57 protein-coding genes and 1 pseudogene (2 of these 58 running past the window's edge) are annotated in these 54,898 nt (G+C 67.6%); 32 read left to right on the top strand and 26 right to left on the bottom strand.

Annotated features, from left to right (window positions below):
* The 5 genes from sauS to J2W23_RS11810 all read left to right on the top strand — a co-directional run.
* On the top strand, positions 1-1,071 hold the 3' portion of the coding sequence (gene sauS / locus J2W23_RS11830; protein WP_307648856.1) for an acylating sulfoacetaldehyde dehydrogenase. 366 nt of this gene lie to the left of the window's left edge; the window shows 1,071 of its 1,437 coding nt (coding positions 367-1,437); its start codon lies off the left edge, out of view; its stop codon occupies positions 1,069-1,071.
* Positions 1,068-2,588 (top strand): AMP-binding protein, encoded by a 1,521-nt coding sequence (locus J2W23_RS11825; protein ID WP_307648855.1) that lies wholly within the window; start codon positions 1,068-1,070, stop codon positions 2,586-2,588. Before sauS ends, J2W23_RS11825 begins: the two co-directional genes overlap by 4 nt.
* Positions 2,585-3,382 carry a sulfite exporter TauE/SafE family protein gene (locus J2W23_RS11820; RefSeq protein WP_307648854.1) on the top strand — a complete coding sequence of 266 codons (798 nt, stop codon included), beginning with the start codon at positions 2,585-2,587 and terminating at the stop codon, positions 3,380-3,382. Before J2W23_RS11825 ends, J2W23_RS11820 begins: the two co-directional genes overlap by 4 nt.
* 205 nt (positions 3,383-3,587) lie before the next feature.
* Positions 3,588-5,186 (top strand): carboxypeptidase regulatory-like domain-containing protein, encoded by a 1,599-nt coding sequence (locus J2W23_RS11815; RefSeq protein ID WP_307648853.1) that lies wholly within the window; start codon positions 3,588-3,590, stop codon positions 5,184-5,186.
* 46 nt (positions 5,187-5,232) lie between these two features.
* A complete protein-coding gene (locus J2W23_RS11810; protein ID WP_307648852.1) occupies positions 5,233-6,159 on the top strand; it encodes a DUF2272 domain-containing protein in 927 nt (308 codons plus the stop codon).
* 10 nt (positions 6,160-6,169) lie between these two features.
* Here the strand turns inward: J2W23_RS11810 and J2W23_RS11805 are convergent, their stop codons facing one another.
* From J2W23_RS11805 to J2W23_RS11795, 3 genes are all read right to left on the bottom strand, one after another.
* Complete coding sequence (locus tag J2W23_RS11805; RefSeq protein WP_042582123.1) at positions 6,170-6,418, bottom strand: DUF3297 family protein; 249 nt, start codon at positions 6,416-6,418, stop codon at positions 6,170-6,172.
* A 103-nt stretch (positions 6,419-6,521) separates the two neighbouring features.
* Entirely contained in the window at positions 6,522-6,989 is a 468-nt protein-coding gene (locus tag J2W23_RS11800) for a ribonuclease HI family protein (RefSeq protein ID WP_307648851.1), read from the bottom strand.
* Between the two features lie 32 nt (positions 6,990-7,021).
* Positions 7,022-7,471 carry a DUF4124 domain-containing protein gene (locus tag J2W23_RS11795; RefSeq protein WP_307648850.1) on the bottom strand — a complete coding sequence of 150 codons (450 nt, stop codon included), beginning with the start codon at positions 7,469-7,471 and terminating at the stop codon, positions 7,022-7,024.
* Positions 7,472-7,567: 96 nt separating this feature from the next.
* On the opposite strand from J2W23_RS11795, the gene J2W23_RS11790 reads away from it, so the two are divergent.
* On the top strand, positions 7,568-8,710 hold the full coding sequence (locus J2W23_RS11790; RefSeq protein ID WP_307648849.1) for a hypothetical protein: 1,143 nt from the start codon (positions 7,568-7,570) through the stop codon (positions 8,708-8,710).
* Positions 8,703-9,743, top strand: a complete 1,041-nt coding sequence (locus J2W23_RS11785; protein ID WP_307648848.1) for a DNA methyltransferase — start codon at positions 8,703-8,705, stop codon at positions 9,741-9,743. The genes J2W23_RS11790 and J2W23_RS11785 overlap by 8 nt, the downstream gene beginning before the upstream one ends.
* A gap of 9 nt (positions 9,744-9,752) precedes the next feature.
* On the opposite strand, the gene J2W23_RS11780 is transcribed toward J2W23_RS11785, so the two are convergent.
* The gene (locus J2W23_RS11780; RefSeq protein WP_176659794.1) at positions 9,753-10,559 is read right to left on the bottom strand and encodes an IclR family transcriptional regulator; all 807 of its coding nucleotides are present in this window, start codon (positions 10,557-10,559) and stop codon (positions 9,753-9,755) included.
* Positions 10,560-10,656: 97 nt separating this feature from the next.
* Here J2W23_RS11780 and J2W23_RS11775 point away from each other — a divergent pair, with 97 nt between their 5' ends.
* Positions 10,657-12,282, top strand: coding sequence for a GMC family oxidoreductase (locus J2W23_RS11775; RefSeq protein ID WP_307648847.1), 1,626 nt, complete (start codon positions 10,657-10,659; stop codon positions 12,280-12,282).
* Positions 12,283-12,333: 51 nt separating this feature from the next.
* Positions 12,334-13,656, top strand: a complete 1,323-nt coding sequence (locus J2W23_RS11770; protein WP_176659792.1) for an MFS transporter — start codon at positions 12,334-12,336, stop codon at positions 13,654-13,656.
* 6 nt (positions 13,657-13,662) lie between these two features.
* On the opposite strand, the gene J2W23_RS11765 is transcribed toward J2W23_RS11770, so the two are convergent.
* Genes J2W23_RS11765 through J2W23_RS11755 form a run of 3 tightly spaced genes read right to left on the bottom strand, consistent with a single transcriptional unit; the run spans position 13,663 to position 16,141 of the window.
* Positions 13,663-14,307 (bottom strand): DUF6134 family protein, encoded by a 645-nt coding sequence (locus J2W23_RS11765; protein WP_176659791.1) that lies wholly within the window; start codon positions 14,305-14,307, stop codon positions 13,663-13,665.
* Positions 14,304-15,101, bottom strand: a complete 798-nt coding sequence (locus J2W23_RS11760; RefSeq protein ID WP_307648846.1) for a DUF1295 domain-containing protein — start codon at positions 15,099-15,101, stop codon at positions 14,304-14,306. The genes J2W23_RS11765 and J2W23_RS11760 overlap by 4 nt, the downstream gene beginning before the upstream one ends.
* Positions 15,098-16,141, bottom strand: a complete 1,044-nt coding sequence (locus J2W23_RS11755; protein ID WP_307648845.1) for an SAM-dependent methyltransferase — start codon at positions 16,139-16,141, stop codon at positions 15,098-15,100. The genes J2W23_RS11760 and J2W23_RS11755 overlap by 4 nt, the downstream gene beginning before the upstream one ends.
* Before the next feature lie 364 nt (positions 16,142-16,505).
* Here J2W23_RS11755 and J2W23_RS11750 point away from each other — a divergent pair, with 364 nt between their 5' ends.
* Complete coding sequence (locus J2W23_RS11750) at positions 16,506-17,210, top strand: hypothetical protein (RefSeq protein ID WP_307648844.1); 705 nt, start codon at positions 16,506-16,508, stop codon at positions 17,208-17,210.
* Positions 17,211-17,213: 3 nt separating this feature from the next.
* Positions 17,214-17,552 (top strand): DUF2645 family protein, encoded by a 339-nt coding sequence (locus tag J2W23_RS11745; protein ID WP_307648843.1) that lies wholly within the window; start codon positions 17,214-17,216, stop codon positions 17,550-17,552.
* A 175-nt stretch (positions 17,553-17,727) separates the two neighbouring features.
* Here J2W23_RS11745 and J2W23_RS11740 read toward each other — a convergent pair whose 3' ends face one another.
* Positions 17,728-18,021: a hypothetical protein gene (locus J2W23_RS11740; protein WP_307648842.1), complete on the bottom strand. Its 294-nt coding sequence runs from the start codon at positions 18,019-18,021 to the stop codon at positions 17,728-17,730.
* 346 nt (positions 18,022-18,367) lie between these two features.
* Between J2W23_RS11740 and J2W23_RS11735 the strand changes: the two genes are divergently transcribed.
* Positions 18,368-19,390: a LysR family transcriptional regulator gene (locus J2W23_RS11735; protein WP_307648841.1), complete on the top strand. Its 1,023-nt coding sequence runs from the start codon at positions 18,368-18,370 to the stop codon at positions 19,388-19,390.
* Here J2W23_RS11735 and J2W23_RS11730 read toward each other — a convergent pair.
* The 4 genes from J2W23_RS11730 to pdxR all read right to left on the bottom strand — a co-directional run bounded on the left by J2W23_RS11730 (position 19,308) and on the right by pdxR (position 24,397).
* Positions 19,308-20,156, bottom strand: a complete 849-nt coding sequence (locus tag J2W23_RS11730) for an ABC transporter permease subunit (protein WP_307648883.1) — start codon at positions 20,154-20,156, stop codon at positions 19,308-19,310. The genes J2W23_RS11735 and J2W23_RS11730 overlap by 83 nt on opposite strands.
* A 40-nt stretch (positions 20,157-20,196) precedes the next feature.
* The gene (locus J2W23_RS11725; protein WP_176659782.1) at positions 20,197-20,985 is read right to left on the bottom strand and encodes a taurine ABC transporter ATP-binding protein; all 789 of its coding nucleotides are present in this window, start codon (positions 20,983-20,985) and stop codon (positions 20,197-20,199) included.
* A gap of 15 nt (positions 20,986-21,000) precedes the next feature.
* Positions 21,001-22,014 (bottom strand): taurine ABC transporter substrate-binding protein, encoded by a 1,014-nt coding sequence (gene tauA, locus J2W23_RS11720; RefSeq protein ID WP_307648840.1) that lies wholly within the window; start codon positions 22,012-22,014, stop codon positions 21,001-21,003.
* Between the two features lie 844 nt (positions 22,015-22,858).
* The gene (gene pdxR / locus J2W23_RS11715; RefSeq protein WP_307648839.1) at positions 22,859-24,397 is read right to left on the bottom strand and encodes a MocR-like pyridoxine biosynthesis transcription factor PdxR; all 1,539 of its coding nucleotides are present in this window, start codon (positions 24,395-24,397) and stop codon (positions 22,859-22,861) included.
* 155 nt (positions 24,398-24,552) lie between these two features.
* Between pdxR and J2W23_RS11710 the strand changes: the two genes are divergently transcribed.
* The 10 genes from J2W23_RS11710 to J2W23_RS11665 all read left to right on the top strand — a co-directional run bounded on the left by J2W23_RS11710 (position 24,553) and on the right by J2W23_RS11665 (position 35,474).
* Positions 24,553-24,957: a nuclear transport factor 2 family protein gene (locus J2W23_RS11710; RefSeq protein WP_176659779.1), complete on the top strand. Its 405-nt coding sequence runs from the start codon at positions 24,553-24,555 to the stop codon at positions 24,955-24,957.
* A 113-nt stretch (positions 24,958-25,070) separates the two neighbouring features.
* Positions 25,071-26,483, top strand: coding sequence for an NAD(P)/FAD-dependent oxidoreductase (locus tag J2W23_RS11705; protein ID WP_307648882.1), 1,413 nt, complete (start codon positions 25,071-25,073; stop codon positions 26,481-26,483).
* A 197-nt stretch (positions 26,484-26,680) separates the two neighbouring features.
* Positions 26,681-28,279, top strand: a complete 1,599-nt coding sequence (locus J2W23_RS11700) for an ABC transporter substrate-binding protein (RefSeq protein ID WP_307648838.1) — start codon at positions 26,681-26,683, stop codon at positions 28,277-28,279.
* Positions 28,280-28,289: 10 nt separating this feature from the next.
* Complete coding sequence (locus J2W23_RS11695; protein ID WP_307648837.1) at positions 28,290-29,267, top strand: ABC transporter permease; 978 nt, start codon at positions 28,290-28,292, stop codon at positions 29,265-29,267.
* Positions 29,264-30,190: an ABC transporter permease gene (locus J2W23_RS11690; protein ID WP_373423920.1), complete on the top strand. Its 927-nt coding sequence runs from the start codon at positions 29,264-29,266 to the stop codon at positions 30,188-30,190. Before J2W23_RS11695 ends, J2W23_RS11690 begins: the two co-directional genes overlap by 4 nt.
* Positions 30,190-31,251 (top strand): ABC transporter ATP-binding protein, encoded by a 1,062-nt coding sequence (locus tag J2W23_RS11685; RefSeq protein ID WP_307648836.1) that lies wholly within the window; start codon positions 30,190-30,192, stop codon positions 31,249-31,251. Before J2W23_RS11690 ends, J2W23_RS11685 begins: the two co-directional genes overlap by 1 nt.
* Positions 31,248-32,285 (top strand): ABC transporter ATP-binding protein, encoded by a 1,038-nt coding sequence (locus J2W23_RS11680; RefSeq protein WP_307648835.1) that lies wholly within the window; start codon positions 31,248-31,250, stop codon positions 32,283-32,285. The genes J2W23_RS11685 and J2W23_RS11680 overlap by 4 nt, the downstream gene beginning before the upstream one ends.
* Positions 32,282-33,964, top strand: a complete 1,683-nt coding sequence (locus J2W23_RS11675) for an amidohydrolase (protein ID WP_307648834.1) — start codon at positions 32,282-32,284, stop codon at positions 33,962-33,964. The genes J2W23_RS11680 and J2W23_RS11675 overlap by 4 nt, the downstream gene beginning before the upstream one ends.
* Before the next feature lie 14 nt (positions 33,965-33,978).
* Positions 33,979-34,944 carry a CobW family GTP-binding protein gene (locus J2W23_RS11670; protein ID WP_307648833.1) on the top strand — a complete coding sequence of 322 codons (966 nt, stop codon included), beginning with the start codon at positions 33,979-33,981 and terminating at the stop codon, positions 34,942-34,944.
* 56 nt (positions 34,945-35,000) lie between these two features.
* Positions 35,001-35,474 carry a GNAT family N-acetyltransferase gene (locus tag J2W23_RS11665; protein WP_176659771.1) on the top strand — a complete coding sequence of 158 codons (474 nt, stop codon included), beginning with the start codon at positions 35,001-35,003 and terminating at the stop codon, positions 35,472-35,474.
* A 9-nt stretch (positions 35,475-35,483) separates the two neighbouring features.
* Here the strand turns inward: J2W23_RS11665 and J2W23_RS11660 are convergent, their stop codons facing one another.
* Both J2W23_RS11660 and J2W23_RS11655 read right to left on the bottom strand, forming a co-directional pair.
* Entirely contained in the window at positions 35,484-35,882 is a 399-nt protein-coding gene (locus J2W23_RS11660) for a nuclear transport factor 2 family protein (protein ID WP_307648832.1), read from the bottom strand.
* Positions 35,883-35,966: 84 nt separating this feature from the next.
* Complete coding sequence (locus tag J2W23_RS11655; RefSeq protein WP_176659769.1) at positions 35,967-36,305, bottom strand: hypothetical protein; 339 nt, start codon at positions 36,303-36,305, stop codon at positions 35,967-35,969.
* Between the two features lie 107 nt (positions 36,306-36,412).
* Between J2W23_RS11655 and J2W23_RS11650 the strand changes: the two genes are divergently transcribed.
* The 4 genes and pseudogenes from J2W23_RS11650 to J2W23_RS11635 form a co-directional block, all read left to right on the top strand.
* On the top strand, positions 36,413-37,633 hold the full coding sequence (locus tag J2W23_RS11650) for a helix-turn-helix domain-containing protein (RefSeq protein ID WP_307648831.1): 1,221 nt from the start codon (positions 36,413-36,415) through the stop codon (positions 37,631-37,633).
* A gap of 48 nt (positions 37,634-37,681) precedes the next feature.
* Complete coding sequence (locus J2W23_RS11645) at positions 37,682-38,356, top strand: Vgb family protein (RefSeq protein ID WP_307648830.1); 675 nt, start codon at positions 37,682-37,684, stop codon at positions 38,354-38,356.
* A gap of 42 nt (positions 38,357-38,398) precedes the next feature.
* Positions 38,399-39,205: a DUF899 domain-containing protein gene (locus tag J2W23_RS11640; protein WP_176659766.1), complete on the top strand. Its 807-nt coding sequence runs from the start codon at positions 38,399-38,401 to the stop codon at positions 39,203-39,205.
* 18 nt (positions 39,206-39,223) lie between these two features.
* Positions 39,224-39,784 (top strand): annotated as a pseudogene (locus J2W23_RS11635) (hypothetical protein); the annotation flags it as partial.
* Positions 39,785-40,002: 218 nt separating this feature from the next.
* Here the strand turns inward: J2W23_RS11635 and J2W23_RS11630 are convergent.
* Both J2W23_RS11630 and J2W23_RS11625 read right to left on the bottom strand, forming a co-directional pair.
* On the bottom strand, positions 40,003-40,842 hold the full coding sequence (locus J2W23_RS11630) for an alpha/beta hydrolase (RefSeq protein ID WP_307648829.1): 840 nt from the start codon (positions 40,840-40,842) through the stop codon (positions 40,003-40,005).
* Between the two features lie 64 nt (positions 40,843-40,906).
* Complete coding sequence (locus J2W23_RS11625) at positions 40,907-41,386, bottom strand: helix-turn-helix domain-containing protein (protein ID WP_307648828.1); 480 nt, start codon at positions 41,384-41,386, stop codon at positions 40,907-40,909.
* Between the two features lie 79 nt (positions 41,387-41,465).
* Between J2W23_RS11625 and J2W23_RS11620 the strand changes: the two genes are divergently transcribed.
* The gene (locus J2W23_RS11620) at positions 41,466-42,338 is read left to right on the top strand and encodes a class I SAM-dependent methyltransferase (protein WP_307648827.1); all 873 of its coding nucleotides are present in this window, start codon (positions 41,466-41,468) and stop codon (positions 42,336-42,338) included.
* Here the strand turns inward: J2W23_RS11620 and J2W23_RS11615 are convergent.
* From J2W23_RS11615 to J2W23_RS11605, 3 genes are read right to left on the bottom strand one after another with little or no spacing between them, the layout of a single operon-like run.
* Positions 42,304-43,875: a serine hydrolase domain-containing protein gene (locus J2W23_RS11615; protein WP_307648826.1), complete on the bottom strand. Its 1,572-nt coding sequence runs from the start codon at positions 43,873-43,875 to the stop codon at positions 42,304-42,306. The genes J2W23_RS11620 and J2W23_RS11615 overlap by 35 nt on opposite strands.
* Before the next feature lie 45 nt (positions 43,876-43,920).
* Positions 43,921-45,606 (bottom strand): phospholipase D family protein, encoded by a 1,686-nt coding sequence (locus J2W23_RS11610; RefSeq protein WP_307648825.1) that lies wholly within the window; start codon positions 45,604-45,606, stop codon positions 43,921-43,923.
* Positions 45,607-45,639: 33 nt separating this feature from the next.
* Positions 45,640-45,930, bottom strand: a complete 291-nt coding sequence (locus tag J2W23_RS11605) for a GIY-YIG nuclease family protein (protein ID WP_307648824.1) — start codon at positions 45,928-45,930, stop codon at positions 45,640-45,642.
* A gap of 41 nt (positions 45,931-45,971) precedes the next feature.
* Here J2W23_RS11605 and J2W23_RS11600 point away from each other — a divergent pair, with 41 nt between their 5' ends.
* On the top strand, positions 45,972-46,232 hold the full coding sequence (locus J2W23_RS11600) for a helix-turn-helix domain-containing protein (RefSeq protein ID WP_307648823.1): 261 nt from the start codon (positions 45,972-45,974) through the stop codon (positions 46,230-46,232).
* Between the two features lie 98 nt (positions 46,233-46,330).
* Here J2W23_RS11600 and J2W23_RS11595 read toward each other — a convergent pair whose 3' ends face one another.
* Positions 46,331-46,516, bottom strand: coding sequence for a hypothetical protein (locus tag J2W23_RS11595; protein WP_176659757.1), 186 nt, complete (start codon positions 46,514-46,516; stop codon positions 46,331-46,333).
* Between the two features lie 195 nt (positions 46,517-46,711).
* Here J2W23_RS11595 and J2W23_RS11590 point away from each other — a divergent pair, with 195 nt between their 5' ends.
* Entirely contained in the window at positions 46,712-47,155 is a 444-nt protein-coding gene (locus tag J2W23_RS11590; RefSeq protein ID WP_218104629.1) for a GFA family protein, read from the top strand.
* 24 nt (positions 47,156-47,179) lie between these two features.
* On the opposite strand, the gene J2W23_RS11585 is transcribed toward J2W23_RS11590, so the two are convergent.
* Positions 47,180-47,674, bottom strand: coding sequence for a protein tyrosine phosphatase (locus J2W23_RS11585; protein WP_176659756.1), 495 nt, complete (start codon positions 47,672-47,674; stop codon positions 47,180-47,182).
* 127 nt (positions 47,675-47,801) lie between these two features.
* On the opposite strand from J2W23_RS11585, the gene J2W23_RS11580 reads away from it, so the two are divergent.
* Complete coding sequence (locus J2W23_RS11580; protein ID WP_307648822.1) at positions 47,802-48,728, top strand: protein NO VEIN domain-containing protein; 927 nt, start codon at positions 47,802-47,804, stop codon at positions 48,726-48,728.
* A 7-nt stretch (positions 48,729-48,735) separates the two neighbouring features.
* On the top strand, positions 48,736-49,071 hold the full coding sequence (locus tag J2W23_RS11575; RefSeq protein ID WP_307648821.1) for a hypothetical protein: 336 nt from the start codon (positions 48,736-48,738) through the stop codon (positions 49,069-49,071).
* Positions 49,072-49,086: 15 nt separating this feature from the next.
* Here J2W23_RS11575 and J2W23_RS11570 read toward each other — a convergent pair whose 3' ends face one another.
* Genes J2W23_RS11570 through J2W23_RS11550 form a run of 5 tightly spaced genes read right to left on the bottom strand, consistent with a single transcriptional unit; the run spans position 49,087 to position 54,169 of the window.
* On the bottom strand, positions 49,087-49,512 hold the full coding sequence (locus J2W23_RS11570) for a hypothetical protein (RefSeq protein ID WP_307648820.1): 426 nt from the start codon (positions 49,510-49,512) through the stop codon (positions 49,087-49,089).
* Positions 49,509-50,861 carry an adenylosuccinate synthetase gene (locus J2W23_RS11565; RefSeq protein ID WP_176659753.1) on the bottom strand — a complete coding sequence of 451 codons (1,353 nt, stop codon included), beginning with the start codon at positions 50,859-50,861 and terminating at the stop codon, positions 49,509-49,511. Before J2W23_RS11565 ends, J2W23_RS11570 begins: the two co-directional genes overlap by 4 nt.
* 7 nt (positions 50,862-50,868) lie before the next feature.
* Positions 50,869-51,837: a VWA domain-containing protein gene (locus tag J2W23_RS11560; RefSeq protein WP_176659752.1), complete on the bottom strand. Its 969-nt coding sequence runs from the start codon at positions 51,835-51,837 to the stop codon at positions 50,869-50,871.
* Positions 51,838-51,863: 26 nt separating this feature from the next.
* Positions 51,864-52,841, bottom strand: coding sequence for a protein kinase family protein (locus J2W23_RS11555; RefSeq protein WP_307648819.1), 978 nt, complete (start codon positions 52,839-52,841; stop codon positions 51,864-51,866).
* A gap of 17 nt (positions 52,842-52,858) precedes the next feature.
* Positions 52,859-54,169, bottom strand: a complete 1,311-nt coding sequence (locus J2W23_RS11550; RefSeq protein WP_307648818.1) for a hemolysin family protein — start codon at positions 54,167-54,169, stop codon at positions 52,859-52,861.
* Between the two features lie 23 nt (positions 54,170-54,192).
* Here J2W23_RS11550 and J2W23_RS11545 point away from each other — a divergent pair, with 23 nt between their 5' ends.
* Positions 54,193-54,898, top strand: partial view of a symmetrical bis(5'-nucleosyl)-tetraphosphatase gene (locus tag J2W23_RS11545; protein WP_307648817.1) — the 5' portion only. 146 nt of this gene lie beyond the right edge of the window; the window shows 706 of its 852 coding nt (coding positions 1-706); the start codon lies at positions 54,193-54,195; the stop codon falls past the right edge of the window.

Here is a 54,898-nt window from a genome sequence, read left to right as displayed (position 1 = left end):
CCGGCCAACAAGATCATCAATGCACTCAAGGGCCGCAATGCGGTCATCGTCGCGCCCTCGCCCAAGGGCTGGTCGACGGCGGCGCGGCTCATCGAATTCATCCACGCGGAGTTCGACCGCATCGGGGCGCCGCGCGACCTGGTGCAACTGCTGCCCCTGCCCATCAACAAGCAGGCGACCGCCGAGCTGATGCGCCTGTGCGACCTGGTGGTGGCGACCGGCTCGCAGGCCAACGTGCGCGCCGCCTATGCGAGCGGCACGCCGGCCTTCGGCGTGGGCGCGGGCAACGTGGCGGGCATCGTCGACGAAACCGCCGACGTGAACGCAGCAGCCGAACGCATCGTGCGCTCCAAGACCTTCGACAACGCGACCAGCTGCTCATCGGAGAACAGCCTGGTGATCGTCGATGCGGTGCGCGCCTCGATGCTCGCCGCGCTCAAGGACCGCGGTGCCGTGATGCTCGCCGCCGCGCAGAAGGCCACGCTGCAGTCGCTGATGTGGCCCGAGGGCAAGCTCTCGGCCGCCGTCATCGGCCAATCGGCCCGCACGATCGCGGAGCGGGCGGCAGAAGTACCTGGCGCCAACCGCGAAGGCTGGCTCGCCATCGCAGCCACCGATCCGCGCATCCTCATGGTGGCCGAAGACGGCGTGGGCCACGACCATCCGTTCTCGGGCGAGAAGCTGAGCCCCGTGCTCGCCGTCTACGCCGCAAGCGACTTCGATGAAGCGGCAGCCACGGTCGAGCGCATCTACGCCTACGAAGGCGCGGGCCACTCGGTCGGCCTGCACAGCGCCCTGCCCGAACGCGCGATGACGCTGGGCCTCACGCTCCCGGTATCGCGCGTGATCGTCGACCAGGCGCACTGCATCGCCACCGGCGGCAGCTTCGACAACGGCCTGCCCTTCTCGCTCTCGATGGGCTGCGGCACCTGGGGCAAGAACAACTTTTCCGACAACATGAACTACCGGCACTACCTGAACATCACGCGCGTGTCTCGGCCGATTCCGGAGAAGGTGCCGAGCGAAGACGAGATCTTCGGCGCCTACTTCGCCAGGCACGGAGCGAAATGAGCAGCGCGGCAGGCGGCACGGTCCATGCGCTGATCGAGCGGCAGGCGGCACGCCAGCCGCACGCGGTGTATGCGCGAGCGACAGAGAGCGAGCGCCACATCACGTATGGCGAACTCGCACACGGCTGCCGGCGCGTGGCGGGCGTGCTGGCCCGGCACGGTGCGAAACCCGGAGAGACGATCTCGGTCGTCATGCCCAACGGCCTGCAGACGCTGCGCCTGCTGCTGGGCGCGATGCATGCGGGCTACTGCGTGAACCCGGTCAACCTGTTGTCACAGGCCGAGCAGATGCGCTATGTGCTCGCGCACTCCGACTGCCGCGTGGTCTGCGTGGCGCCCGAGTGGGAAGCGCGCGTGCGCGACATCGTGCAGGCCTTCGACCGGCCGGTGACGGTGATCGTGGTCGATCCGGAAGCCGAAGCGCTGCCGGGCGAAACCGAAGCCACGCCCGATGCGCCACCGCCCGCCGCCGACGCCGTCGCGCTGCTGATGTACACCTCCGGCACCACCGGCATGCCCAAGGGCGTGATGCTGTCGCAGCGCAACCTCGCGGCCAATGCGCATGCCATCAGCGCCGAGCACGCGCTGCAGCCTGCAGACCGCGTGCTCGCGGTGCTGCCGCTCTATCACATCAACGCGTTCGCCGTGACCATGCTCGCCCCGCTCGCGCACGGCGGCAGCCTCGCGATGCCGCCCAAATTCTCGGCCGGCCGATTCTGGGAGCAGGCCACGCAGACGCAGTGCAGCTGGATCAACGTGGTGCCCACCATGATCTCGTACCTGCTCGAAGGCCCGAAGCCGCCGCTCGCCCAGACGCTCGCCATCCGCTTCTGCCGCTCGGCCTCGGCGGCGCTGCCACCCGAGCACCACCGCGCGTTCGAGCAGATGTTCGGCATCGGCATCGTCGAGACCATGGGTCTCACCGAGACCGCGGCGCCTTCGTTCTCCAACCCGATGGACCCGGCCGCGCGCAAGCTGGGTTCGGTCGGTCGCGCCTCGGGCTGCATGGCCGGCGTGGTCGATGCCGCGCTCGCGGCCGTGCCCGACGGCACCACCGGCGAACTCGTCATTCGCGGGCCGAACGTGATGCTCGGCTACTACAAGAACGAAGAGGCCACGCGCGCGAGCTTCACGCCCGACGGGTGGCTGCGCACCGGCGACCTCGGCCACCGCGACGCGGACGGCTTCTTCTTCGTCACCGGCCGCATCAAGGAGCTGATCATCAAGGGCGGCGAGAACATCGCGCCGCGCGAGATCGACGAGGCGTTGCTGCAGCACCCCGCCGTGCTCGAGGCCGCGGCCGTGGGCGTGCCCGACCGCCACTACGGCCAGGAGATCGGCGTGTGCATCGTGCTGCGCGAAGGCTGTGCCTGTACCGAGGACGAGTTGCGCGCCTTCAGCGCCACCGCGCTCGGCCGCTACAAGACGCCGGGCCACTACCGCTTCGTCGCCGACCTGCCGCGCGGGCCTTCGGGCAAGGTGCAGCGCCTGAAGCTGCTGCCGCTCTTCGAGGCATGACGGCGGCCGAACTGCTGGTTCCGCCGCTCGCGCCGGCACTGCTCGTCTACAGCCTCTGCGTGGTGTTCGCGGCCGGCATCGTGCGCGGCTTCGCGGGCTTCGGCTTCTCGGCCATCACGGTGGCGGGCATGTCGCTGGTGGTGTCGCCCGCGCTCGTGGTGCCGGCCATCTTCATGCTGGAGATCCTCGCGAGCCTGAGCCAGCTGCGCGGCATCGCGCGCGATGTCGACATGCCCTGGCTCAGCTGGCTGATGGTGGGCAACCTGATCTGCATCCCTGTTGGCGTGGCGCTGCTCGCATGGCTGCCCGAGACACCGCTGCGCCTTCTGATCGGCGCGCTGCTGATGGCCGCTGCACTGCTGCTGCGCGGCGGCGCGCACGTCACGCTCGTGCCCACGCGCGGCGTGCGGCTCGCGGCGGGGTTGGCATCGGGCTTCATCAACGGCGTGGCGGCCATCGGCGGCATCGCCATCGCGGTGCTGCTGAGCACCGCGAAGATGGCGCCGGCCGCGTTGCGCGCCACGCTGATCGCGCTGCTGCTCTTCAGCGATGTGGTGTCGCTGGTTGCCGCCGCGCTCATGCCGTCTTCCGCGCATGCGTCGGGCAACCTGCTCGGGCCGAACACGCTCAAGTGGGCGCTGTGGCTCGCGCCTGCGATGCTGGCGGGCATCTGGTGGGGGCAGCGCTCGTTCAAGGGCGTATCGCCCGAGCAGTTCAGGAAGCACGTGCTGAACCTGCTGATCGCGCTGGCAACGGTGAGCGTGCTGCGTTCGCTCTTCAGCCTGCTGGCCTGAAACGCCATGCCATCGGCCTGCGTTCGCAGGCCGCAGCCCTTTCTCTCTCTCGTTCGAAGTGACTTTCGGCATGTGTCTTTCGACACGTGCCCTTCGGCACTGGCAGGACACCCCCGCGTTCCGCACCATCGGGCAGCCCTGCCGGCTGGCGATTCGAGCCTGCGACACGGCTCAACAAATCGTTCATCGAAGAGAGGGGATCACCATGAAATTCAAACTGTGGGCGGCCACTGCAGCCGTCCTGACCGTCGTAGCCTGCGGTGGCGGTGGCGGAGGCGACGTGCACTATCCGTTCATCCTTCCGCCGCCGGATCAGAACCAGCCGCCACCACCGCCGCCTCCGCAACAGAAGGCCAAGGTCACCGGCCGCGTCACCAATGCGCTCGACGGCAAGGGCGTGGCCCAGGTCACGGTCAGCACCGGTTCGTCTTCGGCTGTCACCGCTGACGATGGCAGCTACACCCTCACCGAGATCGCGCCTGCCGCATCGGTGCTGCTGAGCTTCACCAAGGCCGGCATGGTGCCGCAGAGCCGCGCCACCGCCGCGCTGTCGGCCTCGGGCTCCTCGACCGTCATCAACATCCCGATGCTGCCGGTGGCGGTCACGGTGAACTTCGATCCGCAGGCCGCCTACGACGTCGTCGTGCCCGGCTCCACCGCCATGGTCAAGCTGCGCGCGAACTCGCTGCGCCGCGCCGACGGCAGCGCGCCCACGGGCCCGGCGACTGCGCGCGTCACGCCCATCGCCCCCGCGAGCGACGTCAACGTGATGCCCGGCAACTACCTCGCCGGCACGGACGGCGGCGCCGCGCCGATCGAGAGCTTCGGCGCGCTGGACGCCAGCTTCGTCGATGCGGACGGCGCACCGCTGAACCTCGCGGCCGGCATGGACGCCACGGTGCGCATCGCGCCTTCGTCGCGCGCCACGGCACTGCCGCCGAGCGTGCCGCTCTTCTACTACAACACCACCACCGGCCTGTGGGTGCAGGAGGGCACGGCCACGCTGCAAGGCACGGCACCGTCGCAGTACTACGAGGGCACGGTCACGCACTTCACCACCTGGAACGCGGACCAGATCTACAACACCGTGCGCGTCAACGGCTGCGTGCAGGATTCGGCCGGCCAACGCGTGGGCGGTGCACTGGTGATGAGCGAAGGCAAGTCGTACACCGGCGCGGCATCGGCACTGACCAATGCCAACGGCGAGTTCTCGGTGCAGGTGAAGCGCGCAAGCTCGGCCTTCGTCATCGCCAACACCGCCACGGAAATCTCCAACGCACCCACGGTGAGCATCGGCGATGGAGACCTCTCGCTCGGCGCCTGCCTGGAACTCACGCGCTCGGCCGTGTCGGTCAAGCTGACGTGGGGCGCGAACCCCGAGGACCTCGACTCGCACACGCTCGGCGCCAACGCCAGCGAGCACGTCTACTACAGCGACAAAGGCTCGCTCGCCGCGGCCCCCTTCATCGGCCTGGACGTGGACGACACCGACAGCTTCGGCCCCGAAGTGACGACCTTCGCCAAGCTCGCGAAGAACCGCACCTACCGGTTCTTCGTGCGCAACTTCTCGGGCACCTTCGACCCGGGCCAGACGGGCTCGCCGGCGCGCATCGAGTTGAGCAACCGCGGCGCACAGTCGATCTTCACGCCGCCCGCGGGTGAAACCTCGTCGACCGACTACTGGCATGTGTTCGACCTGACCACGGACGCGAACTGCAATGCCACGGTCGTGCCCGTGCAGCAGTTCCTGGCCGACCCGCCGGCACCGATCAACACGGACGAGAACGCGCAGTACTGCAACTAGCGCGCATGCTGCGGAGAGCACGGCCCGACGGGCTATGCTCCCCGCCATGACGCCGCCCACCGCCCGCTCTTCTTTGCCATGGAAGAGCCCGGCCGTGGGCGTTTTTCTTTTTCTGCTGGCGGCCGCGGGCAGCGCCTCGGCCGCGCCGGGCTGCCTCGACACGGCCACGCAGATCCCGCCACCCTCCCGCGCGCTCGCCATGGCGACCTTCGCGCAACAGGAGCACCAGGCCTTCGGCGCACAGACCATGGATGCCGAAGGCCGCCTCACTTATGCCGGCGCCTGGGAGGCCGAGGACTTCCGCACCGCCGCGCAAGACCTTGCGCCCTGGCAGCGCGTGCTCGGCTACTGGCAGGCGACCGGCGTGCGCCTTCGCGGCACCGACCCGGATGCCGTGTCCGACTCGTCCGAGCCGCAGTCCATCGACAACGCGTTGAGCCGCGTCGCAGTGATCGATGCGCCATGGTCCGCCGCCTTCGTCAGCTGGATTGCGCAGCGAGCCGGGCTCGGCGCGGACGAATTCGTTTTCTCGGAAGCGCATGCCGACTACGCCGGCGCCGCATGGAAAGCAAGCCTCGACGAAGCGGCCAACCGGCCGACGCGCTATGCGATGCGCGCCTGCGACCTGATGCGCACGCCGCCGCGCGTGGGCGACCTCGTCTGCCAGGCGCGAGGCACCGGCGCGGGCTACGACACCTTCGAGCGGATCGGCGAAGTGCTGGCCCAGCGCCCCACGGGTGGCGAGGCCTTGCCGATGCATTGCGATGTGGTGGTGGGTGTCGATGCCACGGGCTTCGACACCATCGGCGGCAACGTGATCCAGTCGGTCACCTTGCGGCGCCTGGCGTTCGCGCCCGGCACGCGGCTGCTGGACCCGAGCTACCTGCCCGAGGGATGCGCGGCCGGGGCCGCTGGGTGCATCGATCGCCACATGAGCCGCCAGCCGTGGTCGCTGTTGCTGCAGTGGCGCTGAGGCGACGGCTTCAGCGGTAGTAGGCCTCGACCGTGCCCTTGAGTTTGAGCAGCAGCGGGTAGCCCTTGCGGTCCACCGCCTTGCCGGCCGGCACCTTGATCCAGCCCTCGCTGATGCAGTACTCCTCCACGTCGAGCCGCTCCTTGCCGTTGAAGCGAATGCCGATGGGGAATTCGAAGACGGCGGCCACGTGATGCGGGCTGCGGGCATCGGTGGAGAGGTGATCGGGAAGCGGCGGGCGGGAAGTTTCTTCGGTCATGGGCGTCTGTGGTTCGGGAACGACCCGAATGATAAGGACCTCGGAAGGTGCGAATGATCCGGCGGGCTGCTCAGGCATGACGGGGTCGTTCACACCTTCTCAGCTAACGCCGCTTTTTCCAGGGCTTGGGCGGCGGCTTCGGCCCCGCGCCGAGGGCGGCACGGGCCAGCGCGTCGGCCTCGCTGTTGCGATGGCGCGGAATCCACTGCACGCGGGCCTCTTCGAACTCGCCAAGCAGCGCGCGAGCGTCGTCGAACAACGGCGCCAGCCGCGCGATCGGCCGGGCACCGGCCGCGCCGAGCTGCTCGACCAGGATGCTGTTGTCGCTGTAGGCCACCACGGCGCTGGCGCCGCGGGCGCGCAGTTCCTTCAAGGCCAGGGTCAGTGCCCGCAGCTCGGCCTCGTTGTTGCAGCCGATGGCGTGCGTGGCCTGCGAGAGCGTGTGGCGGGTGCCATCGGGCTGCGTGATGACCGCACCGACGCCCATGCGGCCCGGGTTGGGCATGGCGCTGCCGTCGCAATGGACGGTCCAGTGGCGCGGGCGCTCCGGCGCGCAAGCGGAAAGAGTCATGGATCGAATGCAGGGCCGGAGCCCGTCAACCTTCAGCAGTTGTTGCGCTTGATGCCCGCGAGGTTCTGGCACGGCCGCTGGCCGGGCGGCGGTCCCGGATCGCGCACGCGCGGCGGACGATGCGCGTGGCGCTGCGGTCCGTCGTAGTAAGGCTCGGGCCCGAGGATGTAGACCGGCGGATCGACGGGCGGCGCCTCGGCGACCGGGTTGCGCGGAATGATGGCGGGGCCCGAGGGCGCAGCGACCGGCGGGGGCGGCGGCGTGTAGGCCGGCTGGCGCGATTCCTCGGCTTGCGGACGCAAGGCCGGCACCGGCGGAGCGGGTGTCTCATCGATCTGCACCTGCCGCGACTGCTTGGTGTCCGTCGGGCACTTGCCGTCGGTGTAGGAGATCTTGCCGTTGGCATCGGTGCAGCGCACCACGTCCGCATTCGCGGCCAGGGCGGCGAAGAACAGCGGAATAAGGACCAGGGAGGTGCGCATGGGGGGGTTCTAACAGATCGCGCACGAATTCCCAATCGGGGACGGCGCTGTCGTATCGTTGCGGCTGCGGCCATTTCCGCCCTTTCACCACCCGCGATGCGCCCCGCCACTTCCTTCGAAATCGCCCTTGCCGACCTGCCACGAAGCGCGGGCTCCCCGCTCTTCGAACGGCTGCGCACCTCGGTGAGCCAGGTGACCCGGCGCACTCCGCTGGCGCACGAAGCCGCACGCTGGCACACGCACACCATCGGCGGCGTCGAGCGGCGCCTTGCGCAGCCGATCACCTTCACGCCGTATGCGTCGGTGCGGCCCTGTTCGGCGCGCTGCAGCTTCTGCTCGGAGAACCTGCGCAAGACCCAGGGCGGAACGCCGGCCTCGCGGCTGCGGCCCGCGCCTGATTACTTCGATGGCCTCGCCCACGTGCTGCGGGCCTTGCGCGGCGTGCCGCTCTCGTGGTCGCTCTCGGGTCTGGAAACGAGCGACGACGCCGACTGGATGCGCCAGTTGCTCCAGACGCTGACCGCGAGCGAAAGCGATGGCCCCACCATCGAAGACCGCGTGCTGTACACCAACGGCGCCGGCTTCGCCGCGCCGCAAGGCGAGATGCTGCAACGCGCGCTGCAAGGCTTCGGGCTGAGCTGGCTGGAGCTGTCCCGCCATCACCACGATGGCGCGACCAACCAGGCCATCATGCGGTTCCGCCCCGAGGTGGCGATCGGCGATCAGGCCGTGTTCGAACGCACTGCGCGGCAACTGGCCGATGCGATTGCGCTGCGCCTCGTATGCATCCTGCAGCGCGGCGGCGTCGCGCAACCGCAGGACGTGGCGGCGTACCTCGCGTGGGCGCGGCAATGCGGCGCCGGCACCGTCGTCTTCCGCGAGTTCTCGCGCCTGGACGACGGCTACCGCGACAACGCCACCGCGCGCTACCTGCGCGCAGAACGCGTGTCGATGGACGCCCTGCTGACCGCCTGCCTCGACGACCCCGAGGTCTCGCGCACCTGGTCCCTCGAAGGCCTCACCGAGGGCTACTACTTCTGGAACCTGCGCCTTCGCACCGCGAGCGGGCTGAACGTCGTCTTCGAGAGCGCCGACTACGGCGCGATGCATGAACGCCATGCGACCGGCGACATCTACAAGCTCGTCTACTTTGCCAATGGCCAGCTCTGCGCAGGCTGGGAGCCGGGGCATGACGTGCTGCTCGACATCCGCTCCGAACAGGTCCTTGCCCATGGCTAGCCACAGCTGGTTGATGCTCGATCACGAATCCCCGCGCTACCGCCTGCCGGACGACCTGCGCGCACGCGACCCGATGGGCGGTCGCGATTGCGGATGGGTCGAGCAGATGCTGCCCTTCGTGCGTCAGTTCTCACAGCCGGGCGACACGGTGTTCGATCCGTTCGCGGGCTTCGGCACGACGTTGCTGGCGGCACGTCTCGAAGGCCGCCTGGCTTCGGGCTGCGAGGTCGATGCGGGCCGCATCGACCTCATCCGAGAGCGGCTGGCGCGTCACGCACTCGCGCAGGGCACGACGCTCCTGCATGGCTCGTGCGATGCGCTCGACGACACCGCATTCCCGCCCTTCGACCTCTGCCTCACCAACGTGCCCTACTTCGGCTGCGGTTGGACAGGCGCACCCGTGGCCTCGCAGCTCTACGACAGCCAGAGCTACGCCCAACACCTCGACGGCCTTCGCAGCGTGTTCCATCGCGCCCGCGCGGGCTTGCGCGAAGGCGGCGCCTGTATTGCGATGGTGCAGAACATCCGCCTCGGCGACCGCGTGCTGCCCCTGGCCTTCGATCTCGCGCGCATCCTGGGCTCGCTCTTCATCATGGAAGAAGAGCGCGTGCTCATCTACCCGCACGAGAGTAATGACACCAGTACCGATGGGCGCACTGACCGTCGCCACGAATACGCGCTGGTCTTCCGCAAGCAGCGCGAGCGCATCGACCTGCAAGCCACCGCCGAACTGCTCGACGCCCTGCGCGCACAAGGGCACACCTTCACATTGCTCGGTAGCTTCGCGCGATGGCTGAAAGACCCGCAAGGCACGCCGCCCGCAGACGCCGACATCTGCGTAGACGCAGACCCGCAGCGCCTCGACGCCCTGCTGCAATGGCTGCGCGGGCAAGGCTTTGCGCTGACGAGCTGGGGCGACCCTGTCTCAATCCCCCTTCACCTCGGCAGCTACCGCGGTCGCTATTACTTTCGCGCCGACCACATCGACGCCAGCGGCGCCCTCGTCAGGCTGGACATCTGCTACGAGCAGTGAGCGAGTCGCTCAGAGCAGCCCGCTCATCTTCCCCGCTGCCGCCTTCAACGCATCGATGCGCTTGACTGCATCCTCCATCGACATCCGCGCCGTCGGCGCATGCACCGCCAGCGCGGCACGCACTTCGCCCGCCGCATCGCGCACCGGCACGGCCACCGCCACCAGCCCCGCGATGAACTCCTCACGGTCGCGCGAGTAGCCGCGCTTCGCGATCTCGTCGCACTCGGCGCGCAGGGCATCGGCCTTGGTGATCGTGTTCGCCGTCATGCGTTCCAGCGGCAGGTTGTCGATGAACGCGTCGCGTGCCTTCTGCGGCATCTGCGCGAGGAAGAGCTTGCCGCTCGCGGTGCAGTGCAGCGGCACATGCGAGCCCACATCGAGCGTGAGCCGCAGCGGCCACTGCGCCTCGACACGGTCGAGGTACAGCACCTGGGCGCCATCGAGCGTGGTGAGGTTGCAGGTCTCGCCCACCTTGCGCACCAGCTCCGACAGCACCTCGTGCCGCAGCCCCCGCACCACCCCGTGGTTCAGCGTGTCGAACGCCAGCTTGCGCAGCGCCGGGCCGACGCTGAACGAGCGCTCGTCCACATCGCGCGCCAGGAACCCCGTCGCCAGCAACTGCGTGCAGATGCGGTGCGCCGTGCCCTTGGGCAGCCCGAGCTGCGCGGCCAACTCGGCCAGCGTCAGCGCCCTGCCCTCGTTGGCCAGCAGCGCCAGCAACCGCAGGCTGCGCTCGGCAGATGAACCGGAGGCCGCCTCTTCGGCGACAGGAACGGCGGAAATCACTTCAACAGGCGCGCGCGCGGCTCGTGGCATGCGGGTAAACCTTAAAAATGGAACATTGCGTTCCGAAAAACAATAACCTAGGATGCAGCGGATCGGAAGCGATTGTTCCACTCCCCGGATGCCAAGCATGCGTGATGAAGAGTTCGACTACATCGTCGTCGGCGCCGGATCGGCCGGCTGCGTGCTGGCCGGCCGGTTGAGCGAAGACCCCACCACGCGCGTGCTGCTGCTCGAAGCCGGGCCGCCCGACAAATCGCTCTGGATCCATTTGCCCATCGGCTACGGCAAGACCATGTGGAGCCCCACCTACAACTGGCGCTTCGAGACCGACCCCGACCCCAACATGAACGGCCGCCGCATCTACTGGCCGCGCGGCAAGACGCTGGGCGGATCGAGCGCGATCAACGGCCTCATCTACATCCGCGGCCAGCGCGAGGACTACGACCACTGGGCCGCGCTCGGCAACGCCGGCTGGGGCTACGACGACGTGCTGCCCTACTTCATCAGGTCCGAAGGCAACCAGCGCGGCGGCGACGCCTTTCACGGGGGTGACGGGCCGCTCAAGGTGTCGGACATCGCAGCGAAGCACGAACTCATCGAAGCCTTCATCGACGGTGCGCAGCAAACCGGCGTGCCGCGCACCGACGACTTCAACGGCGCGGCGCAGGAAGGCGCTGGCTACTACCAGCTGACCACGCACAGGGGCTGGCGCTGCAGCACGGCGAAGGCCTACCTCACGCCTGCGAAGCACCGCCCGAACCTGCGCATCGAAACGGACGCGCTCGCAGGCAAGCTCGTGTTCGAAGGCCGGCGCGCCGTCGGAATCACCTACCGGCAGGGCGGTGAATTGAAGACCGCGCGCTGCCGCGCCGAGGTGCTGCTCTCGGCCGGCTCGATCCAGTCGCCGCAGTTGCTGCAGCTCTCGGGCATCGGGCCGCGCGCGCTGCTCGATCGCTTCGGCATCCCTGTCGTGCATGAATTGCCCGGCGTCGGCGAGAACCTGCAAGACCACCTGCAGATCCGCCTCGGCTACGAGTGCACGAAGCCCATCACCACCAACGACCAGCTCAACTCATGGGCCGGCCAGATCGGCATGGGCATGGAATGGCTCATGCACCGCACCGGCCCGCTGGCTGTCGGCATCAACCAGGGCGGCTGCTTCATGCGCGCGCTGAAGGACGAACACGGCAACCCCGTGGCCGCCACGCCCGACATCCAGTTCCACGTGGCCACCCTCTCGGCCGACATGGCAGGCGGCAAGGTGCATCCGTACTCGGGCTTCACGATGTCGGTGTGCCAGCTGCGGCCCGAATCGCGCGGGCACATCCGCATCCGCTCGCTCGATGCGGCCGAGCCGCCCGAGATGCAGCCCAACTACCTGGCCACCGAACTCGACCGCGCCACCACCGTGGCCGGCGTGAAGGCCGCGCGCGCCATTGCCGATGCGCCCGCGATGCGCCCCTACGTGAAGCGCGAAGTGAAGCCCGGCCCCGCGGCAGCGAGCGACGAAGACCTGCTCGAGTTCTGCCGCAACAACGGCGCCACCATCTTCCACCCCACCGGCACCTGCCGCATGGGCAGCGACCCGCTCGCCGTCGTCGATGCGCGCCTTCGCGTGCACGGCATCGCGGGGCTGCGCGTCATCGATTGTTCGGCGATGCCGACGCTGGTGTCCGGCAACACCAACGCCCCCGCCGTGATGATGGCCGAGAAGGCCGTCGACCTGATCAGAGAGGACGCCCGAGGTTCCTGAAATCAAAGGCCCGCAGAGGCCGCCCGACAACAACGCATTGGAGACAAACACATGAGCGCAACCGACGAGAAAGCGATTCGCAGGGTGGTCATCTCCGCCCTGGTGGGCGCCACCATCGAGTGGTATGACTTCTTCCTGTACGGCGTGGTGGCCGGCATCGTGTTCAGCAAGCTGTACTTTCCGGGCAGCGACCCGGTGGTGTCGGTGCTGCTGGCCTACACGACCTTCGCGGTGGGCTTCGTCACGCGGCCATTGGGCGGCGTGATCTTCGGCCACTTCGGCGACAAGATCGGCCGCAAGAGCATGCTCATCATCACGCTGATGATCATGGGCGTGGCCACCTTCCTCATCGGCCTGGTGCCCACGTATGCGCAGATCGGCATCGCGGCGCCCGTGCTGCTCTTGCTGCTTCGCATCGCGCAGGGCATTGGCCTGGGTGGCGAATGGGGCGGCGCGGTGCTCATGGCGTATGAATACGCACCGAAGAACAAGCGCGGCTTCTACGCATCGCTGCCGCAGATCGGGCTGGCCATTGGCCTGTGCCTGGCCTCGGGCGTGGTGGCGCTGCTGTCGTCGCTGCTCACCGACGAGCAGTTCATGTCCTGGGGCTGGCGCATCGCGTTCCTCATTTCCGGCGTGATGGTGCTGGTGGGCATGTACATCCGCCTGCATGTGCAGGAAACGCCCGAGTTCGCGGCCGTGAAGGCGCGCAACGCCGAGCTGCGCATTCCGTTCATGGACATGCTGCGCCGCTATCCCGGCAATGTGTTGAAAGGCATGGGCGCGCGGTATATCGACGGCGTGTTCTTCAACATCTTCGGCGTGTTCTCCATCAACTACCTCACCAGCACGATCAAGATCAGCCGCACCGACGCGCTGCTGGGCGTGATGGCGGCGGCGGTGGTGATGATCTTCTTCATTCCCTTCTTCGGCAGGCTCTCCGACAAGATGGGACGCGGCAAGGTCTACATGTGGGGATCGCTCATCACCGCGGTGTCGGCCTTTCCGGGCTTCTGGCTCATGACGCACAGCGGGGGCAACGTGCTCCTGGTGTGGCTCGCGATCATCGTGCCCTTCGGCATCCTGTATGCCTCGGTGTACGGGCCCGAGGCCGCCCTGTTCTGCGATCTGTTCGATGCGAAGGTGCGCTACACGGGCATCAGCTTCGTCTACCAGTTCTCGGGCATCTTCGCCTCGGGCATCACGCCGATCATCGCGACCGCGCTGCTCAAATCGGGTGGCGGCGAGCCGTGGCAGATCTGCATGTACGTGCTGTTCGCGGGCGTGGTGTCGGCGCTGTGTGCCTGGATGATCGGGCGCAGCCCGTCGCCAGCGGATGCGGTGGACGCACCGGTTGCTGCTGCCTCGCGTTGACCCGGTCTACTTCAGCCGGTAGCTGAGCTTGCGGCCGCCGCTCACGGTGGAGTCCAGGCCGATCCACTCGCCCTCTGCCGAGTACCAGATGTCGATCGGCTGCGCCGGCGTGGCGATACGCCAGCGCGTGGCCGCGACCGGCTGGCCGCGCACCTCCACCGTGCCGCTGCCCGCACGGCTCACCTGCACCGCTTCGAGCTTGCCGCTTTGCGAATTGAGCAGCCGCTCCTGCTTGCGGATGGCGGGGTTCCAGTAGGCAAAGCTCATCACGCAACCATCGAGCGATTGCGTGCCCTTGGCGGTGGTGACCGCCAACGCGCTGCCGCCGGTCGTGCTCGCCTCCACCTGCTCGGGCGTGCCATCGTCGTCCGTCCTGGAGGCAAGCCGGCGCAGGCAATCGCCGCGCCACTGCTCGGTCGCCGAATGCCGGTAGCGATAGACCGTGACGCCCAGCAGCTTGACCGCGAACGCGGCCTCGCTCGCCAGCCTGCGTTCTTCGCCGTTGGCGGTGAGCGTGAAGCGGTGCTCCCCGATCAGCGAATCGTCGAGCAACACGCGAAAGTTCCATTCGCCGCTCGCCGGTCCATTCGCCGACGCGGCGCCGCACGCCAACAGCGTCAGCGCGAAAAGCCAGTGTTCTTTTCTTCTCATGGTGTCTCGTCCTTGCGCACCGGCCCCGGCACGAACGCGTTGGTGCGCGCGATGTACGCGCGGTACGCGGGGCGGCGCTCGCCAATGTCGGCTTCGAGCATGCGTACGCCCGACACCTTCAGCAGCAGCCAGGTCATGAGCAGCGGCGAGACGACGGTCCACGCGCCGCTCCAGCCTGCGCCCGCCATGGCGATGAGCCACAGGCCCCACCAGACGCTGGCCTCGCCGAAGTAGTTGGGGTGGCGCGTGTAGCGCCAGAGGCCGCGGTCCATCAGCTTGCCTTCGTTCGCGGGGTCGGCCTTGAAGCGCGCCATCTGCGCGTCGCCGATGGCCTCGAAGAAAAGGCCGAACAGCGCGAGCACGATGCCGGCGAGGTCGATCCATCCCATCGGCTGCGCCGCCGCCATGCCCGGCAGGAACGGCGCGGAGACGATCCACGCGAGCACCGCCTGCAGCGCGAACACGAGGTACAGGCTCTTGAACGCGAAGCCCGGCTGGTTGCGCGCGCGCATCGCCTGGTAGCGGCGGTCTTCGCCGTGCCCCCAGTTGCGCCAGGTGATGTAGAGGCAAAGCCGCACCGCCCACGCCGTGCCCAGCACCGCCATGCACAGGCCGCGCGCCGTGTGGCCCGGCAGCAGCGCGAAGTAAACGAGCCCCGCGCCCACGATGCAGACGGACCAGACGCGGTCCACGAGACTCACGTCATGCCGCACAAGGCTGGCGAGCCAGGTCAGCAGCACGACCAGCGCGGTCCACGCCAATCCCGCGAATGCGATGCCGACTGCGCTCGTCATGCGCGGCGCTCGAAGAGGTAGTGGCTCACCCACCAGCGCTGCCCGCGATCGAAGCCGAACAGCTCCGCCACCGACATGAAGAACAGCCGCCAACGCGTCCACCACACGTTGGCCTCGGCGCCGTAGGTGGCCTGGAACAGCGGGCGCAGCTGGTCGCGGCGCGCGTCCATGTTGCGCAGCCACGCCTCGGCCGTGCGCTGGTAGTGGCTGCCCTCCCAGCGCCAGCGGCGCAAGAGGCGCAGGTCGTCCTGGCAGTGCAGCGCGAGATCGTCGCTGGGCATCATGCCGCCGGAAAAGAAGTACTTGCTCATCCAGTCGCTCGCGTCGCGCACCTCGAACGGGTACGGCGCTTCGCGGTGGGCGAAGACGTGCATGAAGAAACGGCCCTCAGGCTTGAGCCAGCGCGCGACGTTGGCGAAGGCCTGCGGCCAGTTGCGCAGGTGCTCGAACATTTCGACGGAGACGATGCGGTCGAAGCGCTCGTCGGTGTCGAAGGCGTTGATGTCGCGGGTGAGCACGCGGACGTTGGCGAGGCCTCGCTGCGCGGCCTGGGCTTCGATGTATTCGCGTTGGGAGTTGGAGTTGGACAGGGCCGTGATGCGGCTGTTCGGGTACTTCGCGGCCATCCAGAGGGTGAGGGAGCCCCAGCCGCAGCCCAGCTCCATGACGTCCTGGCCGTCGATGAGGCCGGCGCGTTCGCAGGTGGCGGTGAGGGCGGCGGATTCGGCTTGTTCGAGGGTGTGGGTGCCTTCGGGCCAGTAGCAGCTGCTGTACTTGCGGTGGTTTCCCAGAACCTCAGCGAAGAAGGCGGCGGGGACTTCGTAGTGTTGTTCGTTGGCTTTTTCTGGGAGGGGTGCGAGGTTGGATGAGCGCATCTGGGTGAGGAAGGCCTGGGTGAGGTCGGCGACGGCCAAGGGGTTGCCGGCCTGCAACTCTGTCAGGCGGTCCTTGAGGAGGCGGCGGATGCCTCGGCGGAGGAAGGGGTCGGGGATCAGGCCTTTTTCTGCCCAGTGGAGGGCGGAGGTGAGGTCTTGGGGCACGGGGGTTCTCCTCGAAGAGCACGTCGGGGTGGGTGCTGTTGGGAGATGTACGCAGGGGAATGGCGTTTGGATGAGGGCAGAGCCATTGATGCCAGTGTCACTGTCGTCCGCTTTAAACAAGACGCCGTCATTAATTGATGAATAGAGACGTTTCGGCACCCATTTCACCCGTGTCGGCGAACAACACATTCAATCAGGAAACTCCATAAAAATCACAGTTGCATCGATAGATGTCAAACAAGGACATTCAGATCTCAATGGAAAACCCACACCCCGTTGTACCGTTGACGCAGAAGCCGTGCCGCTTCACACATCAGCACTAAAAACTCGATAGAGCTTTGCAAACCAAAAGGGGAGGAAAAAAATGAAACCATTGAATTACTGCGCGCCAGATGAAGTTACCCATCCCAAATGGACAACATTTGACGCTTTAACATGGAAGTTCGGCGGAGGTGCCCCATCGCTGAACAGGTACAAGGATAGCTGGATAATTTTCAATCGGCAAAAAATTATTAACAGCGCAAGCAAACACAAAATTTCTCCGCAGCTATTGGCAAGCGTTGCCTGGATTGAGGTAGGCGGTAAACCAGACGGATGGAAGGACTACGCATTTTTTCTTCGGGCCATCGACTGGAGTGGCTCCGATTGGGTAAATCGACACTTGACCATCACCGGCAAGCCGCCGCTGGAAACTTCATTTGGCGCTGTGAGCATTCAGCTGCGCGCAGTTGCAGAAGAACTCGGCATGAACCCCGCAGCCTTGAGTTTTGGAGATAGCTTGCGCATCATTTCCTGTTTGAAGAAGGATGCGTTTAATTTGGACATTGTGGCGAAACATCTGCATGGATTGATCCACTACGACTATCCAGATGCAGACACCGCCAATCTTTCAGACGAACAATTTATTGTTGCAGGCTCCCGTTACAACAGAGGAACCCAGCGTGCCCTGGCAGACATAGTCGATTCGAATCTTCAAGCACCTGGAAATTCAAAAAGGGTTTACTCTTCATATGGGCGAACCATGATTCGACACAAGCAGCACATTGCCTCGCTACTCAAGAGTTTCTGAAAAATGCGAAAAGTTTTATTATCTTTTGGCGCAATTTATTCGGCTTTTTGTATTCTGGTGATTTTTGGTTTGCCGAAAAACAAATACGAATGGATGTTGAGCGATCCTGCAATGCGTGAAGATGCGCTCACTTTTTGCACGCTGCCACTTGATGACGGCGAAGGATCGTCTGAATTTATTTCTTTTTCCTTCCTGCTTCCTTTTCTTGTTGCGGCAGTTGCACTTTCAATTCGGGCGAGAAAGATTCATTTCTTTCTTTGGGTCGGTTTGGGGCTTGTGGCAATTTGGCTACTGCGCTTTTATGTTTTTTCCCCAAGGTGCCCGGGGCGGGAGACGTTCTAGAACCCAGTTGCAAGGCGAGTCACCGACGCTGCCGAGCACCGGGTGCGCCGGCCGCCACGGCCGGCGTTTTCCGAAGCAAGACTCTCGTTTCGAGCCTCTGCATGGAAAGTTGATTTTTCAGCCGCATCCACAGCGGCCTTTGACTGGCGCGCATCGAGCCTTGGCGTTGATCGCCTTATCGCGCACCGCCTTCACTCAAGGCGACACGCAGCGACTGAACCGTCGCATCGGCCGTTTCAATTCGCCGCAGCAACTCCTCGTTAACCAGCCCCACCAACGCACTGAGCTCCGTGCGATCCGGGTGAAGCTCTTCCGTATCGCTCGTGTGCTGCGACCCGATGAGTTTTTCAAGACACGCATACGCGCGCTGCACCACGCGAAGACTGTCGATGTCATCGCAAGCCCGCAGCGCAAGCAATCCAGCGCTGGGGGTTTCAAAAGATTCAGGGAACGAGGGAGCGTGAGCCATACATGGCCTCCAAGAGGTGCGGTTTGCTGAAACCACCACTCCCGAGACCAATCGGAGGCGGCAGCTCGACGGGTTGGTCTACCGGGCACCTCTTGCGAGAACCGGCCGGGCTTGCGCCCGCCCGTCGAGCCGCCAAAACTGGAGGCACGAACGACAAAGCCGCAGACCCTGCGGGGTGACTGCGGCTTTCGTCGCAGAGATGCTTCAGGAGACCAATCCCGATCACGCCTTTTTCTGACATGACCGGCGCAGTATAGCCACGCAGTACTCGCCAGCCGGGCCCGTCAACCCGGGATGCCCCTACGGTCCATGGCCCCTCCCCCGATGCTGGAACAATGCGCCAGTCATGGACGGCCTCGACCTCATCAAAACATTTCGCGAAGTTGCGTTCCGCCGTAGCTTCTCCCGCGCTGCCGATTCGCTCGGCATGTCCAAGGCCACCGTCAGCCGCTATGTGGCCGAGCTCGAAACGCGCAGCGGCGTGCGCCTGCTCAACCGCTCCACCCGCTCGCTGAGCCTCACCGACGCAGGCCAGGTGCTGCTCGACCGCAGCACCGAGCTGGTGGCGATGGCCGAGAACACGCTCAACGACCTGCAGGGCCACGGCTCCACGCCGCGCGGGCGGCTGCGCATGAGCGCGCCCAACGGAATGATCGCGGGCTGGATGTCCGACGTGATCGCCGAATTCATCCGCCTCTATCCCGAGGTGTATGTGAGCCTCGTCTTCACCAACAGCGAGATCGACCTGATCGAGCAAGGCATCGACATCCACCTGACGGGCGGGCGCATCGACGACATGAACCTCATCGTGCGCCGGCTGGTGCAGTTCGAGATGGTGGTGTGCGCGTCGCCCGCCTACTGGGCGCGGCGCGGCATTCCGCAGCTGCCCGAAGACCTGGCACGGCACGACGTGCTGAGCTATTCGCTCAAGCCGTCCACGCACCTGCCCTTCGTGACCGACGGCGAGGCATACGACGTGCCGGTGCACAGCCGCATGGAGGCCAACGACGCGGTGGCGCTCATCGAGCTGGCGCTGCGCGGCGTGGGCGTGGCCTATGTGCCGGAGCCGCTGGCGCAATCGCACCTGGAGCGCGGTGCGCTGGTGCCGGTGCTGCGCGAGCACATGCCGCGCGACCACTGGTTGTATGCCGCGTACTCGCAGCGCCGCCACAACAGCGCGGCGATGCGAGCGATGCTCGATTTCCTGGAACAGTCGATGGCGCAGCACGGCGACCCGCCCGCGATGCCGGCGATGCCGCCCGCGTCGCCCGTCATGCCGTCCGCTGCTACATGCGCCCTTTCCATGGCACCAGGCGTCGCTCGAGCCACCGCATCAGCAGGTCGAAAAGATACGCCACCACGCCAATGACGATGATGCCCATGATGACGATGTCGGTGCGCAGGAAGTTCGACGCGTTCAGCACCATCTGACCCAGGCCCATGTTGGCCGCGACCATCTCGGCGGCCACCAGCGTGGTCCAGCCGAAGCCGATGGCGATGCGCATGCCCACGAGGATGTCGGGCAGCGCCGAAGGCAATATGACATGGCGAATCACCTGCATGTAGCTCGCGCCCATCGAGTACGCGGCATTGATCTGCTCTTGTGATGCGCTGCGCATGCCCGAGCGCGCGGCGAGGGCCAGCGGCGCGAAGCAGCTCAAGAAGATCAGCAGCACCTTGGGCAGTTCGTCGATGCCGAACCAGATGATGATGAGCGGCAGGTACGCAAGCGGCGGCAGCGGCCGGTAAAACTCCAGCGGCGGATCGAAGATGCCGCGCCAGAAGCGGCTCATGCCCATCGCGATGCCAACGGGAATGGCGGTGGCGCACGCGAGGAAGAAGGCCGAGAACACGCGGAACATGCTCGCCAGGAAGTGCTGCCACAGCGGCTTGTCGTTGGCCTGGCCGGTGAGGTATTCGTAGAACTGCTGGAACACGGCCTGCGGCGTCGGCAGGAAGAGCGGCTTGACCCACCCCATGTTGGTGACAACGAACCACAGCACGACCAGCGCCACGACGGTGACCACGCTGATGACGACGCTGGAGCCCTCGCCCGGCACCTTGAAGGCGCTGGTCTTGAGCTTGGCGCCGGGTGCGGGCGGCGGCGATGCGGCGGGTTTCGAAGGCGGCGTCATGGCAGCAACGGCAACAGCATTGGGCGATGCGATGGTGACCTCAGGCATGGGCGGCCTCGCGATGGTGAATGATCGACAAGACCTCTTCGCGCATGCGGATGAATTCGGGCTCGGACTTCACCTTGCGCGAATCGCCGTGCGAGAGGTATTGGCGCGAGAACGGCACGTTGTCGTAGACATGCGAGATGCGGCCCGGGCTGGGGCTCATCACGATGAGGCGCGTGGCGAGGAACAGCGCCTCTTCCACCGAGTGGGTGATGAAGAACACCATCTTGTTCGACTTGGACCAGGCCTTGAGCAGGATCTCCTGCACCTGCTCGCGCGTGAACGCATCGAGCGCGCCCATGGGCTCGTCCATCAGCAGCACGGCCGGGTCGCTGGCAAGGGCGCGCGCAATGCCCACGCGCTGCTGCATGCCGCCCGAGAGCTCGTACACCGCGCGGTCGGCGTACTGCTGCAGACCGACGAGCGCGAGCTTGTCCTCGGCGATGCGGTCGCGTTCGGCCTTGCCCATGCCGGCCAGGCGCAGGCCCAGCGCCACGTTGTCTCGCACGTTGAGCCAGGGCATGAGCGCGTGTTTCTGGAACACGACGCCGCGGTCGGCGCCGGGGCCGACCACGGGCTTGCCGTCCAGAAGAATCTCGCCGGTCGATGGCGGCAGGAAGCCCGCGATGCTGTTGAGCAGCGTCGTCTTGCCGCAGCCCGAAGCACCGAGCGCGACGACGAAATCGCCGTCGTGCATCGTGAGGTTGACGGGCGCCAGCGCCTGCAGCGTGCCGCCCTTGACGGCGTAGTTGACCGTGAGGTCGCGGATGTCGAGCGTGGGCATCTCGGTACTGCTTGCTTACTTGCTGGCCATCGCCTTGTCGACGTACACGGTGGTCACGTACGCGCCGTAGTCGGGCTTCACTTCCTGCACGCGGCCTTGCTCTTTCAGGAAGGCCGCAGTGCCTGCCATCGCCTTGGCCGCGCCGCCGCCCAGCCATGTGGGCGAGACCTGCTCGGCCATGGTCGGGAAGGTGTAGAGCGCCATGGCCGCGCCCACGTCCTTCGGGTCGGCTTTGGTCCACTTGGCCATGGCCTTGGTCTGTGGCGAATCGGGCGTCCAGCTCTTGCCGGTGGCCTTGTATTCCTCGTTGGCGCGGTTCAGTGCCTTGACGAACGCGATCATGAAAGGCTCATTGGCCGCGGCCCACTTGGCGTTGACGACGATGCCTTCGAAGGTCGGCGCGCCGCGCTTGCCGATGCTGCCCGAGGTGGCGATGGTCTTGCCCGTGCCCTTGATCTTGGAGAGCACCGGGTCCCAGATGAAGGTGGCGTCGATGTCGCCGCGCTCCCAGGCGGCGGCGATTTCCGGCGGGCGCATGTTCATCACGTTGACGCTCTTGGGGTCGACGCCGTCCATCTTCATGCCGGCCATGAGCTGGTAGTGCGCGGTCGAGACGAAGGGCGTGGCCACCTTCTTGCCCGCGAGGTCCTTCATGCTGTTGATGCCCGACGCGTTGCGGGCGATGAGCGCCTCGGCGTTGGCGATGTCGGCCGAAATCCAGAAGAGCTTGATGTCCTGGCCCTGGCTGGCTGCCGCGGTGAGCGGGCTGGAGCCGGTTTCGCCCATCTGCACGTCGCCTGAAGCCATCGCGCGGATGACGTCGCCGCCGCCGGAGAACATGCGCCAGTTGATCTTGTAGCCGGTGGCTTTCTCGACCTCGCCGGATTCCATGACCAGGCGCAGGGGGACCAGCATGTCCTGGTGGGCGAAGGTGAGTTCCTTGGTTTGCTGTGCGAAGGAGGCGCCGCACAGCGTGAGGACGGAGGCGAGGACGGCGAGTTGGAGGGGGAGACGGCGGGACGTGGTCATCGGGTTTCTCCAGTAGATAGATGAATCTCGCCGCGACTTTGCACCCAACGCCTCTGGCCAGGAAGTACCAGCGCGGATGGGGGGATGGAGCCAGCTTGTTGGTGAATACCCTTGTTCTGGTGCATATGGCACTCAGACGGGGCGTCTGGGCCTTTTTTTCGGCCGCCCGGGCGTCCCGGGGTTAGTGAGGAATGCGATTTCTTTTTCTTTCCGAGGCCGGGTCTCGCCCCGGCAGGCGACTTACTTTCTTTTGCTTCGCCAAAAGAACGTAAGCAAAGAAAAGGCGACCCTGCTGTCTGCGTCCCTTCGCTTCGCTGCGGGCAACCTGCGGTGCTCACGTTCCGCGGGGTCTCGCCCAAACTCGCTTCGCTCAAACAAGGGCGAGCCCTGATCCGCGAAACGCTCCGCTCCTCGGCGCATACAGAAGGGATTTGGGAACCGGCACGCCATCGCTGCGCTCGGCGTTCAAGACATCGCGGGCCGTCGCTTTGCTCGGCCCGGAACAGCACACCCAGCGGCATCCACCGGCCATCACATCCAATTCAAGGCGGACACGCTGCACGTGTCCGCCCTTCGTGCCGAGCGAAGCAAAGGCCCGGGTTGTCTCCACCCCCCTCTGGCTGCGCCGAGGAGCGCAGCGTTTCGCGGATCAGGGCTCGCAGCTGTTTGAGCGAAGCGAGTTCTGCGAGACCCCGCGAAACGCGAGCACCGCTGGTTGCCCCGTAGCAACGCGAAGGGGTCGCAGACAGCGGGGTCGCCTTTTCTTTGCTTACTTTCTTTTGGCGAAGCAAAAGAAAGTGAGTCGCCCGCCGGGGCGAGACCCGGCCTCGGAAAACAAATTAATTCAATGCGTTCGAAGCCCCGCGGCCCGCTTCTCGCCGCGCGCCAACGCCAGCTCCTCCACCGCCATCCCCAAAGCCCGAATCCCAGCCGGAATCTGAGAAGCCGCAATAGAAGACAACCTCAGCCGAAAGAACGGACAAGGATACGGAGGCCGAGCAAAGAACACATCCCCCGCCTCGATCAGCACACCATGGTTGCGAGCCATGAGAGACAGCTCATTCGCATCCACCCACGTAGGCGCCTGCACCCAGATCGAAGCCCCTCCCGAAGGCAGCCGGAACTCGAAATCCGGCAAGTGATCCCGCAGCGCCTGCGCCGCAATCGCCAACCGCTCCTGCATCGCGTGATTCACCCGCCGCGCATGCGACTCGTGATGCCCCAGCGAAAGAAACAGCGCATACGCGTGCTGCAAGAACGCACTCGGATGCCGAACCATCGCATGCCGGATCAACCGCAGCTCCTTGATCAACGCCCGAGGCGCCACGATGAACCCCAGCCGCAAAGCAGGCGACAAACTCTTGGACACCGACCCCACATAGATCACCCGCCCCGTCTTGTCGAGACTCTTGAGTGCAGGCATCGGCGCACCTTCGTAAAGGTTCTCCGCCTCGTAGTCGTCCTCGATGATCACGAAGTCCTGCAGCTCGGCCTTGCGCAGCAGCCACTGCCGCCGCTCCAGGCTCAGCGTCGCGGTGGTCGGGCTCTGGTGCGAGGGCGTGACGAACAGGTAGTCGGCGGCGGGCAGCGCATCGACCACGAGGCCGTCTTCATCGACATCCACCTCCACCCACTTGGGCTGCCGCAGCGAGAAGCTGTTGCGCGCATGCGGGTGGCCGGGCTCCTCCAGCCCCACGCGCGTCTGCTCGTCGAACAGCGCCTCGGCCAAGAGGTAGTACGCATGCTGCGCCCCCATGGTGACGAGGATCTCCTCCTTCAGCGCGAACACGCCGCGCTTGGGCAAGAGGCGGGTGCGGATCTGCTCGATGAGGTCGGGCACATCGTCGGTCTCGAAATCGGGCGTCCAGTGCGGCAGCTGCGACCTTGCCAGACTGCGGGCGCAACATTCGCGGAAGTCTTCGGTCGGGAAAAGCTGCGGGTCGTAGTTGCCGTAGACAAAGGGGTACGGGTAGTCGCGCCACCGGTCGGGCTTGGAGAGCGTGGGTTTGTCGACCAGCGAGCGCAGCACGCGGCCCGACCAGTCGGGCGGCTGGCTCGCCTGGCCGCTGCGGCCGACCAGCGGCTCGGCATGCACCGCGGAGAGCGGGCGCGCGTTGTGCGCCACGAACACACCGCTGCGCGGGCGCGCCTCGAGAAAACCTTCGTCGATCAGTTGCAGGTACGCCGAGGTCACCGTGTTGCGGCTCAGCCCGAGCAGCGCCGCCAGTTCGCGCGACGAGGGCAGCGGTGCGCCGGGGGCGAGGTGCTCCTCGAGGATCGCCTGCACCACGGCGGTTCGCAGGCGCGCCTGCAGCGGCAGCGCCGGTTGATCGGGCAGCGCAAAAAGCTGCGCCCACTGGGTGGATCGCGGGTTCGGGGGCATGGTGCGCCGCAGTTTAGGACAGGCACCCCCTTCGTGGTGCCCCGGCAATGCCCCATGGCGTTCTGGCTCGGTCGAATCACCCCATCTGGCCCTATCGCGCCGCCACCCGGCTGCCTACGCTTGTGCCATTCATTTCTTCCGCTCCGGAGTTCCGCGTGACCGCCCAACCTTCTTCTTCAGTGACCACCGACACCCTCGCCGCCTTCAGCGACGCCTGGAACCGCCACGACATCGACGCACTGATGGGCTTCATGACGCCGGACTGCATCTTCCAGACCGCGGCAGGCCCCGACGCCTGCGGCACCCGTCACGTGGGCACGGAGGCGGTGCGCAAGGCCTTCGCGGGCGCCTGGCAGGCGGTGCCCGATGCGCAGTGGATCAACGGCCAGCACTTCGTGCACGGCGATTTCGGCACCTCGCAATGGACCTTCACCGGCACCGCCGCCGACGGCAGCCGCATCGAGACGGACGGCATCGACGTCTTCACCTTCAGGGACGGAAAGATCCACCTGAAGAACGTGTTCCGCAAGGCCCGGCCGAACCTGCCGGCAGCGAAGTAGCTGGGCGGCAACGACCTGTCTTTTTCACCTGGAGCCCTCTCATGACCATCGCAGCAGGGACCGCCCGATTCAACAGTGACGCCAGCGCCGCGACCATCGACGGCGCCGCCCCCATGCAACCACCGCAAGACCCGTTCCGCCCCTACGACCCGCAATACGACCCGCTGCTCGCGCCCGACCCCGGCGCCGGCCGCGCGTACGCGCCCACCTGGTGGGTGGCGAGCGCAGGCACGCCGCCCGAAGACGACGGCCCCCTGCTGCAAGACATCGACGTGGACGTGGCCATCATCGGTTCGGGCGCCACGGGCATGGCGACCGCGCTCTACCTCGCGGAGGAACACGGCATCCAGGCCACGGTGCTCGAAGCCAACCAGGCGGCGTGGGGCTGCTCCAGCCGCAGCGGTGGCCAGGGCCAGAACGCGAGCGGGCGCCTGAAGCGCTCGCAGTGGATCGAGCGCTGGGGCCTGGACACCGCGAAGAAGCTCGACGCGGAAATCCGCAGCGGCTTCGAGAATTTTCGCCACCTCACGACGCAGATCGATTGCGATGCCTTCGATGGCGGCCATCTCTACCTTGCGCACCGGCCCGAGAAACTGGTCGGCCTCGAAGCCGAGGCCCGCCTGATGCGCGAGACCTTCGGCTACGCCACCCGCATGATGGGCACCGAGGAACTGCGGCGCGACTACTGCGACGAGCGCGAGGCCAAGGGCGCGATGTTCGAGGCCGAGGGCGTGGGCATCCATCCGCTGAAATTCACCTTCGGGCTGATGCGCCGCGCGCGCGCGCTGGGCGTGACGGTGCACACCTCGAGCCCGGTGCAGGGCTGGCACACCATCGACGGCGTGCACCACCTGCGCACCCCCGCCGGCACGGTGCGCGCGCGCCGCGTGGCGGTGTGCACCGGGGGCTACACGGGGCAGGCGCTGAGCCCGATGCTGAAGAACCGGATCATGCCGATCCTCTCGAACTCGGTGGTGACGCGGCCACTGAGCGATGCGGAGCTGGCCGCCACCAACTTCAAGTCGCACACCTTCTTGACGGACACGCGCACGCTGCGCTTCTACTACCGGCTGCTCAAGGGCAACCGGCTGCAGATCGGCAGCCGCAGCGCGGTGAGCGGCGCGGATGCCGAGGATCCGGTGCACCTGAAGCTGCTGACCGATGCGATCGCACGCAAGTTTCCGCCGCTCACCGACATCCGCATCGACTACTCGTGGTGGGGCTGGGTCGACATGAGCCACGACATGATGCCGCGCATCACGCAGCCCGATGCGGCCAAGAAGATCTGGTATGCGGTCGGCTACGGCGGCAACGGCGTGTCGTTCTCGACATGGGCCGGCAAGCGGCTGGCCGAGCGCGTGGCGGGCAAGGACACGGGCAAGGATGTGTTCGAGCTGCCGATCTATCGCTCGCCACTGCCGTTCCCGAACGTGATGGGCCTGGTGGAGTCGCGCGCATTCGCGCCGTTTCGGCGCATCGGGCAGCGCGCGCTCTACAAGTGGTATTGGCTGCGCGACGAGAAATAGGCGGGCCGCGCACCGCCCGCGCGCATTCACCGAAGTGGCGCATGCCGCTGGTGCACAACGGGGCAAACCCGTGGCTTCTGGCCCTGCGAGTCGCGCGCGGTTGGCTCTTCGCCTGCAAGCAGCCAGCGCCTATCTTCGACGCCAAGGCCCGAGCGGCCGAAGCCTGTTGCCTGTGTCGAACTTCCAGAGGTCCTGCCATGTCCCTTCCCCGTTTCACGCGCCGTGCCACCCTGCTCTCGGCCGCCTCGGTGGCCGCGAGCGCGCTGCTCCCGCTGCCCGCATCGGCCGCCGACGAGCCCAGGCGCGGCGGCACGCTGGTGATCGGCAGCACACAGACGCCGCGGCACCTGAACGGCGCGGTGCAGTCGGGCATTGCGACCGCGATGCCCTCCACGCAGATCTTCGCGAGCCCGCTGCGCTTCGACGACAAGTGGAACCCGCAGCCGTACCTGGCCGAATCGTGGAAGCTCGCCGACGACGGCAAGTCGCTCACGCTCAAGCTGCGCAAGGACGCGGTGTTCCATGACGGCAAGCCGGTCACCTCGGCCGACGTGGCGTTCTCGGTGATGGCCATCAAGGCGAACCATCCGTTCACCACCATGCTCGGCCCGGTCGAGAAGGTGGAGACGCCCGATGCGCAGACGGCCATCATCCGCATGAGCGTGCCGCACCCGGCCATCGTGCTGGCGATGTCGCCGGCGCTGTGCCCCATTCTTCCGAAGCACATCTACGGCGACGGGCAGGACCTGAAGAACCATCCGCGCAACACCACCGACGTGGTGGGCTCGGGCCCGTTCCGCGTGACCGAGTTCAAGCCGGCGCAACGCATCGTGCTGGAGCGCTTCGACAAGTTCTTCCTGGCCGGCAAGCCCTACCTGGACAAGGTGATCGTCAACGTCACGCCCGACATGGCCAGCCTCATGCTCGGCCTGGAGCGCGGCGACATCCAGATGCTGCCCTTCGCCACGCTGCCCACGGACCTGCGCCGCATGGCGACGGACCCGAAGGTGTCGCTCACCTCCAAGGGCTACGACGGCATCGGCGCGCTCAACTGGCTGGCCTTCAACACGGCGAAGAAGCCGCTCTCGGACGTGCAGGTGCGCAAGGCCATCGCGACGGCCATCGACAAGAACTTCATCGCCAAGGCGCTCATGGGCGGCTTCGCGACCGTCTCCGACGGCCCGCTGGTGGCCGCGAGCCCCTTCGCGGTGAACGACCTCGTGCGCTACCCGCTCGACCTGAAGAAGGCCGGCGAAATGCTCGATGCGGCGGGCTACAAGGCGGGCGCGAACGGCGAGCGCTTCAAGCTCACCATCGACTACCTGCCGGGCGCCGACGACCAGCAGAAGAACGTGGCCGAATACATCCGCGGCCAGCTCAAGAAGGTGGGCATCACGGTGGAGGTGCGCGCCTCGGCCGACTTTCCGGCGTGGGCCAAGCGGCTGGCCTCGCACGACTTCGACATGTCGATGGACCTGGTGTTCAACTGGGGCGATCCGATCATCGGCGTGCACCGCACGTACCTGTCGACCAACATCAAGCCGATCGTCTGGACGAACACGCAGTCGTATGCCAACCCGAAGGTGGACGAGCTGCTCAACACCGCGGGCGGGCTGATCGATCCGACCCAGCGCAAGGCCTACTACGCGACCTTCCAGAAGATCGTGACGGACGACCTGCCGATCGAGTTCATCAACCAGGTGCCCTACCACACCATCGCGAGCAAGAAGCTGGGCAACGTGCCCGCCACCATCTGGGGACCGCTCTCGCCGATGGACGAGGTGTACTTCAAGTAGGGCGAGCGCCATGGGAACGCTTCGCTACGCCGCCTCGCGACTGCTCCAGGCCCTGGGCCTGGTGCTCGCAGTGGTGGTGCTCAATTTCGTGCTGGTGCACGCCGCGCCGGGCGACCCGGTGGAAACCATCGCCGGGGCCAGCGGCGGCATGTCGCCCGAGCTGATGGCGCAACTGCGCACGCAGTACGGGCTGGACCAATCGCTGCCGGTGCAGCTGGGCGTGTACCTGGGCAAGGTGGCGCGGGGCGACCTGGGCTACTCGTACTTCTTCAATTTGCCGGTGACGGCCATGATCGCCGAGCGTGTGCCCGCCACGCTGCTGCTGGTGCTCAGCGCGGTGCTGCTGGCCTTCTTCGTGGGCACGGCGCTCGGGGTGCTGTCGTCGCGCAAGCCCAACGGTTGGCTCTCGCAGTTCATCACGGTGCTGTCGCTGGTGGGGTTCGCGGCACCCGTCTTCTGGCTGGGCATCATGCTGGTGATCCTGCTGGCGTCGGTGTTCCCCATTCTTCCGGTGGCGGGCATGCGCTCCATCGATTCCACCGGCGGCGGCGGCCTGAAGGACATGCTCGACGTGGCGCATCACCTGGTGCTTCCCACGCTCACGCTGAGCCTGGTGTACCTCGCGCAGTACAGCCGCCTTGCGCGCTCCTCGATGCTGGACGTGCTGGGCTCGGACTTCATCCGCACCGCGCGCGCCAAGGGGCTGGCCGACCGGGTGGTGCTCTACAAGCATGCGCTGCGCAATGCGCTGCTGCCGGTGGTCACGGTGCTGGGGCTGCAGTTCGGCAACGTGCTGGCCGGCGCCATCCTGGTGGAGACGGTGTTCAACTGGCCGGGCCTCGGCCGGCTGGCCTTCGAGTCGGTGCTGCGGCGCGACTACCCGACCATCCTCGGCGTGCTGCTGTTCTCCTCGGTCGTGGTGGTGGTGATGAACCAGCTCACCGACCTCTGCTATCGCTTCATCGACCCGAGGATCAAGGCCTCATGAGCAAGGTGATCACGATGCCTTCTGTCGCCGCATCTTCAAAAGCTTCCAAGGCGCCCAAGGCCCCGCCCGCGGCGGTGCGGGTGGAGCACCCGGGCACGGAAGCGATGCGCATGTTCCTGCGCAACCCCGCCGCCATCGCCGGCATGGTCATGCTGGTGCTGATGCTGGCGGTGGCCATCGCCGGGCCCTGGGTCTACCCGGCCGACCCGTTCGAGATCAAGGCCGCGCCGCTCACCCCGCCCTTCAGCGAAGACGCGTGGCTGGGCAGCGACTACCTCGGGCGCGACGTGCTCACCGCGCTCGTCTACGGCGGACGCGCCACGCTGCTGGTGGGCGCGGTCGCCGCGCTGCTGTCGGTGGTGATCGGCATCACGCTCGGTGCCTTCGCGGGCTACTACGGCGGCAAGGTCGATGCGGCGCTGATGAAGCTCACCGAGTTCTTCCAGGTGCTGCCCGCCCTGCTCTTCGCGATGGTGGTGGTCACCCTCTTTTCGCCCACGCTGGTGACGGTGACGCTGGCCATCGGCATCGTCAGCTGGACCGGCACCGCGCGCCTCACGCGCGCCGAGTTCATGAAGTACCGCGGGCTGGAGTTCGTGCGCGCCGAGCGGGCCATTGGCGCTCGCGATGCACGCATCATCTGGAAGGTGATCCTGCCGAACGCATTGCCGCCGCTGGTGGTGTCGGCCACGCTGGCCATCGGTGCGGCCATCCTGTTCGAGGCGGGCCTGTCGTTCCTCGGGCTGGGCGATCCGAACCAGATGAGCTGGGGCCTGATGATCGGCTCGAGCCGGCAGTACGTGCTTTCTTGCTGGTGGGCGGTGGCCTTTCCGGGCGCGGCAATTTTCATCACCGTACTGGCCGTGAGCCTCATCGGCGACGGACTGAACGATGCCCTCAACCCCAAACTGAGGGAGCGCTGATGGCCACGCGCAACGACGACGCACTGCTGCGAGTGCAGGACCTGCATGTCGAGTTCAAGACCCGCCGCGGCCAGGCGCTGGTGCTCAACGGGGTCGACTTCGAGATCCGCGCCGGCGAAACGCTGTGCGTGGTCGGCGAGTCGGGCTGCGGCAAGAGCATGACGGCGCTGGCGCTGCTGCGGCTCATTCCGTCGCCGCCCGGGCGCATTCGCGACGGCCGTGTGCTGTTCCAGGGCGAAGACCTGGTGCAGGCGAGCGACGCGCGCATGCGCGAGGTGCGCGGCAACCGCATCTCGATGATCTTCCAGGAGCCGATGACCTCGCTGAACCCGGTGTTCACAGTGGGCGACCAGATCGGCGAATCGCTGCAGCTGCATGCCGGCATGAACGCGCGCGAGGCACGCGAGCGCACCGTGGAGATGCTGCGCCAGGTGGGCATTCCGGCGCCCGAGCGGCGCGTGGACGAATACCCGCACCAGCTCTCCGGCGGCATGCGCCAGCGCGTGATGATCGCCATGGCGCTGGCCTGCCGGCCCGACATCCTCATTGCCGACGAACCCACCACCGCGCTGGACGTGACGGTGCAGGCACAGATCTTCGACCTGCTGCGCGAGCTGCAGCGCGAGAAGGGCACGGCCATCATGCTCATCACGCACGACATGGGCGCGGTCGCGGAGATGGCCGACCGCGTGATGGTGATGTATGCCGGCCGCGTCATCGAACAGGGCACGACCGAGCAGGTGCTGTCCGAACCCGGCCATCCCTACACGCGCGGCCTCATCGACTGCCTGCCCGAGCTCGGCAGCAGCGCGGCCCGGGAAGGCGACGCGCGCGAAGACCTCGCCGAAATCGCGGGCGTGGTGCCCTCGATCTGGGAGCTGGGCACGGGCTGCGCCTTTCGCGAGCGCTGCCCGCGCGCCATGGACCGCTGCGCGGCCGAGGTGCCGCCGATGTTCGCGGTGACTGGCGAAGCGGCGGCCGGCACGCCGCATGGCGCGGCCTGCTGGCTGCATGCCGAAACCTTCAAGATCCTCGAAGCACGCGAACGGGAGGCGGCATGACATTCATCGGCAAGACCGACACCCTGCTCTCGGTCGATGACCTGAAGGTGCATTTTCCGCGCGGCAAGTCCGGCTGGGGCCGCAAGCCCGAGGTGGTGAAGGCGGTGGATGGCGTGTCGTTCGCGGTGCGCCGCGGGAGCACGCTCGCGGTGGTGGGCGAATCGGGCTCGGGCAAGACGACGACCGCGTTGGCGGTGATGCGGCTCGCGCCCGTCACCTCGGGCCGCATGCAGCTGGGCGACACCGACCTGGGCGCGCTGCAGGGCGAGGCGCTGCGGCAGGCGCGCACGCGCATGCAGATCATTTTCCAGGACCCGTTCTCCTCGCTCAACCCGCGCGAGCGCGCGGGTGCGGCGGTGCGCGCGCCGCTGGATCTGATGCGCGTCGGCACGCCCGAGGAGCGCACTCGCCGCGTGGCCGAACTCTTCGAGGCCGTGGGCCTCAGGCCCGAGCAGCAGCACCTGTTTCCGCACCAGTTCTCGGGCGGGCAGCGCCAGCGCATCAACATCGCGCGGGCGCTGGCCACCAACCCCGAGCTGGTGGTGTGCGACGAGCCGGTGTCGGCGCTGGACATCGCGATCCGCGCGCAGATCCTCAACCTGCTCGCGCGGCTGCAGCGCGAGCTGGGGCTGACCTATCTTTTCATCTCGCACGACATGGCGGTGGTGGAGCACATCTGCGACGACATCGCCGTGATGTACCTGGGCCAGATCGTCGAGCGCGCGCCGCGGCGCAGCTTCTTCGCGCGGCCGCTGCATCCGTACAGCGTGGCGCTGATGTCGGCGGTGCCGACGGTCAGTGGCGGCCGCCGCCGCGCCGCGAACCGCATCAAGCTGAGCGGCGATCCGCCCAGCCCCATCGATCCGCCCAAGGGCTGCCGCTTCGCAGGGCGCTGCCCCGTGGTCGAGCCGGCCTGCGCGGCCGAGCTGCCGCCGCTGCGCGAGGTCGCGCCCGATCACTGGGTGCGCTGCAGGCGCGTCGATCTCGTCGACGGCCGGCCGCACCCGCCTCTTTCGATTCCAGAGTCGCCATGAGTCCAAACCACGCAACCACCACCGTCTACGCCGCCCGCAAGATCATCACCATGAACCCGATGCAGCCGCACGCCACCCACGTGGCGGTGCGCGACGGCCGCGTGCTGGCGGTCGGCGCGCTTGCGGACATGCAGGCCTGGGGCGCGTTCACGCTGGACGAACGCTTTGCCGGCAAGGTGCTGATGCCCGGCCTCGTGGAGGGCCACTGCCACCTGAAGGAAGGCAGCATGTGGGACTGGACGTACCTCGGCTGGTTCGACCGCCGCGACCCCTCGGGCAAGACCTGGAGCGGCCTGCGCTCGATGGACGAGGTGGTGGCGCGCCTCACTGAGGTGGCCGCGAAGATGACCGCCGACGGCGTGCCCGACACCGAGCCGCTCATCGCCTGGGGGTTCGACCCGATCTACTTCGGCGGCGAGCGAATGACCGTGCGGCATGTGGACCGCGCGAGCGCCACGCGCCCCATCGTCATCGGCCATGCCAACGGCCACCTGATGAACGTGAACAGCGCGATGCTGCGCATCGCCGAGATCACGCGCGACAACGAGGTCGAGGGCGTGGTCAAGTTCGCCGGGGGCACGAGCGAAGGCGAGCCCACCGGCGAGCTGCAGGAGCCGGCCGCCATGTTCCTGGTGCTGCGCAAGATCGGCAACGCCGGCCTGCTCGCGCCGATGACCGAGGCCGGCGTGCGCTCCTTCGCGAAGCTGGCCTGCCTGCAGGGCGTGACCACCGCGACCGATCTGGTGAACAAGCTCACGCCCGAAGACTGCGGCGTGCTGGAGACGGCGACCGGCGACGACGGCTTCGGCGTGCGCATCCTCCCCGCGTTCCAGGCCTTTCACGGCACGCACGGCGCTGCCCTCGGCGCGGAGCATGTGAAGAGCCTCGTGCCGCGCAACACCGACCGCCTGCGCTACGGCCTCGTGAAGATGATGCTCGACGGTTCGATCCAGGGGTTTTCGGCGCGGCTGCGCTGGCCGGGGCATTTCAACGGCGCGCCCAACGGCATCTGGGTCACGGCGCCCGCGCAGTACGAGGCCGACTTCGAGACCTACCACCGCGCCGGCCTCACCATCCACACGCACACCAACGGCGACGAGGCGAGCGAGGTCGCCATCGACGCCATCGAACGCGTGCTCACGCGCGCGCCGCGACCCGACCACCGCCACACGCTGCAGCACGGCCAGATGATCGACGCGCCGCTGTTCCGCCGCATGGCGTCGCTGGGCCTCTGCGCCAACCTCTTTGCCAACCACATCTGGTACTGGGGCGACCAGCACTACGAGATGACCATGGGCCCCGACCGCGCCAACCGGCTCGATGCCTGCGGCAGCGCGCTGGCCGCGGGCGTGCCGCTGGCCATCCACTCCGATGCGCCGGTCACGCCGCTCGGGCCGCTCTTCACCGCGTGGTGCGCGGTGAACCGCGTGACGCCCAAGGGCCGGCTGCTGGGCGAGGCCGAGCGCATCACGGTGGCCGAGGCGCTGCGCGCCATCACGCTCGGCGCGGCCTGGACGCTGAAGCTCGACGGCGAGATCGGCAGCATCGAGTGCGGCAAGTGCGCCGATTTCTGCGTGCTCGAAGACGACCCGCTCGAGATGGACCCGATGGCCCTGAAGGATGCGCGCGTGTGGGGCACGGTGCTCTCGGGCCGCGTCTTCAAGGCGCAATACGCTTGAACGGAGCTCCCGTGATGCCGACGAGAAAACGCCTGCCGTTCACCGTCATCGGCGGCTTCCTGGGCGCCGGCAAGACCACGCTGCTCAACCGCTGGCTGCGCGAGGCGAAGGGCCTGCGCATGGCGGTGCTGGTGAACGACTTCGGCGCGCTCAACATCGATGCGGACCTCATCGCCGCCACGCACGGCGACACGCTCGCGCTGACCAACGGCTGCGTGTGCTGCCAGATCGGCGACGACCTGGGCCGCGCGCTGGTCGAGGTGATCGAGGCGAAGACGCCGTTCGACGCGGTGGTGATCGAGGCGAGCGGCGTGTCGGACCCCTGGCGCATCGCGCAGATCGGCATGGCCGCGCCGGAGCTGAGCCTGGAGGGCGTGATCGTGCTGGTCGACGCCAGCGCCGCGGCGCGGCAATCGCGCGACCCGCTGCTGGCGGACACGCTGGCGCGACAGCTGAAGTCGGCCGACCTGGTGGTGGTCAACAAGATCGACCTGGCGAGCGAAACGGCCCTGGCCGAAGCGCGGGCCTGGGTGGACGCCACCGCGCCCGGGACGCCGTGCATCCAGACCGCGCAATCGACGGTGCCGCTGTCGCTGCTGAGCGGCCTGGCGCTGCCTGCGACTGCGCACGCGGCGGTTCATGCCTGCGGCCCCGACTGTCATCTCCATGACCACCACGATCACGCGCCCGACCACGGCGCCCTGTTCGCGACCTGGAGCGCGCAGCCCGAGACGGTCATCCCCGCCGCCGCGTTGCGCGCCTGGCTGCGCGAGCTGCCCCCCGGCGTGCTGCGGCTCAAGGGCGTGCTGCGAACCGGCCATGGCGCGGGCGGCGACGAATGGTCGGAGGTGCAGTTCGCGGGCCGCCATGGTTCGCTGCGCAAGGCCGCACAACCCGACGGCGCGCGCGCGGCCGTGGTGGCGATCGGGCTGCGCGAACGGCTGCCGGAGGCGGCGCTGGGCGATTTCTTCTCCCGCTGAGCCCGGGGTCGTGTTGCAATCGCACGTTTTTTCAACAACGTGCAGGCAGCCGACGCATGACGACGACCTCTTCTTCCCCTCTCCTGATCCGCCCTGCAGTGCCCGACGACTACGCGGGCTGGAAGCCGCTCTGGGACGGCTACAACGCCTTCTATGGACGCGAGGGCCCGACCGCGCTGCCCGACGAGATCACGCAGGTCACGTGGCAGCGCTTCTTCGATGCGTACGAGCCGGTGCATGCGCTCGTCGCGGAGCGCGACGGCCAGTTGGTGGGGCTCACGCACTACCTCTTTCACCGCAGCATGACGCGCATCGAGCCGACCTGCTACCTGTCGGACCTGTTCACGTTGTCATCGGAGCGCGGCAAGGGCGTGGGCAGGCAATTGATCGAAGGTGTGTACGCACATGTGAAGCGCGTGGGCGGCCACCGCGTCTACTGGCAGACGCATGTGACCAACACGGCGGGGCGCACGCTCTATGACAAGGTGGCCACGCACGACGGGTTCATCGTGTACGGCACGCTGGTCTGAAGCCTCGGGTTACGACAGCGACGATGCCGCCTGCAGCATCGCGCCCATCTTCTCGTGGATCAGGTTGACGGCCTTCAACGGCCGCAGCATCACCTTGAACTCGGTGATCTTGCCTGCATCGTTCCACTTGATCATGTCGACGCCGTTGACCGAGATGCCATCGATCTCGACCTCGAATTCGAGCACCGCATCGTGCTCGCCCTTGAGTTCGCGCACGTAGCGGAAGCTTTCGTTGAAGAAGACGTGGAAGGCCGCGCCCAGGTACTTCGCGGTGATGGCCTTGCCCAGTTGCGGCTTGTGCACCACGGGCGAAAGAAAGACGGCGTCGTCGTCCAGCAGGGCATCGAGCCCCTTCACGTCACGCGCTTTCACGAGCCGGTGCCAGGTGGCGAGAGTGTCGATCGACATCAAGTGTCTCCTCATGCAATGGGGCGCGCCAGTCTATCCGCCTGCACCCGCCAGTGGCCGCCGCCGTCCGATGGGCCGGATCGATCAGTACTTGATGGTGACGCCCGCCTTCACCCCGTTGTTGGCCTTGCCGTCGGAAGTCACGCCGCCGTTGAACGACAGGCTCCCGCCCGTGCTGCCGCCGAGCGAGTAGACAGGCCGCGGCATGGAGGTGTCGGTGCCGATGTACGTGCCGCTGCCGTCGGGGCGCTGAACGCCGACGGTCGCGCCCTTGGTGTAGGCCGAGGTTTCGGTCGAGTTGACGTTGGGCGCCACGTAGACGGTGCCCTTGTCGCTGCTTTCGATGGGCACCTTCACCTCTTCGGCGGCGGCGAACGAAGACCACGCGACCACGCTGGCGCCCACAAGGATCAGTTTGTTCATGCGCCGATCCTGCGGACCGTGCCGCGAGATGCGTGTAGGACAGGAGGAAGCATGCCGGCCGGACACGTAGGCCGGTGACTGTCTCCGGTCGGTGTAGCCTCCGCGCCATGGACTCCCTGATCGCCGCCTCCGCACGCGCCCTCGCCGCCGGGGATGCACTCGGCGCGCTCAAGCGCGTCGCCCTGCGCGACGATCCGCCCGCGCTGGCTCTGCGCGGCATCGCGATGGCGCAACTCGGCGAACACCCGCGCGCCCGCGAACTGCTGCGCCGCGCCGCGCGTGCCTTCGGCGCGCACGAAGAGCTGGCGCGTGCGCGCTGCATCGTCGCCGAGGCCGAAGTGGCGATGGCGATGCGCGACCTGGGCGGCACGCCACGCGCGCTCGCGGCAGCCGCGGCCACGCTCGAAGCGCACGACGATTTCGCCAATGCGCGGCAGGCGCGGCTCATCGCGGCGCGCCGTCTGCTGCTGCTCGGGCGCCTCGACGAGGCTGCCGCCGCGCTGGCGCTGCTCGATGGCCAGGCGCTGTCGCCGCCGCTGGCGGCAGTGGCCGAACTCACTGCGGCCGAGCTCGCGCTGCGCTCGCTGCGCATCGGCCCCGCGCGTGCCTCGCTCGCCCGTGCGCACCAAGCGGCCGGTCGCGCCCGCGTACCCGCGCTTGCGGCGGAAGTGGCGGAGGCGCTGGCCGCGCTCGACCGCCCCGCCGCGCGCCGGCTCTTTCCCGGCGGCGAGCAGGCGCTGCGGCTGGACGAGGTCGCCGCACTCCTGGCCTCGGATGCGCTGGTGGTCGATGCCTGCCGCCGCGGCGTGGGCGCCGGCGATGCGTGGCGGCCGCTCGCGCGCCGGCCCGTGCTGTTCGCGCTGGCGCGTGCGCTCGCGGAAGCCTGGCCGGGCGACGTCGAGCGCGAGGCGCTGATCGCCTACGCCTTCAACACCCGCCACCCCGACGAAACGCTGCGTGCGCGCCTGCGCGTCGAGATCGGCCGCCTGCGCGCGCTCGTTGCGGCAGAGGCCGGCATCGAGGCGACCGCGCGCGGCTTCGCCCTCAAGCCGCGCGACGGGCGCGAAGTGGTGCTGCTGGTGCCGCCCATCGACGGCGAACAGGCCTCGCTGGTGGCGCTGCTGTCCGACGGCGCGGCATGGTCGACCTCGGCCCTCGCGCTCGCCCTGGACGCCAGCCAGCGCACGGTGCAGCGCGCGCTCGCCGAACTGGAGGCCGAGGGGCGCGTGCGCGCCATCGGGCGGGCGCGGGCGCAGCGCTGGCTCGCGCCGCCGCTCGCGGGATTCACGACGATCTTGTTACTCCCCTCTTCGCTGCCGATTGCATAAAGTTGTCTCCAAGGCGCCGGTCCGCGGTGCCCCCACAAGGAGCCAGCGATGAGCAACAAGAGAGACAGCAGCACCCAGCCCGCGCCGCGCATGGCCGAGGTCGTGCGCGAGTACGGACCCTTCGACGGCGTCGACAAGGTGGGCGGCGTGACGCACGACGGCCAGCGCGTCTGGGCCGCCACCGGCGCGCGGCTGATCGCCTTCGACCCCGACAGCGGCGAACAGACCCGCGCGCTGCACCGCGCCGCCGACGCCGGCACCGCCTTCGATGGCAAGCACCTCTACCAGATCGCCGAGGAGCGCATCGACAAGATCGACCCCGCCACCGGCGACGTGCTGAAGTCGATTCCCGCACCCGGCCACGGTGCCGACTCGGGCCTTACCTGGGCCGAAGGCAGCCTCTGGGTGGGCCAGTACCGCGACCGCAAGATCCACCAGATCGACCCCGCCACCGGCGCGGTGTTGCGCACCATCGAATCGAACCGCTTCGTGACCGGCGTGACCTGGGTCGATGGCGAGCTGTGGCACGCCACCTGGGAAGGCGACGAGAGCGAACTGCGCCACATCGACCCCCAGAGCGGCGCCGTGCTCGAACGGCTGGAAATGCCGCGCGGCGTGAACATCAGCGGGCTCGAATCCGACGGGGCCGATCTCTTCTATTGCGGTGGCGGCGGCACAGGAAAAATCCGCGCCGTGCGCCGCCCGAAATCCGCCAGGGCCTGAACACAGGCCTGAATGGTCCATCGACTCAAGGAGAACCACGTCATGAACACCGCCGTTGCAGAAACCACCAACCTGAAGAACCACTCCGTCGTCTCGAAAGACCGATGGCTGGCCCAGCGCAAGGCGCTGCTGGCACGCGAGAAGGAACTGACGCACCTGCGCGACCAGATCGCTCGCGAGCGCCGCGCCATGCCGTGGACCCGCGTCGAGAAGAACTACACCTTCGACACGCCCGAAGGCCTGCGCACGCTCGCCGATCTCTTCGAAGGCCGCCGCCAACTGGTGGTGCAGCACTTCATGCTCGGCCCGGAATGGGAGCAAGGCTGCCCGAGCTGCTCGTACATGGCCGATCACATCGCGGGCATGAAAGTGCACCTGGAGCACCGCGACGTGACGATGCTGGTCGTCTCGCGCGCGCCGCTGGCCGAGATCGAGCGCTTTCGCGAGCGCATGGGCTGGCAGTTCAAGTGGGTGTCGGCATACGACAGCGACTTCAACTACGACTTCGGCGTGAGCTTCAGGCCACAGGAGTGGGCCGAGGGCAAGGGCGAGGTCTACTACAACTACAGCGTGCGCCCCTTCCCCGCGCAGGAGGCGCCCGGCGTCAGCGTGTTCTATAAGGACGACGCGGGCGAGGTCTTCCACACCTATTCGACCTACGAGCGCGGCGTCGAAGTGATGATGGGCACGTACAACCTGCTCGACCTCGTGCCCAAGGGGCGCGACGAACACAACCCGGTGCATGCGATGGATTGGGTGCGGCACCACGACCGCTACGAGCCGCAGCCGCTGGCCGCGAAGCCGGCGGCAGGTTCGTGCTGCCACGGCGACGACCACGGCAACCACTGAGCGCATGGAGATGATGTCGTGGCAGCCGCAGACCTCTGGCCATGGCTCGCCGTCGCGGGGATCGGCGCCCTTCACGGGCTGAACCCCGCCACCGGCTGGATGCTGGCCGCCGCGTGGGGCGTGCGTTCAAGAGATCAGGCACAGGCACTGCGGGCGCTGATGCCGATCGCGGTCGGGCATGCGGCATCGATCGGGCTGGTGGCAGGCGCGGTGACGTTCGGCCTCGCGATGGACCGCGTGTCGATGCAAGTGCTTGCCGGTGGACTGTTCGTTGCGGCCGCGGTGCTTCACCTGTGGGGCCGGACGCCCAAGGCTGCGCGCGCACCCGCAGGGCACGCCGGGCTGGCGCTCTGGTCCTTCATGATGTCTACCGCGCATGGGGCGGGGTTGATGCTGGTGCCGGCCTTGATTCCTCTGTGCATGACAGATGGCGCAGGCACGTGGATTGACGCATCCGGTTCGCTGATGCTCGCGTTCGCGGCGGTCGGTGTTCACACGGCGGCAATGCTCGCCGTGACAGGCTTGATCGCCATCGGGGCTTGCCGTGGCTTTGATGCGGCTGCCTGCTGGCTTCGGAGCGCCTGCTACTTGCGCACGCGCCCGCGCTTGAATCGCAAGAACATGCCGATCGCGAGTGCCGCCAGTATTCCGCCCAGCATGAACTGCCCGACGATGGCGGCGAACGCGGCACCGGAGATCAATCCCACACTGATCGCGCCGTCCACCAGCTGGAGGAATGCCTCCAGCTTGCCGGGGCGTTGAAACTTCATCACTGGCTTCTCGAATTCAAAGGCAGCTTACGCCGCCTTCGGCTCCGGCAATATCGCCGTCAGCGCAAAGTCGATGAGCCGCAGCCACGTCTCTTCGAGACCCATGATGTTGTAGTGGTCCGACGCTGGAATGGTCTCCACGGACACCGGCGTCGGCCATGCCGCGATGAGTTTTTGCGAGCGCTCGGGCAGCACGACATCGTCGCGCTCGGCCAGCAGCACCTGGGTCTTGGCTGCGACCTCCGCGCAGTGCGTGAGGGAGTCGAAGCGGTTGCGCAGCAGCAGCGACAACGGCACGAGCGGGAAGCGCTTTTTCGCAACCTCCAGCATCGAGTCGTAGGGCGTCACCAGCTGCAGGCTTTCGAACGACTGCCGCGCCACGAGCTGGATCGCCACGCCTGTGCCGAGGCTTCGGCCGACGACGTGCAGGCGCGCGTTCGGAAAGGCCCGGCGCAGATGCTTCGCGAACTGCGCGCCGTCGTCGACGGAGGCAATTTCCGAAGGGTGCCCCTGCGAGTCGGCCACGCCGCGGTAGTTGATGGCGGCGAAGCCGAAGCCTTCCGGCAGCCAGTGCAGCGTCTGCGCGGTGGCGCGAACGTCTTCGCTGCGGCCCGCGAAATAGATGAACAGGTCCTGCACCGCGGCCTCGCCCTGCGGGTGGTAGACATAGCCGCGGACCATGCCGCCCGGCACCGTGTGCGAGTAGGTGGAGAAGTCGTCCGACAGCTGGACGACCGGATGCTTGCGGGCATTGAAGAGGATGTGCCCCTGCCGCGTGGCGAGCAGGGTCCAGTAGGCGGCGAGGCTGCCGATGGCGGCGGCCGAAGCAGAGAGCGCGATGCGGGCGACTTTGGCTTTGGAGAGCAAGATTATTTTCCTGAGCAGCGAGGCAGGTGGCGCGAGGCCTGTGTTTGTGTACTTGGGTAGCGCCCTAGTTTCGCCTCGTTCCTGGGTCCGGTTGTGTCAGGATTTGATTCCCCGGCGGGTGAGGTGATTTCCTCTTCTTTCGCCCGCCGATGGCGCCCGACCCGGCCGCCTTCAGGATGCGGCGGAACGTCGGGCATTCCATGTGGCTCGGTGCGGGGCACACGGCCGCGTGGCGCAGGCCGTCGCGCATGGCGCCCAGCTTTCGGATGGTGCGGTCGAGCTCGTCGGCTTTGGCGGCGAGCATCTGCCGGTCGATGCGCGGCGCGCCCTCCGGCGCGAACATGCGGGCGATTTCATCGAGTGAAAAACCGGCGGCGCGGCCCACGGTAATCAATGCCAGCCGCTCCAGCACGCCCGGATCGAACAGGCGGCGCAGTCCGCGCCGGCCGGTCGAAGCGATCAGCCCCTTCTCGTCGTAGAACCGCAGCGTCGAGGCCGGAATGCCCGACTGCTGCGCCACCTCGGCAATGTCCAGATGCTGCACCGCTTGACCTCAAGTCGACTTGAAGTTGCACAGTCTAGCTTCCGCCTTTTTGCAGAGGCACGCAAAGGACACAGACACCATGGACGCCACGCAACCCACCCCCACCGACCAGGCCGTGCTCTGGAACGGACGCGCAGGCCGCGCCTGGATCGACGCACAGGCGACGCTCGACCGGATGTTCGCCCCGTTCGAGGACCTGCTCGCCGACACGGTGCGCGCCACCTCCGCGCGACGGGTACTCGACGTCGGCTGCGGAACGGGCGGCACCACGCTGGCCGCCGCCCGGGTAGCCGGCGCGCAAGGCGACTGCCTCGGCGTCGACATCTCGGAACCGATGGTCGCGGTCGCTCGCAAACGCGCCGCAGGGGAAGGCTCGACGGCCCGTTTCATTGCCGCCGACGTGCAGGCCCACGCCTTCGAGGCCGCGAGTTTCGACCTCGTGATCTCGCGCTTCGGCGTGATGTTCTTCGACGACCCCGTGGCCGCCTTCGCGAACCTGCGCCGAGCATCGAGCACCCACGCACGGCTCCGGGCCATCGCATGGCGAAGCGCCGCGGAGAACCCCTACATGACCGCCGCCGAGCGCGCAGCGGCGCCGCTGCTGCCGAACCTGCCAGTGCGCGCGCCGGGCGCGCCGGGGCAGTTCGCCTTTGCAGACCGGCACCGGGTCGCGTCCATCCTCCAGGAGAGCGGATGGGGCGAGATCGACATCCAGCCGATCGATGTGAACTGCACCTATCCCGAGAAGGAACTGGTCGGCTATTTCACGCGGCTCGGCGCTGTCGGCCAGGTTCTGGAAGACACGGACGAGGCGACACGCCGGCAGGTCACCGACACCCTGCGCACCGCCTTCGATCCGTTCGTGCATGGCGACGAAGTGCGCTTCACCGCCGCCTGCTGGATGATCGCGGCGACGGCTACTGCGCCGCCCGCCCCTGCATCTGCGTCTTGAAGCCGCGGTTGTTCTCGAAGGCCACATTCACCCGCTGGCCGTCGAAGCGCAGGGTGTACATCGTCACCTCGTCTTCTCCCAGCACGCGCGAGTCGATGCGAAAGCTCTGCGCGTCGACCCAGCTGCCCTTGACCGCGACCGGCGCGTTGGGGGCCTTGCCGTTGACGCGGTAGAGGCCGTCGAGCCCGAGCGGTCCGGTGAAAGGCTGCACAGCCGCTCCGGTCGCGCCCTCGTCACCGCGGTCGAACACGATCTCGTAGCTCGGCGTGGCGGCCTTCAGGTCGAGCACCAGGCGGCTCACGCCGAGCGCATTGCGATCGAACTGCCAGACCTTGCCGGAGATCGCCGCCGCAAGCTCGGGCGTCGGACCGACCGCACTGGGCTTCTCGACGGCTGCATCGCGAATGCGATCGGCCAGCTGCGCCTCTGCGGCGGTGTCCGCGGGCAGCGGCCCGGCCGAGCGGACGGCGGCGGTGACCATGTCGATGAACGGCGGCAGCCGGAAGTTGCGCCGGCTCGTGGTCACGGCCACCACGTCGACCTCGGGCAGCACGACGATCAGTTGCCGGTTGTAGCCCGCCGCGATATAGGCGCGCTTCTCCGGAATGGTCCACCAGCCGTTGGCATAGCTGAAGGCCGGCGCGGCACCGAAGCCCATGTCGACGGACGCCTTGAACACCTGCTCCACCCAGTCGGCGGGCAGCAGTTGCCGGCCCGCCCACTGGCCCTTGCGAAGGTAGAGATAGCCGATCTTGGCCATGTCGCGCGGCTGCAGGTAGAGGCCGAAGCCACCGGCCTCGATGCCCTGCGGGTCCCGGGTCCAGCGCACGTCGCCGATGCCCAACGGCTCGAACAGGCGCTTCTGCGCATAGGCCAGCGTGCTGCCGCCGGTCTTCTTCGCGACGATGGCCGACAGCAGGTGCGAGTTGCCGCTGTTGTAGTTGAAGCCCGCACCGGGCGCCTGCGCCATCGGGCGGTCGAGCACGAAGCCCTGCCAGTCGCGGCTGCGGCGCAGCTGGATCAGGCTCTCGGGCACGCCGGCATCGAGCTTCTCCTTCCAGTCGAGGCCCGAGGTCTGGTCGAGCAGATGGCCGAGGGTGATCGACTTCTTGGCGGCATCGGCGTTGGCCACCGTGCGTTCGGGAAAGAACGCGAGCACGGGCTGGTCGCGCGAGGCCAGCAGGCCGTCTTGAATCGCCATGCCGGTGAGCGTGCCGACGACGGCCTTGGTGACCGAGTTGACCGTGTGCTTGAGGCCCGCGCGGTACGGTGCGTAGTAGGCCTCGGCAACCACCTTGCCGTGGCGCGTGATGAGGATGCTGTCCAGGCCGTTCGCCTCGCCGCGTTCGACCAGCTTGGCGAGCGCTGCCGAATCCATGCCCTGTGCTTCGGGCGTGCTCGCGGTCCAGCCTGCGGTGGGCCAGGCGGCGGGCTCGTCGGCGGGTGCGGCCAGCGCGGCCTTGAGCGGCAAGGCTGCGAACAGCAATGCGGTCGCGAAGCGGGCCAGTGAGGAAGGGGGCTTTCGGTGCACGCGCATCGCCGGTCTCCGCGGTTGTTTGGCGCCGATCATATCGGCGCCCAACTACAGCTCCTGCTCGGGAATGAACGGCGCCAGGAGGCGCAGCCGCAGGCGTTGCCACGCGGTGGTTTCGGGCGGCACGTCGAACACCGTCTGCTTGCCGTCGTCGTCTTCCTCCACCCATTCGACGCTCTGGCCATTGGCGCCCAGGCGCAGCGTGTAGGCGCTGCCCGCGTCCGCGAAGCTCTCCAGCTGCCGCGCCATTTCCTCGCTCTGGATGATGATGCCCAGCTCGGTGTTGAGCCTCGCGGAGCGCGGGTCGAGGTTCATCGAGCCGAGGAACACCTCCTTGTGGTCGAGGATCGCGTTCTTCATGTGCAGCGCGCCGGTGCGGTGCCCGAAGACGCCGAGCTTGCGCCGCTTCACGCTCAGCGAGGGGCTGATCTCGGAGATGGAAACGCCCGCCGCCAGCAGTTCCCTGATGTGCGGCCAGTAGCCCACGTAGACCCAGGGCTCGTCGGTCGATGCAAGCGAGTTGGTCACCAGCTCCACGCCCAGGCCGGCCTTGCGCGCCCGCACGAGGTTCGCCACGGCCTCGTCGCTGGGCACGAAATAGGGCGACACCATCTTGATGTTCTTGTCGGCCGTCATGAGCCACCGGACGACGCCTTCGGTGACGGTGCCCTTGATCGAGCCTTCGCGCTCGTTGAGCCCCTGCGTCTTCGTGAGCGGATCGAACAGGACGCGTGCGTTGGCCCACAGCAGCGGACTCAGTTGGCGCTTCGCCAGCTCGAACGGAAGATTGAGCATGGGCACGAGCTCGAGCGGCAGCAAGGGCGGATCGCCCGGGCTCGGATGCAGCGGCCTGCCGTCCCGCGGGATCTCGGTCGCCTCGGGCGGCCTGGCCATCGCGGTCTGGCGCTCGAAGTGGTCTTGCAGCTGCGCGCGGCTCAACCCGCTGTGCGCGATACGCTCGAGCGGATACACGACCTCGCTGTTCCAGTAGTGGTCGAACTCGGCGGACAGGTCGCGCACCACCGGTCCGGCCGCGAAGGTGTCCATGTCGATGAAGTTGCTGCCCTCGGCGTTCATCACATACTCGTCGGCCATGTTGCGGCCACCGGCCACGGCCGCCGCGTTGTCGGCAACGAAGAGCTTGTTGTGCATGCGCCGGTTGACGCGGCGGAACTCGAACACGCCCGAACTGATGAAGCGGGTGGCCATGCTGCTTCGGCCGCCCGGAAACGGATTGAACAGGCGCACCTCGACGTTGGGGTAGCTGGCCAGGCCGAGCAGCAGGTCGTCTTCGCCGGAGGTGTAGAGGTCGTCGACCAGCAGGCGCACCCGAACGCCGCGTTCGGCGGCATCGCGCATTGCGCGCATCAGCGCGCGGCCGGTGTTGTCGCCTGGCAGCAGGTAGTACTGCACGTCGAGGCTGCGGGTGGCGAGTTTCGTGAGTTCGATGCGTGTGGCGAACGAATTGGGACCATAGGGCTGGAGACGGAACCCCGAGCGGCCATCGGTGGGGAGCACCTTCTGCGTGATGGCGCCAAGGGGCGTCTGCGCGTAGTCGCCGATGGCGGTGGTCGGCGGCGCGGCGACCTGCGGAGGCAAGCTGGAGCAGGCCGCGAGCACGGCGGCAAGGCCCAGCGCGAGGACCGCGCGAAGCGCCGACCGGGCCTCGATTCGCAGTGGCAACGCCTTGCCGCGGACAGAAGCGAGGAAATCCAGGAGCATCTTTGTCGCCATGCGCTTTTCTCTCTTCCTGCGGCGGACCGCGAACTAGGTATCGGCCTCGAAGAAGGCGAGCTTGCGGGTTCGGGGCAGTGCTTTCACCTTGAGCTCCGCCCGCAATGCGGCCCCCTTGTCCGGATAGACGCGGGCGGCAAGCACGCGCAACGGCGGACGTGCGCGGGTGAACTTGGCGCCGAGCCCGAATACGTGCTGGAAGAAGCGCTGCTCCACATCGAGCGCGATGCCCGCGTAGTACACGCCGCCTTCGCACTCCAGGAGGTAGAGCCAATACGGGGTGGGCGTGGAGGCGCGTTCGGGCGCGGGCTGAGGGTCTGGCACGGTTCGGGGCACGGCCGGATTGTGCAGCGACAATCTCCGCCATGGCTCAAGGCAAACGCATCTCGGCAGACATCGACAGCGACGCCCTCCAGGCGATCAGGCACATGGGGGCACAGGCCAAGCTGGCACGCACCCGTGCCGGCGAAGGCCAGTCGGCCGCCGCCGCGCGCTTGGGCGTTCATGTCCAGACGATCGCGCGGATCGAATCGGGCGAGCCGGGCGTCGCCATCGGGCACGTGCTGGGCATGCTGGCGCTCTATGGCATCGCGACGAAAACGATCGATCCAGGGGACACCGAATGACGCACATCAGGAAGATGTGCCATGACGGGTGCAGCAGCGCTTTTGCTTGCTTGATGCATCGCCGATGAAGGCCCCCGCAGGGCAACTGACTGCGCGGCCTAGCGCTTGAACAGCTTGTACGCCCCGAACGCCAGCAACACGACGGCGAAGACCAGCATGCCTGCGGATTTTCCGGCCGAGTAGCCGGATTCGGCGCCGGCCGCAGCCTGCGGGAGATTCATCCAGCGGGTCACTGCCCATCCACCCCACACGACGGCGATCACCCCCTGCACCTTGTTCCCCATGAATCCGCTCCTTTGCTTGTTCTGGGGCGCGATGATATCCAGCGGAAACCTCGTCAAGATCGCGCACCACCGCGCGGCCCGAGCCAGCGATTCGCGACGATCTTGTTACTCCCTTGCGATGCGCTCCCTCGAATAGATTGGTCATCACGCCATGCGGCATGCTGATTTTTTGGAACCAACGGAACGGAGCTCGCCATGACCGACATCGTCGAAAGAACAGAAGAGATCGACCAGCCCTACACCGGCGGTTGCGCATGCGGCGCCATCCGCTACGAGATCTCGGCCGAGCCGGTCTTCCAGAACGATTGCCAATGCCTCGACTGCCAGCGCAAGAGCGGCACCGGCCATGGCTCATACCTGACCTTTCCCCGCGCCGGCGTGAAGCACAGCGGCGAAGCGACGTTGTGGGACATGGTCGGCGACAGCGGCCATGTGAAGACCCGCGCGTTCTGCCCGCGCTGCGGATCGCCCGTGTACCTGACCTTTGCCGCGATGCCCGAAGTGTTCACCGTGCATGCCGCAAGCCTGGACGACCCCGGCCGCTATCGACCGCAGGCGGTCACGTACGGCGTGCGCGGCCACGCATGGGATTTCCTGGACCCGGCATTGCCGAAGTTCGACAGGATGCCGCCGATGTGAAGCCGCCGCGGGGCAGCGCGCCAGCTAGCGCATGTGCGCCAGGTCCCGCAGGTCCGAGCGGATCGCCGCACGGTCGGCGCCATGGAGCGGCAGGCTCACGAACAGCTCTAGGCGCCGGCGCAGCACGAACATCATCTGGATGGCTGCGCGCAACGCGTCTTCGGGGTTGCTGATCGCGGCAATGTCGGGAAAGGCCCACAGCGCCGCATCCGGCTGGCCCGGCCATCGCGGTTGGGAGAGAAGCGTCGACTCGTCCAGGGTGATGACGAACTCCGCGCGGGGCGCGCCCGATGCCGTCAGGTCGTTCCAGCTGCGCGGCGGTGCATCCAGCGGGGGGATGCCTGCGTTCGCGAGGGCCGCGACGGCGGCGGGATGGACGTCGGCAGCGATCTTTCCCGGCTGGCCGCACGAGAGCACCGTGAAGCGGCTGCCGCCCAGGTGCGCAAGGCTGGCATGCGCCAATCTGCTGCGAAGGGAATTGCGTCGCGAGACGAAGGTAACCACGATGCCTCTTGCCATGGATTCCAGTCTAAAACGAACACATGTCGATCGCACGCGGCGACGTGTGCGGCAGCCCGCCACACGGCACCGCCCGCACCCGATGCGGCATACTCCCACCCCCCAAACACGCCACAAAACCACCCGCATGGACAAGGAAGTCGACCCCCACGTACTCACCGTCATCGATGAGATGCGACTCTCAGGACCCCGGCTCACGCCGGTCGAGATCGTCGCCAAGATGGGGGTGTTCGACGCGCGGGAAAAGCCATTCGACCAGGCCTGGCTGGCGACGGGCGACAACGTCATCGCGACCATCTGGGCGGAATATGTGAGCGTGGGCGCCGGCAACCGCTGGTTCTGCCTCGAATCGCTCGATACCCAGCATCGCCCGGGCGGCGGCACGCGCAGCCCCTTCCAGGTCCAGCGCGCGAAAGACCGCCTTGCCTTGCTCAAGCGCACCTTCGACGCAGGCCAGGGCTTCCGGGCCGTGCTGCAGACCAACCGGGTCGCCATCGCCGAGCTGGAGAGCAACAAGGCCGCGAAGGTGTCCACGCGCGTGCGCGACGACGCCGAATGGCACGTCGCCAGCTGGGAACCCGAGCAGCAGCTCGCGGTGCTGGTCCGCGGCCCGCGCGGCTGGACACCCGGCGAGGCCGAAGTGAAGGCCGCCACCGCGCGAGGCGGCGCGCCGGTCGTGGCCGAAGCCGAGCCGGAAGCCGCCGCACCGCCCGCACCCGTTTCGCGCGAAGAGGTGCAGGCCGCCGCCATGGACTACGTCATGCGCCACTTCAAGGGCTACGGCTACAACGCCGAAGACCTGACCAGCAAGAACATCGGCTACAGCATCGAGGTGTCGAACGCGAAGGGCGCGACGCTTCTGCGCGTCGTGGTGAAGGGCACCTCCACCGGGTCGCCCAAGTTCCAGCTCACCAGCGAAGAACAGGCTTGCTCGGTGCGCGAGCCGCTCTGGCGGCTGCTGGTGGTTTCCGACGCAGGCAGCCCGATCGCGCAGCACAAGATCTACAAGCCTTCGGAGATCAGCCAGGCGCCTGGATTCGAAGCGCAAGGCTGACGCGATCGTGTCGTTCCTTTTGTCACTGGTGTTGCCGGTCGCCGTGTGCGTGCTGCTGGTCGGCATCACCTCTGCGTTCTGGTGGGGCAAGTTGCACAAGCCGTGGGCCTATGTGGCCTTCGCCTTCCTCGCTGTGCTCGGTCTGCATCGCATTCTTCAGGCGGGTGCGGATTTCATCGGGCTCTTCACGCGCGGCGGCTACTTTCTCGAATACCAGGGTCAACCGGACCTGGCGCAGCTGGCGGAGCGGTCTCTCACCATCGAGGCGCTGCTGATCTCGACAGCCCTGGTCGTTGCCGGCTGGCCGCTTCTGCGCTGGCTGCGAGCGCTGCTGTCGCGTTGACCCGCCAACGCCCGTTCAGAGCGTCTCCCAGACCTGAACGAGCCCGGCCAGGTGGACAAGGCCGAACACAAGGCAGATCGCCGAGCTCCACACCCAGAAGGCGTTCAGCCGCTGCCGGTCGAATGCGAACAGCCCCACGGCAACCATCCCCCGCAGCAGGTAGACAGCGGTGATGGCGGGCAGCACGAACGCCAGCAACGGCAGCGGTTGCAGCACACCCGCGCCGGAGAGCGCGTAAGCCGCCCACACGCCCAGCACGCCGGCGATCAGTAGCGTGACGATGGGCGGATACCAATGCCCGGCCGCCGCGCCCATGGCCATGCGCTCGCCCGCGCCGAAAAAGCGGTACCACGCGGGTCCACCAAAGATGACGCAGATGTGCAGCAGCGCGGCCATGGCGCTGAGTGCTGCGCCGACGATCAGGAAAATGTTGGGCGTCACACGGTCTTTCGGATGTGCTTGCGCGCACGTACGGTGTCGCGCGTCGGGCCGAAGGCGCCGAAGCGCACGGACAGGCCGCTGAAGGCTTCGGCGCGCTCCACCCACGCTTGCGGGCTGCCGACGGGGTGCGGTTCGTAGAGGGGTTGCGCGCCTTGCAGCAGCAATTGCGTCAATGCGTGCTGGCGGTCGAGGTCTGGCTTGTCGCTGAACGGCAGCGATGCGAGGTTGGCTTCATCCGCGGTGCGATAGCCGGTGCACCAGCGCAGGTGCGCACCATCGACGGCATCGAGGTGACTCACCACCAGTCCATCCAGTCGTCCGATGGCGGCGAGCGCATAGCGCAGCAGCACTGCATCAGGGTGGCCGCGTCGGAACGCGCCCTGCCAGCCTTCGTCGGCGTTGTGCGGCTCGGCGAATTGCGCATCGAGGGCGCGATCGTGCGTCGGCAACGGCCCCGGGCCGTGGCGCGTGAGATAACTGCGCAGCACGCCCAGGTGCTGCACGGGCGCATCGATGCCCGCGTCGTGCAGCACGGCTTCGACGGCGGCCGTCGAGATGGTGCTCCACGTGGTGTGCGGATGAAAGCCGCGCCATTCGTCGAGCAGCACGCCCTGTGCGCCTTCGAACACCACCGTGCCGGGACGCGCAAGCGTTGCACCGATGGCGTCGGCGCTTGCGGGGGGCGACAGGCGAACGCATGGCAGAGCGGCGTCGAACCAGCGCTGGGCGAGCGAAGCATCGTCGAGCAACGCCAGTTCCTGCGCGGCCTCGGGGTGCGATGGCGCCATGTCCGCGAATTCGCGACGCAACGCTGCACGCGAAGCCTCCAGTTTGTCGAGCGTGCGCGCACGATGGGGCAGATCGCCATATCGCAAGGCATCGGCGGGGGCAGCCAGCGCCTGCCGCACCGTCTCGCCGACGCCCACGCCGCAACTGCCATGCGCCGCCGCTCCCCTCGCCCATTCACGCAGCCGGCCCGCGGCCTGATGGAACGGTGTGGTCACGCGGCAGCGCGCGTCGATCAGCAAACGCGCGAAGGCATCGGGCACGCCCACGCGGCGCAGTGCCTCTTCCTCGACACGCAGCGCGGTCGGATGCACCACCACCGGGCTCGCGAGCACCGTCGCCACGCCCGCATGAAAGCTGCCGGCACCGAATTGCGAGAAGGTGTGGTGCCGGCCATCGGGCAGCACCACGTTGTGGCCGGCCTGTGCACCGCCGTTGAAGCGCACCACCGTGTGCGCCTGCCACGCGCCGCACAGGTGGTCGGTGAAGAGGCCCTTGCCGCAGTCCCCGAAGCCCAGGCCCAGCAGCGAGACGTAGCGCGTGGCCGCGGCGGTGGTGGTCACACGGTGTTCAGCCGAAGAGCCGCTTCCACCACGACGACCGCGGCCCGCTGGCGGACGGCGGCGCACGGCGCGGCGCGGTCGGGTCGAGCAGCGCCGCATACGCATCGAGCGCGTGCAGCACGCCACCGACGCGCTCCTTGGCCATGCCGGTCGCGCCCATCACCTTGGCGAGGCCGTCGAGGTTGGGCACGGCCTTCTCGGTGAGCGCGACGATGCCGGCAGCCACGGCGCAAGCGTCGTCGGGCGAGTCCATGCAGATGACGTGATCGCCGAGCAGTTCGCGCCAGCGCGGCTCGCAGCGGCGGCGGCGCTGGGCGTCGGGGATCAAGAAGAACAGGTTCGTGGTCTCGGCCGCGGCGGCGATGACCTCTTCGATGGGAATGTCCTCGTCGAGCTTCTCGCCGATGAGACCCTCGATCTGGTGGCGCGAGACGGCCGGGTACGGCAGCTCGTCGCCCGTCACGAACAGGTAGCCGCGCTTCTTTCGCTTGACCCAGCAGTCCATGTCGGTGTGCTGGGCCATCACGTAGAAGGCGAGCTCGTAGCTCTCTTCGCCGCTGCCGCCACCGCCGCCTTCGAGGTAGCTCCAGGTGAGCCACTGGTCCATGAGGTTGGCGGTCGATTCGAACTGGCCGACCTGCAGCGGCGCACGGTCGGAAGTGGCGTCCCCGATGGCCATGAACATGAGCTGGGGGTCGGCCACGCCGCAGTCGGTCAGCAGCTTCATGAAGGTTGGCAGTTCGCGGCGCGCGAGGGTCTGCGGGATGTCGCCCATGGAGCCGGTGACATCGAGCGCGAACACGATGCCCAGCGAGTTGGGATGGTCGGCGTTGTCGCGCGACTCTCGCACCTTGAGGCCGTGCGGGTTCATCAGCGCATGCGTGGCCGTTTGCGTGAACACCTCGGAACCGGGCTTGGCGGCGCGGTCGGCGATCAGCGCGGTGTGGGCGGCATGCGAGTAGTTTCCGTAACCCATGGGGTGCTCCTTGGAATGTCTGTCCGTCAACCGCCGAGGCGCGGCGCGGGATCGAAGTGAACGAACTGCGGTGCGCCGAAGGCCTCGCGCGATGCGGCCGACAGGGCCTGCTCGATGCCCTGCGCGCCGAGGCGTTCGCAGAAGGCGGCGTCTTCGCTGCATTGGCGCAGCAATGCGGCCAGTGGCGCGGGCGTGCGCGCGCCGAAGCCAGGGTCGCCCGCCGCGCCGCCGTGCAGCGCTGCGCGCACGGTCCACGCGGCTTGTGCGAGGTCACGCGCCGCAGCGGCCGCATGCACCGAACCCGAAGCCTGCCGCGCTTGCGACCAGCCGATGAGCAGCACGCCATGGTCGCGCGGATGCACCAGCGCATGCGCGGGCGAGAGGTCGCGATGCGCCCAGCCGGCGCCGTGCACGAAGGCCAGCACTTCGAGCATGCGGCGCCAGATCCAGACGGCGTGGCGTGCGTCGATGCCTTGCGGGTTGGCCTGCTGCACGTCCTGCAGGCTGCCCCAGTAACCGGTCGGGTGGCGCAGCACCAGGGCCTGGCGCTTGCCGTCGCCCAGGCCTTCGGCGATGCCCGTGCCCAAAGGCTGCGGCAGCCGGCGCGTGAAGTAGGCGGCGCCTGGAACAGACAGGTCTTGCAGGGACTGCAGCACCGCGCCTTCGCGCAGCAGCACATCGTTGTCGGACGTTTCTCGTGCCAGCTTCAGCGTGACGCGCTCAGGCACCGCGCCGAGCCGTTCGGCGAACAGCACTTCGCTGTGCTCGCCGAAGCCCAGCGGCGCCAGCACGCGGTAGCGCGCGCCGCGCCATTGCACGATGCGCCCGCCCGCGATGTCGGCGTTGGCACGCCGCAGGGCCGCGCGGAAGCTCTCGCGCTCCACCGTTTCCTCGCCGCGCGTGATGGTTGCGCCGCAGTAGCTGCAGTTGACGGTGCGCCAGCGCGCGGCGCGGGGCAGCGGCGCGGAGCATTGCGGGCAGCCCAGTGCGAGCAGCGACAGCATGGCCGTGCGGTGCCTGTCTATTCTTCGCGCGGCACCGTGGGATCGGGCGAGGCCAGCACGCGATCGATGCGGCGGCCTTCGAGCGCGACGACCTCGAAGCACCAGCCCGCGCAGTCGATGCGCTCGCCCACCGCGGGCAATTGGCCCGACACCGACATCAACAAGCCGGCCACCGTGTTGTAGCGACCGCGCTCTTCATCGGGCAGTTCGCGAATGCCAAGGCGCGCACGCAACTCGGACACCGGCATCAGGCCGTCGAGCTCCCACACGCCATCGGCCCGCTCGCGCGCCCAGGCATCGGTCTGCATGCCGGGCTGCAGCTCGCCGGTGATGGCTTCGAGCAGGTCGCGCGGCGTCATGAGGCCCTGCACCACGCCGTATTCGTCGACCACGAACACCAGCCGGCCGGCGCGAGCGCGGAACTGCTCGAGCAGTTCCATGCCGGTGAGCGTTTCGGGCACGAACACGGCCGGCGTGGCCTCCTGGCCGAGCACGCCCTTGTGGGCGGCCCCCAGGCGCAGCAGGTGCGCCACGCTGATCACGCCGACCACGTCGTCCAGCGAATTGCGGCAGACGGGATACCACGAGTGCACGAGGTTGAGCGCCGCCGCATCCGCCACCTTCTGCAGCGCCTGCGACACGGTGTTGGAGGCGTCGAGCCATTCGATGTCGGCGCGCGGGATCATGAGCGACGACAGGCGCCTGTCATCCAGGTGAAACACGTTGCGCACCATCTGGTGCTCGTGCTGCTCGATCACGCCGGCGTCCACGCCTTCTTCGAGGCTGGCGGAAATTTCTTCTTCGGTCACCGACCGCGCCGCGTTGGCATCGATGCGCAGCACCTTGAGCATGGTGGCGGTGGCACCGGCCAGCAGCCACACGAAGGGCTTGGCGCCCTTGGCGAGGCCGCGCATCGGGCGCGACACCCAGCGCGCCACCGGCTCGGGATAGAGCTGGCCGATGCGCTTGGGCACCAGCTCGCCGAAGATGATGGTGAAGAAGGTGATGCAGGTCACCACCACCGCGGTGGAGACGATGCTGGCGGTGCCCGCGCCCATGCCCACGCTTTCCATCCACACCGACAGCGGCGCGGCGAAGGCGGCTTCGCCGACGATGCCGCTCAGCATGCCGATCGAGGTGATGCCGATCTGCACGGTCGAGAGGAACTGGGTGGGCGCCTCCATCAGTTTCAGCGCGGCGGCCGCGCCGGTGTCCCCCGTTTCGGCCAAGGCTGCGAGGCGTGCGCGCCGGCTGGTTGAAAGGGCCATTTCGGACATTGCGAACACCGCATTGAGGGTGGTCAGCAAGGCCAGCAGGAAGACATCCATGAACAGGGGGAGAGAATGAGGGAATGTCACTTTACTGTATCGGCGATGTGCAGGGCTGCGACCCTGCCCTCGGGCGGCTGCTCGGCGAGATCGATTTCTCGCCCAGCCGCGACACCCTCGTGCTGTTGGGCGACCTCGTCAACCGGGGCCCGGATTCGGCCGCCGTGCTGCGCCGCATGCAGGGCTACGGCGCCTCGGCGCTGAGCCTCCTGGGCAACCACGACCTGCACCTGCTGGGCGTGGCGCACGGCGCACGCAAGGCCGGCCGCAAGGACACGCTGGCCGACTTGCTGGCCGCGCCCGACAGCCAGGCGCTGCTCGACTGGGTGCGCAACCAGCACATGGCGCTGCACATGCAGATCGGCGGCGGCGACCTGCTCATGGTGCATGCCGGCGTGCTTCCGCAATGGACCGTGGGCGACACGCTCGCGCTGGCGTCGGAGGTCGAATCGGTGCTGCGCGGTCCGGCGCTCGGCGACTTCCTGCTCACGATGTACGGCAACGAGCCGGCGCAGTGGAGCGATGCGCTCACCGGCAGCGCGCGCCTGCGCGTGATCGTCAACGCGCTCACGCGCCTGCGCTACTGCACGCCCGGGGGCGAGATGGAGTTCGAGACCAAGGACGGGGCGATCCCCGCACCCGAAGGCCTCTTGCCATGGTTCGACGTGCCGGGCCGCAAGACCGCATCGGCCACCGTTGCGTTCGGCCACTGGTCCACGCTCGGCTGGC

This window comes from Variovorax boronicumulans (assembly GCF_030812215.1).
Lineage (GTDB): Bacteria > Pseudomonadota > Gammaproteobacteria > Burkholderiales > Burkholderiaceae_C > Variovorax > Variovorax boronicumulans_C.
The sequence above is the reverse complement of the archived record's forward strand: the minus strand, read 5'-3'. Positions and strand labels throughout refer to the sequence as shown.

Bases quoted from the DNA above. Each gene is read 5' to 3' on its own strand.
- J2W23_RS11825 (WP_307648855.1), top strand. From the start codon at position 1,068: ATGAGCAGCGCGGCAGGCGGCACGGTCCATGCGCTGATCGAGCGGCAG.
- J2W23_RS11820 (WP_307648854.1), top strand. From the start codon at position 2,585: ATGACGGCGGCCGAACTGCTGGTTCCGCCGCTCGCGCCGGCACTGCTC.
- J2W23_RS11815 (WP_307648853.1), top strand. From the start codon at position 3,588: ATGAAATTCAAACTGTGGGCGGCCACTGCAGCCGTCCTGACCGTCGTA.
- J2W23_RS11810 (WP_307648852.1), top strand. From the start codon at position 5,233: ATGACGCCGCCCACCGCCCGCTCTTCTTTGCCATGGAAGAGCCCGGCC.
- J2W23_RS11805 (WP_042582123.1), bottom strand. From the start codon at position 6,418: ATGACCGAAGAAACTTCCCGCCCGCCGCTTCCCGATCACCTCTCCACC.
- J2W23_RS11800 (WP_307648851.1), bottom strand. From the start codon at position 6,989: ATGACTCTTTCCGCTTGCGCGCCGGAGCGCCCGCGCCACTGGACCGTC.
- J2W23_RS11795 (WP_307648850.1), bottom strand. From the start codon at position 7,471: ATGCGCACCTCCCTGGTCCTTATTCCGCTGTTCTTCGCCGCCCTGGCC.
- J2W23_RS11790 (WP_307648849.1), top strand. From the start codon at position 7,568: ATGCGCCCCGCCACTTCCTTCGAAATCGCCCTTGCCGACCTGCCACGA.
- J2W23_RS11785 (WP_307648848.1), top strand. From the start codon at position 8,703: ATGGCTAGCCACAGCTGGTTGATGCTCGATCACGAATCCCCGCGCTAC.
- J2W23_RS11780 (WP_176659794.1), bottom strand. From the start codon at position 10,559: ATGCCACGAGCCGCGCGCGCGCCTGTTGAAGTGATTTCCGCCGTTCCT.
- J2W23_RS11775 (WP_307648847.1), top strand. From the start codon at position 10,657: ATGCGTGATGAAGAGTTCGACTACATCGTCGTCGGCGCCGGATCGGCC.
- J2W23_RS11770 (WP_176659792.1), top strand. From the start codon at position 12,334: ATGAGCGCAACCGACGAGAAAGCGATTCGCAGGGTGGTCATCTCCGCC.
- J2W23_RS11765 (WP_176659791.1), bottom strand. From the start codon at position 14,307: ATGAGAAGAAAAGAACACTGGCTTTTCGCGCTGACGCTGTTGGCGTGC.
- J2W23_RS11760 (WP_307648846.1), bottom strand. From the start codon at position 15,101: ATGACGAGCGCAGTCGGCATCGCATTCGCGGGATTGGCGTGGACCGCG.
- J2W23_RS11750 (WP_307648844.1), top strand. From the start codon at position 16,506: ATGAAACCATTGAATTACTGCGCGCCAGATGAAGTTACCCATCCCAAA.
- J2W23_RS11745 (WP_307648843.1), top strand. From the start codon at position 17,214: ATGCGAAAAGTTTTATTATCTTTTGGCGCAATTTATTCGGCTTTTTGT.
- J2W23_RS11740 (WP_307648842.1), bottom strand. From the start codon at position 18,021: ATGGCTCACGCTCCCTCGTTCCCTGAATCTTTTGAAACCCCCAGCGCT.
- J2W23_RS11735 (WP_307648841.1), top strand. From the start codon at position 18,368: ATGGACGGCCTCGACCTCATCAAAACATTTCGCGAAGTTGCGTTCCGC.
- J2W23_RS11730 (WP_307648883.1), bottom strand. From the start codon at position 20,156: ATGACGCCGCCTTCGAAACCCGCCGCATCGCCGCCGCCCGCACCCGGC.
- J2W23_RS11725 (WP_176659782.1), bottom strand. From the start codon at position 20,985: ATGCCCACGCTCGACATCCGCGACCTCACGGTCAACTACGCCGTCAAG.
- tauA (WP_307648840.1), bottom strand. From the start codon at position 22,014: ATGACCACGTCCCGCCGTCTCCCCCTCCAACTCGCCGTCCTCGCCTCC.
- pdxR (WP_307648839.1), bottom strand. From the start codon at position 24,397: ATGCCCCCGAACCCGCGATCCACCCAGTGGGCGCAGCTTTTTGCGCTG.
- J2W23_RS11705 (WP_307648882.1), top strand. From the start codon at position 25,071: ATGCAACCACCGCAAGACCCGTTCCGCCCCTACGACCCGCAATACGAC.
- J2W23_RS11700 (WP_307648838.1), top strand. From the start codon at position 26,681: ATGTCCCTTCCCCGTTTCACGCGCCGTGCCACCCTGCTCTCGGCCGCC.
- J2W23_RS11695 (WP_307648837.1), top strand. From the start codon at position 28,290: ATGGGAACGCTTCGCTACGCCGCCTCGCGACTGCTCCAGGCCCTGGGC.
- J2W23_RS11690 (WP_373423920.1), top strand. From the start codon at position 29,264: ATGAGCAAGGTGATCACGATGCCTTCTGTCGCCGCATCTTCAAAAGCT.
- J2W23_RS11685 (WP_307648836.1), top strand. From the start codon at position 30,190: ATGGCCACGCGCAACGACGACGCACTGCTGCGAGTGCAGGACCTGCAT.
- J2W23_RS11680 (WP_307648835.1), top strand. From the start codon at position 31,248: ATGACATTCATCGGCAAGACCGACACCCTGCTCTCGGTCGATGACCTG.
- J2W23_RS11675 (WP_307648834.1), top strand. From the start codon at position 32,282: ATGAGTCCAAACCACGCAACCACCACCGTCTACGCCGCCCGCAAGATC.
- J2W23_RS11670 (WP_307648833.1), top strand. From the start codon at position 33,979: ATGCCGACGAGAAAACGCCTGCCGTTCACCGTCATCGGCGGCTTCCTG.
- J2W23_RS11665 (WP_176659771.1), top strand. From the start codon at position 35,001: ATGACGACGACCTCTTCTTCCCCTCTCCTGATCCGCCCTGCAGTGCCC.
- J2W23_RS11660 (WP_307648832.1), bottom strand. From the start codon at position 35,882: ATGTCGATCGACACTCTCGCCACCTGGCACCGGCTCGTGAAAGCGCGT.
- J2W23_RS11655 (WP_176659769.1), bottom strand. From the start codon at position 36,305: ATGAACAAACTGATCCTTGTGGGCGCCAGCGTGGTCGCGTGGTCTTCG.
- J2W23_RS11650 (WP_307648831.1), top strand. From the start codon at position 36,413: ATGGACTCCCTGATCGCCGCCTCCGCACGCGCCCTCGCCGCCGGGGAT.
- J2W23_RS11645 (WP_307648830.1), top strand. From the start codon at position 37,682: ATGAGCAACAAGAGAGACAGCAGCACCCAGCCCGCGCCGCGCATGGCC.
- J2W23_RS11640 (WP_176659766.1), top strand. From the start codon at position 38,399: ATGAACACCGCCGTTGCAGAAACCACCAACCTGAAGAACCACTCCGTC.
- J2W23_RS11620 (WP_307648827.1), top strand. From the start codon at position 41,466: ATGGACGCCACGCAACCCACCCCCACCGACCAGGCCGTGCTCTGGAAC.
- J2W23_RS11615 (WP_307648826.1), bottom strand. From the start codon at position 43,875: ATGCGCGTGCACCGAAAGCCCCCTTCCTCACTGGCCCGCTTCGCGACC.
- J2W23_RS11610 (WP_307648825.1), bottom strand. From the start codon at position 45,606: ATGGCGACAAAGATGCTCCTGGATTTCCTCGCTTCTGTCCGCGGCAAG.
- J2W23_RS11600 (WP_307648823.1), top strand. From the start codon at position 45,972: ATGGCTCAAGGCAAACGCATCTCGGCAGACATCGACAGCGACGCCCTC.
- J2W23_RS11595 (WP_176659757.1), bottom strand. From the start codon at position 46,516: ATGGGGAACAAGGTGCAGGGGGTGATCGCCGTCGTGTGGGGTGGATGG.
- J2W23_RS11590 (WP_218104629.1), top strand. From the start codon at position 46,712: ATGACCGACATCGTCGAAAGAACAGAAGAGATCGACCAGCCCTACACC.
- J2W23_RS11585 (WP_176659756.1), bottom strand. From the start codon at position 47,674: ATGGCAAGAGGCATCGTGGTTACCTTCGTCTCGCGACGCAATTCCCTT.
- J2W23_RS11580 (WP_307648822.1), top strand. From the start codon at position 47,802: ATGGACAAGGAAGTCGACCCCCACGTACTCACCGTCATCGATGAGATG.
- J2W23_RS11560 (WP_176659752.1), bottom strand. From the start codon at position 51,837: ATGGGTTACGGAAACTACTCGCATGCCGCCCACACCGCGCTGATCGCC.
- J2W23_RS11555 (WP_307648819.1), bottom strand. From the start codon at position 52,841: ATGCTGTCGCTGCTCGCACTGGGCTGCCCGCAATGCTCCGCGCCGCTG.
- J2W23_RS11550 (WP_307648818.1), bottom strand. From the start codon at position 54,169: ATGGATGTCTTCCTGCTGGCCTTGCTGACCACCCTCAATGCGGTGTTC.